General features: G+C 44.4%; 55 protein-coding genes, 8 tRNA genes, 1 CRISPR repeat array and 1 riboswitch. Of the genes, 44 read left to right on the plus strand and 19 right to left on the minus strand.

All coding sequences use genetic code 11. From position 1 onward, the window contains the following. Positions 1-672: 672 nt before the first annotated feature. The 4 genes from FFM73_RS04770 to FFM73_RS04785 all read right to left on the minus strand — a co-directional run bounded on the left by FFM73_RS04770 (position 673) and on the right by FFM73_RS04785 (position 2,609). Positions 673-1,338, minus strand: a complete 666-nt coding sequence (locus FFM73_RS04770; protein WP_137630646.1) for a hypothetical protein — start codon at positions 1,336-1,338, stop codon at positions 673-675. Between the two features lie 295 nt (positions 1,339-1,633). Further along, on the minus strand, positions 1,634-1,876 hold the full coding sequence (locus FFM73_RS04775) for a hypothetical protein (protein ID WP_137630647.1): 243 nt from the start codon (positions 1,874-1,876) through the stop codon (positions 1,634-1,636). A gap of 19 nt (positions 1,877-1,895) precedes the next feature. After that, the gene (locus FFM73_RS04780; protein WP_137630648.1) at positions 1,896-2,111 is read right to left on the minus strand and encodes a hypothetical protein; all 216 of its coding nucleotides are present in this window, start codon (positions 2,109-2,111) and stop codon (positions 1,896-1,898) included. A gap of 87 nt (positions 2,112-2,198) precedes the next feature. Next, entirely contained in the window at positions 2,199-2,609 is a 411-nt protein-coding gene (locus FFM73_RS04785) for a hypothetical protein (RefSeq protein WP_137630649.1), read from the minus strand. A gap of 212 nt (positions 2,610-2,821) precedes the next feature. Continuing rightward, positions 2,822-3,154: direct repeats of the CRISPR family, unit length 28 nt; unit sequence GTATTCCCCGCGTATGCGGGGGTGATCC. 158 nt (positions 3,155-3,312) lie between these two features. Between FFM73_RS04785 and FFM73_RS04790 the strand changes: the two genes are divergently transcribed. Continuing rightward, positions 3,313-3,945: a hypothetical protein gene (locus tag FFM73_RS04790; protein ID WP_137630650.1), complete on the plus strand. Its 633-nt coding sequence runs from the start codon at positions 3,313-3,315 to the stop codon at positions 3,943-3,945. Between the two features lie 71 nt (positions 3,946-4,016). Here FFM73_RS04790 and FFM73_RS04795 read toward each other — a convergent pair whose 3' ends face one another. Beyond that, positions 4,017-4,646, minus strand: coding sequence for an NAD(P)H-binding protein (locus FFM73_RS04795; RefSeq protein WP_137630651.1), 630 nt, complete (start codon positions 4,644-4,646; stop codon positions 4,017-4,019). Between the two features lie 175 nt (positions 4,647-4,821). On the opposite strand from FFM73_RS04795, the gene FFM73_RS04800 reads away from it, so the two are divergent. Both FFM73_RS04800 and FFM73_RS04805 read left to right on the plus strand, forming a co-directional pair. After that, entirely contained in the window at positions 4,822-5,988 is a 1,167-nt protein-coding gene (locus tag FFM73_RS04800; protein ID WP_137630652.1) for an alpha/beta hydrolase, read from the plus strand. 5 nt (positions 5,989-5,993) lie between these two features. After that, on the plus strand, positions 5,994-6,311 hold the full coding sequence (locus FFM73_RS04805; protein WP_137630653.1) for a YciI family protein: 318 nt from the start codon (positions 5,994-5,996) through the stop codon (positions 6,309-6,311). A gap of 71 nt (positions 6,312-6,382) precedes the next feature. Here the strand turns inward: FFM73_RS04805 and FFM73_RS04810 are convergent, their stop codons facing one another. The 3 genes from FFM73_RS04810 to FFM73_RS04820 all read right to left on the minus strand — a co-directional run bounded on the left by FFM73_RS04810 (position 6,383) and on the right by FFM73_RS04820 (position 8,511). Further along, a complete protein-coding gene (locus FFM73_RS04810) occupies positions 6,383-6,850 on the minus strand; it encodes an RrF2 family transcriptional regulator (protein ID WP_137630654.1) in 468 nt (155 codons plus the stop codon). Between the two features lie 140 nt (positions 6,851-6,990). Further along, positions 6,991-7,620 (minus strand): nuclear transport factor 2 family protein, encoded by a 630-nt coding sequence (locus tag FFM73_RS04815; protein WP_137630655.1) that lies wholly within the window; start codon positions 7,618-7,620, stop codon positions 6,991-6,993. Between the two features lie 18 nt (positions 7,621-7,638). Next, entirely contained in the window at positions 7,639-8,511 is an 873-nt protein-coding gene (locus FFM73_RS04820) for an MBL fold metallo-hydrolase (protein WP_171001209.1), read from the minus strand. A gap of 118 nt (positions 8,512-8,629) precedes the next feature. Between FFM73_RS04820 and FFM73_RS04825 the strand changes: the two genes are divergently transcribed. Then, positions 8,630-9,094 carry a MarR family winged helix-turn-helix transcriptional regulator gene (locus FFM73_RS04825; protein ID WP_137630657.1) on the plus strand — a complete coding sequence of 155 codons (465 nt, stop codon included), beginning with the start codon at positions 8,630-8,632 and terminating at the stop codon, positions 9,092-9,094. Between the two features lie 124 nt (positions 9,095-9,218). Here FFM73_RS04825 and FFM73_RS04830 read toward each other — a convergent pair whose 3' ends face one another. Further along, entirely contained in the window at positions 9,219-9,791 is a 573-nt protein-coding gene (locus FFM73_RS04830; RefSeq protein WP_137630658.1) for a TetR-like C-terminal domain-containing protein, read from the minus strand. Positions 9,792-10,026: 235 nt separating this feature from the next. Here FFM73_RS04830 and FFM73_RS04835 point away from each other — a divergent pair, with 235 nt between their 5' ends. Then, positions 10,027-10,461, plus strand: coding sequence for a MarR family winged helix-turn-helix transcriptional regulator (locus tag FFM73_RS04835; protein ID WP_137630659.1), 435 nt, complete (start codon positions 10,027-10,029; stop codon positions 10,459-10,461). A gap of 62 nt (positions 10,462-10,523) precedes the next feature. Here the strand turns inward: FFM73_RS04835 and FFM73_RS04840 are convergent, their stop codons facing one another. Then, positions 10,524-11,648, minus strand: a complete 1,125-nt coding sequence (locus tag FFM73_RS04840; protein WP_137630660.1) for an aminotransferase — start codon at positions 11,646-11,648, stop codon at positions 10,524-10,526. Between the two features lie 12 nt (positions 11,649-11,660). Further along, positions 11,661-12,707, minus strand: a complete 1,047-nt coding sequence (locus FFM73_RS04845) for an ornithine cyclodeaminase family protein (RefSeq protein WP_137630661.1) — start codon at positions 12,705-12,707, stop codon at positions 11,661-11,663. Between the two features lie 308 nt (positions 12,708-13,015). Between FFM73_RS04845 and FFM73_RS04850 the strand changes: the two genes are divergently transcribed. The 9 genes from FFM73_RS04850 to FFM73_RS04890 all read left to right on the plus strand — a co-directional run bounded on the left by FFM73_RS04850 (position 13,016) and on the right by FFM73_RS04890 (position 22,878). Next, positions 13,016-13,672 (plus strand): ABC transporter ATP-binding protein, encoded by a 657-nt coding sequence (locus tag FFM73_RS04850; RefSeq protein WP_137630662.1) that lies wholly within the window; start codon positions 13,016-13,018, stop codon positions 13,670-13,672. Beyond that, entirely contained in the window at positions 13,665-14,447 is a 783-nt protein-coding gene (locus tag FFM73_RS04855; protein ID WP_137630663.1) for an ABC transporter permease, read from the plus strand. The genes FFM73_RS04850 and FFM73_RS04855 overlap by 8 nt, the downstream gene beginning before the upstream one ends. Beyond that, positions 14,444-15,121 carry a type 1 glutamine amidotransferase gene (locus FFM73_RS04860; protein WP_137630664.1) on the plus strand — a complete coding sequence of 226 codons (678 nt, stop codon included), beginning with the start codon at positions 14,444-14,446 and terminating at the stop codon, positions 15,119-15,121. Before FFM73_RS04855 ends, FFM73_RS04860 begins: the two co-directional genes overlap by 4 nt. Before the next feature lie 194 nt (positions 15,122-15,315). After that, positions 15,316-16,602, plus strand: coding sequence for an MATE family efflux transporter (locus FFM73_RS04865; protein ID WP_444544406.1), 1,287 nt, complete (start codon positions 15,316-15,318; stop codon positions 16,600-16,602). A gap of 409 nt (positions 16,603-17,011) precedes the next feature. Next, entirely contained in the window at positions 17,012-18,133 is a 1,122-nt protein-coding gene (locus FFM73_RS04870; protein ID WP_137630666.1) for an NAD(P)-dependent alcohol dehydrogenase, read from the plus strand. 52 nt (positions 18,134-18,185) lie between these two features. Beyond that, on the plus strand, positions 18,186-19,649 hold the full coding sequence (gene aldA, locus FFM73_RS04875; RefSeq protein WP_137630667.1) for an aldehyde dehydrogenase: 1,464 nt from the start codon (positions 18,186-18,188) through the stop codon (positions 19,647-19,649). A gap of 274 nt (positions 19,650-19,923) precedes the next feature. After that, a complete protein-coding gene (locus FFM73_RS04880; protein WP_137630668.1) occupies positions 19,924-21,147 on the plus strand; it encodes an NAD(P) transhydrogenase subunit alpha in 1,224 nt (407 codons plus the stop codon). Position 21,148: 1 nt separating this feature from the next. Continuing rightward, a complete protein-coding gene (locus tag FFM73_RS04885) occupies positions 21,149-21,460 on the plus strand; it encodes an NAD(P) transhydrogenase subunit alpha part 2 (protein ID WP_137630669.1) in 312 nt (103 codons plus the stop codon). Further along, the gene (locus tag FFM73_RS04890) at positions 21,460-22,878 is read left to right on the plus strand and encodes an NAD(P)(+) transhydrogenase (Re/Si-specific) subunit beta (protein ID WP_137630670.1); all 1,419 of its coding nucleotides are present in this window, start codon (positions 21,460-21,462) and stop codon (positions 22,876-22,878) included. Before FFM73_RS04885 ends, FFM73_RS04890 begins: the two co-directional genes overlap by 1 nt. A gap of 147 nt (positions 22,879-23,025) precedes the next feature. Here FFM73_RS04890 and FFM73_RS04895 read toward each other — a convergent pair whose 3' ends face one another. Beyond that, on the minus strand, positions 23,026-23,511 hold the full coding sequence (locus FFM73_RS04895; protein WP_137630671.1) for a GNAT family N-acetyltransferase: 486 nt from the start codon (positions 23,509-23,511) through the stop codon (positions 23,026-23,028). 132 nt (positions 23,512-23,643) lie between these two features. Here FFM73_RS04895 and FFM73_RS04900 point away from each other — a divergent pair, with 132 nt between their 5' ends. Both FFM73_RS04900 and FFM73_RS04905 read left to right on the plus strand, forming a co-directional pair. After that, entirely contained in the window at positions 23,644-24,516 is an 873-nt protein-coding gene (locus tag FFM73_RS04900) for a LysR family transcriptional regulator (RefSeq protein ID WP_137630672.1), read from the plus strand. A gap of 228 nt (positions 24,517-24,744) precedes the next feature. Next, the gene (locus FFM73_RS04905) at positions 24,745-25,683 is read left to right on the plus strand and encodes a serine hydrolase (RefSeq protein WP_171001210.1); all 939 of its coding nucleotides are present in this window, start codon (positions 24,745-24,747) and stop codon (positions 25,681-25,683) included. 55 nt (positions 25,684-25,738) lie between these two features. On the opposite strand, the gene FFM73_RS04910 is transcribed toward FFM73_RS04905, so the two are convergent. After that, positions 25,739-26,305, minus strand: coding sequence for a TetR/AcrR family transcriptional regulator (locus tag FFM73_RS04910; RefSeq protein ID WP_137630674.1), 567 nt, complete (start codon positions 26,303-26,305; stop codon positions 25,739-25,741). Positions 26,306-26,382: 77 nt separating this feature from the next. Between FFM73_RS04910 and FFM73_RS04915 the strand changes: the two genes are divergently transcribed. The 3 genes from FFM73_RS04915 to FFM73_RS04925 all read left to right on the plus strand — a co-directional run bounded on the left by FFM73_RS04915 (position 26,383) and on the right by FFM73_RS04925 (position 30,619). Beyond that, entirely contained in the window at positions 26,383-27,138 is a 756-nt protein-coding gene (locus FFM73_RS04915) for a sulfite exporter TauE/SafE family protein (protein ID WP_235874457.1), read from the plus strand. Between the two features lie 76 nt (positions 27,139-27,214). Then, a complete protein-coding gene (locus FFM73_RS04920) occupies positions 27,215-28,003 on the plus strand; it encodes a CPBP family intramembrane glutamic endopeptidase (RefSeq protein WP_137630675.1) in 789 nt (262 codons plus the stop codon). Between the two features lie 81 nt (positions 28,004-28,084). Then, positions 28,085-30,619, plus strand: a complete 2,535-nt coding sequence (locus FFM73_RS04925) for a M1 family metallopeptidase (protein ID WP_137630676.1) — start codon at positions 28,085-28,087, stop codon at positions 30,617-30,619. Positions 30,620-30,808: 189 nt separating this feature from the next. Here FFM73_RS04925 and FFM73_RS04930 read toward each other — a convergent pair whose 3' ends face one another. After that, positions 30,809-31,063: a hypothetical protein gene (locus FFM73_RS04930; protein WP_137630677.1), complete on the minus strand. Its 255-nt coding sequence runs from the start codon at positions 31,061-31,063 to the stop codon at positions 30,809-30,811. A gap of 142 nt (positions 31,064-31,205) precedes the next feature. Between FFM73_RS04930 and FFM73_RS04935 the strand changes: the two genes are divergently transcribed. From FFM73_RS04935 to FFM73_RS04955, 5 genes are all read left to right on the plus strand, one after another. Beyond that, a complete protein-coding gene (locus FFM73_RS04935; protein WP_137630678.1) occupies positions 31,206-32,297 on the plus strand; it encodes a glycosyl hydrolase family 8 in 1,092 nt (363 codons plus the stop codon). Between the two features lie 77 nt (positions 32,298-32,374). Continuing rightward, complete coding sequence (locus tag FFM73_RS04940) at positions 32,375-34,126, plus strand: thiamine pyrophosphate-dependent enzyme (RefSeq protein WP_137630679.1); 1,752 nt, start codon at positions 32,375-32,377, stop codon at positions 34,124-34,126. A gap of 20 nt (positions 34,127-34,146) precedes the next feature. Next, a complete protein-coding gene (locus FFM73_RS04945; RefSeq protein WP_137630680.1) occupies positions 34,147-35,019 on the plus strand; it encodes an RluA family pseudouridine synthase in 873 nt (290 codons plus the stop codon). A 170-nt stretch (positions 35,020-35,189) separates the two neighbouring features. Then, entirely contained in the window at positions 35,190-35,381 is a 192-nt protein-coding gene (locus FFM73_RS04950) for a hypothetical protein (RefSeq protein ID WP_137630681.1), read from the plus strand. Positions 35,382-35,520: 139 nt separating this feature from the next. Next, on the plus strand, positions 35,521-36,243 hold the full coding sequence (locus tag FFM73_RS04955; protein WP_137630682.1) for a DUF1003 domain-containing protein: 723 nt from the start codon (positions 35,521-35,523) through the stop codon (positions 36,241-36,243). Between the two features lie 56 nt (positions 36,244-36,299). Here the strand turns inward: FFM73_RS04955 and FFM73_RS04960 are convergent, their stop codons facing one another. After that, a complete protein-coding gene (locus FFM73_RS04960) occupies positions 36,300-37,244 on the minus strand; it encodes a dihydroorotate oxidase (RefSeq protein WP_171001211.1) in 945 nt (314 codons plus the stop codon). A 207-nt stretch (positions 37,245-37,451) separates the two neighbouring features. On the opposite strand from FFM73_RS04960, the gene FFM73_RS04965 reads away from it, so the two are divergent. The 5 genes from FFM73_RS04965 to FFM73_RS04985 all read left to right on the plus strand — a co-directional run bounded on the left by FFM73_RS04965 (position 37,452) and on the right by FFM73_RS04985 (position 42,577). Beyond that, positions 37,452-37,859 carry a hypothetical protein gene (locus FFM73_RS04965; RefSeq protein ID WP_235874458.1) on the plus strand — a complete coding sequence of 136 codons (408 nt, stop codon included), beginning with the start codon at positions 37,452-37,454 and terminating at the stop codon, positions 37,857-37,859. A 220-nt stretch (positions 37,860-38,079) separates the two neighbouring features. Continuing rightward, positions 38,080-39,444, plus strand: coding sequence for a cytosine permease (locus FFM73_RS04970; RefSeq protein WP_373278633.1), 1,365 nt, complete (start codon positions 38,080-38,082; stop codon positions 39,442-39,444). Positions 39,445-40,332: 888 nt separating this feature from the next. Next, the gene (locus FFM73_RS04975; RefSeq protein WP_137630684.1) at positions 40,333-40,878 is read left to right on the plus strand and encodes a GNAT family N-acetyltransferase; all 546 of its coding nucleotides are present in this window, start codon (positions 40,333-40,335) and stop codon (positions 40,876-40,878) included. Between the two features lie 111 nt (positions 40,879-40,989). After that, on the plus strand, positions 40,990-41,913 hold the full coding sequence (locus FFM73_RS04980) for a cation diffusion facilitator family transporter (RefSeq protein ID WP_137630685.1): 924 nt from the start codon (positions 40,990-40,992) through the stop codon (positions 41,911-41,913). 16 nt (positions 41,914-41,929) lie between these two features. Beyond that, entirely contained in the window at positions 41,930-42,577 is a 648-nt protein-coding gene (locus FFM73_RS04985) for a metal-dependent transcriptional regulator (protein WP_137630686.1), read from the plus strand. Between the two features lie 84 nt (positions 42,578-42,661). Here FFM73_RS04985 and FFM73_RS04990 read toward each other — a convergent pair whose 3' ends face one another. Further along, a complete protein-coding gene (locus FFM73_RS04990; protein WP_137630687.1) occupies positions 42,662-42,991 on the minus strand; it encodes a hypothetical protein in 330 nt (109 codons plus the stop codon). Between the two features lie 194 nt (positions 42,992-43,185). Between FFM73_RS04990 and FFM73_RS04995 the strand changes: the two genes are divergently transcribed. Both FFM73_RS04995 and FFM73_RS05000 read left to right on the plus strand, forming a co-directional pair. Next, positions 43,186-43,935: a threonine/serine exporter family protein gene (locus FFM73_RS04995; protein WP_137630688.1), complete on the plus strand. Its 750-nt coding sequence runs from the start codon at positions 43,186-43,188 to the stop codon at positions 43,933-43,935. Between the two features lie 10 nt (positions 43,936-43,945). After that, positions 43,946-44,428 carry a threonine/serine exporter family protein gene (locus FFM73_RS05000; protein WP_137630689.1) on the plus strand — a complete coding sequence of 161 codons (483 nt, stop codon included), beginning with the start codon at positions 43,946-43,948 and terminating at the stop codon, positions 44,426-44,428. Between the two features lie 226 nt (positions 44,429-44,654). On the opposite strand, the gene FFM73_RS05005 is transcribed toward FFM73_RS05000, so the two are convergent. Beyond that, positions 44,655-45,044, minus strand: a complete 390-nt coding sequence (locus FFM73_RS05005) for a DUF1634 domain-containing protein (RefSeq protein WP_137630690.1) — start codon at positions 45,042-45,044, stop codon at positions 44,655-44,657. 4 nt (positions 45,045-45,048) lie between these two features. Then, positions 45,049-45,891: a sulfite exporter TauE/SafE family protein gene (locus tag FFM73_RS05010; protein WP_137630691.1), complete on the minus strand. Its 843-nt coding sequence runs from the start codon at positions 45,889-45,891 to the stop codon at positions 45,049-45,051. Positions 45,892-46,112: 221 nt separating this feature from the next. Between FFM73_RS05010 and FFM73_RS05015 the strand changes: the two genes are divergently transcribed. Then, positions 46,113-46,778 (plus strand): phosphatase PAP2 family protein, encoded by a 666-nt coding sequence (locus tag FFM73_RS05015; protein WP_137630692.1) that lies wholly within the window; start codon positions 46,113-46,115, stop codon positions 46,776-46,778. A 135-nt stretch (positions 46,779-46,913) separates the two neighbouring features. On the opposite strand, the gene FFM73_RS05020 is transcribed toward FFM73_RS05015, so the two are convergent. Then, entirely contained in the window at positions 46,914-47,714 is an 801-nt protein-coding gene (locus FFM73_RS05020; RefSeq protein ID WP_137630693.1) for a lp_1002 family arylesterase, read from the minus strand. Between the two features lie 115 nt (positions 47,715-47,829). On the opposite strand from FFM73_RS05020, the gene FFM73_RS05025 reads away from it, so the two are divergent. From FFM73_RS05025 to FFM73_RS05080, 12 genes are all read left to right on the plus strand, one after another. Continuing rightward, complete coding sequence (locus FFM73_RS05025; RefSeq protein WP_137630694.1) at positions 47,830-48,360, plus strand: GNAT family N-acetyltransferase; 531 nt, start codon at positions 47,830-47,832, stop codon at positions 48,358-48,360. A gap of 43 nt (positions 48,361-48,403) precedes the next feature. Next, a riboswitch (Lysine riboswitch) is annotated at positions 48,404-48,581 on the plus strand. An 83-nt stretch (positions 48,582-48,664) separates the two neighbouring features. Next, a complete protein-coding gene (locus tag FFM73_RS05030; protein WP_137630695.1) occupies positions 48,665-50,140 on the plus strand; it encodes an amino acid permease in 1,476 nt (491 codons plus the stop codon). 192 nt (positions 50,141-50,332) lie between these two features. Next, positions 50,333-50,971, plus strand: coding sequence for a deoxynucleoside kinase (locus tag FFM73_RS05035; RefSeq protein WP_137630696.1), 639 nt, complete (start codon positions 50,333-50,335; stop codon positions 50,969-50,971). A gap of 276 nt (positions 50,972-51,247) precedes the next feature. Next, positions 51,248-52,522, plus strand: coding sequence for a serine--tRNA ligase (gene serS / locus FFM73_RS05040; protein ID WP_137630697.1), 1,275 nt, complete (start codon positions 51,248-51,250; stop codon positions 52,520-52,522). A 434-nt stretch (positions 52,523-52,956) separates the two neighbouring features. After that, positions 52,957-53,029: transfer RNA gene (locus tag FFM73_RS05045), tRNA-Val, on the plus strand. 2 nt (positions 53,030-53,031) lie between these two features. Beyond that, a tRNA-Lys gene (locus FFM73_RS05050) sits at positions 53,032-53,104 on the plus strand. A 17-nt stretch (positions 53,105-53,121) separates the two neighbouring features. Beyond that, positions 53,122-53,203 (plus strand) — tRNA-Leu (locus FFM73_RS05055). A 35-nt stretch (positions 53,204-53,238) separates the two neighbouring features. After that, positions 53,239-53,311, plus strand: a tRNA-Thr gene (locus FFM73_RS05060). 4 nt (positions 53,312-53,315) lie between these two features. After that, a tRNA-Gly gene (locus tag FFM73_RS05065) sits at positions 53,316-53,387 on the plus strand. Between the two features lie 16 nt (positions 53,388-53,403). Beyond that, positions 53,404-53,489, plus strand: a tRNA-Leu gene (locus tag FFM73_RS05070). A gap of 22 nt (positions 53,490-53,511) precedes the next feature. Next, positions 53,512-53,585: transfer RNA gene (locus FFM73_RS05075), tRNA-Arg, on the plus strand. A 24-nt stretch (positions 53,586-53,609) separates the two neighbouring features. Continuing rightward, a tRNA-Pro gene (locus FFM73_RS05080) sits at positions 53,610-53,683 on the plus strand. Positions 53,684-53,840: the final 157 nt, after the last annotated feature.

A 53,840-nucleotide genomic window follows, 5' to 3' on the forward strand; every position in this document is an offset into this window, starting at 1 on the left:
TTGAAGCTTAGTCATAAAAAATCACCTCATCATAATTGATAAGGTGATCATACTGCGCCGTTAGACGCATTCATAGACGTTCGGTTATAGTGTGCTTACAGAGGAGATAAGTAGGCAATCAAACATAATACCGGGATGTAATAATCGGATAAAAAATATTTCTGAAGGCAGGATCTGTTCTTTTGCTTTAGAATTTATGCTTAATTAAAACTAGAAAGTGATGGAAAATGGAGAAAATGTAATGTAAGATTGCTGTAGTGACGGGATTCGTTTAGTGTATTCCCCGCGTATGCGGGGGTGATCCCGCTGGCGCTGATCTTAGGGATTTTTGTCTGTGGTATTCCCCGCGTATGCGGGGGTGATCCTTAAGCTAAGAAACTTCGGCCGCTTAACTAAAATAAGAGAAAAGTAATTACAGTTGGCTAAATGAGAAAAAAGCGGAGCAACTTTTTAACTATCTTTATTATAAGATAAATTATAATTAAACGCAAGTAATTAACCGGAATACAGGGCGAAGCAAACGGCGCTGTATCAAGGGATAGGCGGGCTGTAATGGCGAGTAAGGTGCTGGGTAAATGCCGTCTATTCAATGGACTGAAATAAGTTTAGCTAATAAATTACTGAAACAAAAAAAGAGCACCCAGAAAGTGTTCTTTAAGTTAAACAGAAAAATTAATCAATATAACTGGCAGTTATGTTACCATCGCCATCTTCAACATAACATTGAAGTTTATCTTTAGTGCCTTGGTAGTTAACTAACATAATCTTAGCTGAAAAGTTCATTAAGACCAGGCCTCTTCCAACAAATGGTTGATCAGCAAAACCCTCATCTTTTTTCTCGCCTTCAAAAACATAGGAATCATAGTAGTTCCCAAACTTAGTATCTGGCCATTCATCGTCAGGGGTACCATATTTAGGATCATTGACGTAGTATACTAACCAATGTTTAGTATTGTTAGTATAATTGTCTTTAAAACTCTTACGAACTCCAGACATCCGCTCTACTGCTTTACCAGGATTGCTCCGGTTCCAGTAGACAACATGTCCGTTGGTCATCTTTGCTTGAGCTTGGGTATCATCATCGTGCCAGCCAGCTTTAGCCGTTCCTTTAACAAGGTGAATATCCTTTGGTAATTTCTTAGCAGCTGCTAAGGTTTTAGCATATTCTTTTGCTAAATACTTGGGAATTTTCTTAGTCTTCTTACCAGTGTTCTTATGATGTTTCACTACCTTGGATGACTTGGCACTGGCATTCACCGCGGTACTGGTTTCTACACTGGTAATTCCCCCGACCAGGCCACAGCTCAATAAGGCGATGGTCAATAATCTTAGTTTCATTTAATTCTACCCCCTATTATTGTATTAGATTTATTCAAGGCAATTATAGTCATATTCATAGCCATTATACAAGCCTTAGACTAATATAAGTTATAGTCAAAATAACGGATGAATTGCTATGTTTCTGTGTGCTGATTGACGCGATGAACCCAATGACGGTTATCAGTACGCCCCAACCTTTCTTGATCACCAGCAAAGTGAAATTAATCAACCGACTAATAATGTGGCCAATTCCATTTAAGTTATTCATTGCTCTATCACCTTCTGCTGTTTAACTGGGCTTAATGCTGGCAGTTCAAAGATCATTACTACCCAAAGTAAGGTCGATTAATAAGCCGATAAAATCAAAGAACAACCCAACGGTCAAAATGACCACCACGGGAATTAACACGCGGAGGATCTTCCGTAGGATCCGCCACAGCTGACCCAGAATAATCCCGATAATTTTTAAGATTTCCAGGAAGAATGAGCCGATCAACTTCAAGCCCGATCCCAGCAGCTTAAAAATACCTTTAATCAAGTTCATTATTGTTTTCATTTACGCTCACCTCCATTAGTTATTTATTCGGTTTTTCCCAAGGAGTGGGCTTATGTTTTAATGGCTTCTCGCCTTGACCTAAGGTACTATCACCACTATCATCCGAGCTGGTGATCCCCATTACCAGGAACGTGCCAATGCCAACTATGGCCATTACAATACCCAGGGCAATCTTCCAAAAAGCCTTCAAGACCTGTTTCAGAAAGATCATTACTTGTTCAATTACTTTTTTCATTTTTATTCGTAGCTTGCGCTTATTTTCTTCTGGTATTAACTCCGATTAATACGGTAATTTCGATGAAAATAAACTCAACCTACTCTCTCACCCTCTTTTTTGATGGAACTTTTGCCACGCTAAGTTCAATTGGGCCTGTTCCACTTGATGTTCAAACCTCAGCTGCTGGAACTGTTCAACTAAATCTTGCTGACTAAGGTTACTTTCGTTTAACAACTTTACATAAGCTTGTTTAATAGCAGGCAGTTCCTCCGGGTCGGCCTGGATGTTCCAGTAGATGGCATTGGCGGTCTCATCGCCACCGTCACCGAACTGATACTCATCATCTCTCAGCCCCGTGGTATCGAGCCAGCCTTCAAATATTTCCGTTTTAAAGACGTTCAGGAGCATTACAATGGTCGGCGTATCCAGGCCTTTGGCTTGAAAGTAATCGACGACTTCATTGATGAACCAGTCCCGTCCGGCGCTTAATTTATCTAAGGTAATATATTGGCGCATTATTACTCACTTCCTTGGTGGTAAATCAGCCGTATTATTGACACTGTTTTTAACGCCTGGCACTGATACATTGGGTGCTTTGGGAGCTGCTTTTAATGGAGCGGCCGAAGCTGGATGTTTCACTAACTTATGTAAAGCGCCGGATAATTTACCAGCTGGTTTAAGACCAGGCGCAGGCGTAGCGTGTTTAGCTGAATTATATTTCAGGCCAAGTATTCCCCGCGTATGCGGGGGTGATCCTTACTTGGCTAACCGGCGGGGGCTTCACCCTGCGTATTCCCCGCGTATGCGGGGGTGATCCTTGAACGATGTCAAGCGCCTGAGGAACGCATTCGTATTCCCCGCGTATGCGGGGGTGATCCTAATAATGACTTGGACGAAATACGTAACTGATGGTATTCCCCGCGTATGCGGGGGTGATCCCTTTCAAGGTCAATCAAAAGAGCTTCGCCACTTGTATTCCCCGCGTATGCGGGGGTGATCCCACCTTGCTCAAATCAGCTTGTTTGGTGTTGGAGTATTCCCCGCGTATGCGGGGGTGATCCCTTCATTTGATCTGTTGTCATGGTCAACGCCCCGTATTCCCCGCGATGCGGGGGGATAATTTCACCTATAAGATATATATGGAAGTATTCATTACCTATGTAGAGAAGTTTTCAGTATGATAAAGAATGAGCCAAAGTTTGGGAAAGGAGAAAGCTTAATGGCTGATAAGCAACTTCAAACTTTTTCAAATAATAAATTACTAGTAGTCACACAGTATTATCAAGAACAGCTTCAGTTAACTAATCGTGCTATCCTAACCATCATTAACTATGAGCCAACGACAGAAAGCCAGTTTTTCGCTGGCAAAGCCAACCATGTAGCTTACGAACAAGTTGCACAGACGTTAAAAATGATTTTTCAATCATTAGCGCAACATCCGTTTAACGTGGCTGATTACTTACAGCAATTACGAACTTTACCACCGCATAATATTTTCTTACGCAATCGCTATGCCTTCTGGTTTAGTAATTTCGTTAACGCTGGTGGTACTGAAAATGACCTGATTCAGGATGCTAAAATGAACGGAACTGACATTTTGGAGCAAATTGTTTGGAGCGGTAACTACTTGATAACAATCAAGAGCGTAGCGCATTTAAAGACACAAGCTAAACAAATTGTTGATTTATCAGCTAACGAATATCGCGTTGTCCGAAACATTATGCACCAATTTTCAACCGCATCTCGGTTATTTTACGTTAATTTTGATCAGTTATACCAAACGCGGACAATTTTAAAGTCCGCTGAATTACAACCATATTGGAATCAAACCATACAGTTCAAAAAAATGTAAGACATAGATTAGGTAAACAAAAACGTCAGAAGAATTTTCCTTCTGGCGTTTTTTGAATTTTAAGCGATGATTTAATTTTTAGCCGAAATTTTAATCCCATCCTGACGGTAATCCGCCTCATGGTGCAGCATTTCCGCTAAAACAGTGGCTAACGTTGCAATACTAATTGGGCCACCAGAAACGGGTTGATCCTTAGCGTCTAAAACGGCGTGTTGGATAGACTGGTCATATTTAAAGAAGTGAATCATGAGTAGCGTACTGTCCAAATGACCAGCTTCGATAATATCAGCAGCCTGGCGCTGGTTTTTAACGTAGCCGCGTTCAGTAGGTTCATCAAACCCGAAGCTAGCGGCCAACTTCAGATTTTCAGGTAAGATATCATCATCGTAAATTTGAAATTGGGTGGACCAGAACAACCGGTTAACGCCAGCTTCTTTCATGGCCTGTACCAGCGGGGTAGCATAAGTTTCAACTTTGTATGGTCCAAGTGTTGAAAAGACCACATCGACACCGCTTAGAGCATCCTTTAAATCAGCAACGCTGGTGGCATCACCGACGATATGTTCAACAAAGTCAGGGTAGGTCACACCCTTTTTACCACGATCAAAAACGCGTAGATCAACGTCTGGCAATGGCGCTAATTGTTTCATCACGGCCTGCCCCAGAACGCCAGAACTACCTAGTATCAAAATTTTCATCATGAAACACCTCCTGAAATTAAGTTTAGCACAATCAATTAAATTAACAGGGAAGGGGACTTACTCCGGATGAAATTGTAGAACAATAATCAAATACAGTTGACGTTTGTCCAGTTAGGTGCAAAAATAGCTTTCAACCATAGATAATAAATATCCAAGGATAAAAGGAGCTTTTAAAATGACAAATAAAAAAACTGATGCAAACATTGTCGACCAAAAAGTAGCAGAACTAGCAAGATTAACCCCGCAGCTTAGCCGGGCAATTGCGAATACTGGAAACGAACTGAACGCTAACGCCATTATTGGTGACCGTGAATGGGCGATGACGACTTTTGCGATGCTGATCGGCATGGGCGATATGAGTGATCAGCTGCAAGTTTACGTTCAAGCAGCGCAGGCGGCCGGTGCCACGGATGATGAGATTCAAGACGTCATCAATTTAGCCAGCATCTACGCGGGTAATCCCCGTGCGGTCAGTGCAGCCCGCACAGTTGCACCTTATTTAAAATCCGAACAGCTTCGCTTACGGCCTAATGTCACTGAATCGTTGGTAAACGTAGGCGACCACGAAACGATGGTCTGGGATAATCACGCGGATGGTTTTCCGGTAGTTTTAATCCACTGTCTGGCACTAGATCACCGAACCTGGCGTGAAGTTTATCCAGAAATCGCGAAAACGGGCGCACGAGTGATTGCTTATGATATTCGTGGCCATGGCTGGGCACGTCAGGCACCAACGACGCAAAACCTTGATCAGCTGGCTGACGATCTACATCATTTATTAGCGAAATTGGGAATCAAACAAGCAGATGTTTATGGTGCTTCGTACGGTGGCGCGGTTGCGCAGTCCTTTGCCGTTGATTATCCAGAAGAGGTCCGGTCATTAGCACTGATTGCTACTGGATTGAAGGGCTTCCCAGTGTTAGCAGCCAGAGCGGATGCCGCCGAAAAAGAGGGTATGGAAGCTCAAGTAGCCGTTTCATTGATTCGCTGGTTCACACCGGAAACCATTGCTAGAAATCCATGGGAAGTCCGCTATGGGCGCGAATGTGTCCGTCACATGAGTGTTGCTAACTGGGCCGCTGCCTGGCGGGTAATGGCTGCTGGTGATGCCACTGAAACGGCACCCAAAACTACTGTACCAGTATTAGCACTGGGTGGCGCGCAGGATGCTTCCGCTGTACCACAAATTATGGCGCAGATGGCAGCTGCTTATCCAAATTCCAAACGGGTTACCATTGACCCAGGTACGCATATGATGCCAATGGAACAGCCTCAGACAACGGCAAAAGAACTGGTAGAATTTTACCAGTCAGTTGCTAACCAGACCTTCAGAAAGGACTAGTGGTTATGGTCAAAAAGAAAGTTTTTGTAGTCACTTATACCCATGATGATATGGTGGGCTGGACGAAATATTTGCTGGCACACATTAAGTATCTGAAACAACAGGTAAATGACGGTGATTTAATCGTTTCGGGACCCAGTGAGGGTGACCATAAGCGTCAGGCTATCCTGATCTTTGCGGTTCGCGATAAAGCGGCCTTAATGGAATTGATCCATCAAGATCCTTATTTCCAGCATGATCTGATTACTTCGATGACCATTACACCATGGAAACCGCAGTTTGGTAATTTAGATGAAAGTCGGTTTGAATCACAGGACGATTAGTTGTTAAAATCCAAATTGAATAAGCAAACAGCACCGTACAACCAATTGTAGCTGTACGGTGCCGGTTTTAGTTATCTAGTCTCTGAAATATTATTCCAGTCAACAAAGGAATCAGTTTCATCGCTCAAAAGGTCGGCAATTGAAAACTTCGCTAGTGTGGCTTTATAGCTCTCCTCAGCCTGTTTGAATTGTAGACTGACTTGATCAAACTTTTGTTTAAACGCGTGGTTATCTAGCCGTAATACTTGATCACGCAGATTATTCCAAGAGGCAAATGAATCGGTGCCTTCGATTGCTTCAAAGATATCTAATAACGAAATCTCACTGGTTGGACGAGCCAGCGTTAAACCGCCAGTTTTGCTGGCATCAGTGGTGATGATGTGCTGAACGGCTAATTGACGCGTAATTTTGTGGAGGTAGGAGTCAGAAACCTGTAAAATCTGGCTCAGTAATTTACTTTTCAGAGGCTGCTGATCTTGCTGGCGAGCCAAAATTACAACCACGTAGATGGCTTGTTCAACGCCAATTTTAAATTTCATGAGCTACTCCTTTGAATCGATTATTGGATTACTGAATATTACTCTAATGCTAATTAGGGGAGTTAGCAACTTTTGAAAGATTTCTAAAGGATGAATACACAAAAAGAAGTACGCCAGCTGACGTACTTCTTTTTTGATGTTTAGTTAAAGAACCATTCACTAGCGTCTGCGTACAATTTTTCAACCGTTTCTGGTTTGTCGTCGCCAGGCTGGCTTTGGTCAGCTTTTTGACCTGAACGTGAAAGAACATAGCATAAGCATTTATAGCTTTCACGATACTGATTAATTTCATCATTATCTAGCTTTAAGTTTGATCCAGGTAGGGTTGGTACCAGTGAATCGCGTTCGTAAATACAGTCGCCATAGACGATCTTCCATTGACCGTTGATCTTCTTGAGTTCACTGAAAATGCGGACATAGGAAACGAGATCGAATTCGTTACCATCGATTGCTTGGCGCGGGGAAAGCATGGTGACGGACATTTCGGCAATGGCTTTATCACCATTCAGCCAAATCATGGTACTGTTCATCTTATGCTTAGAGCCGCCACCACCGGCAGCCTTGGTTTTAGCAATGTAATCCTTAGCTGGGCCACTAAACCACGAAACGTGGATTGAAGCATCATCGCTGTAACAAGCAGCTTCCTGATCGAAGTAGCAGTTATCTCTGGTATAGCGTTCGTATTCTAGTAATTCACGGATCTTCAAACGGTCCATGACTTTTGTATCATCAGATTGATCTAAAACAACTTCATGAAAGTCTTTTGTCATATTTTATGCTTCCTTTAATTAATTGACTTCATTATAGTGTACGGGAATAAACCGATAGCCCGTAGTTGCGGTGTTCTTAACAATGTGGCCAATACCTGGGAAAGGCAGGTGGGCACCGGCAACTAATTCTTGTGTGTTGGCCACCTGTTCAACCGTTTTCTTTGCCGTTGCAATTTCAATTGCAATCCGTTTTTCATCCATCTTACCCATGACGACTTCAACGCCTAGATTGTTCAGCTGCACATCCGCATCATGAATGATGTCGCCCCACGCAAATAGTTTATGACCAGCTGATTCGATCTGATAGCCGGTATGGCCAATTGAGTGCCCAGGTAATGGAACGGCCGTGATGCCATCTGCAATTGGATCGCCATCGTTGAATAAGACGCATTGGTTTTTCTTTTGATAAGGTGCCAATAAATCTTTGAGATTAGGGAGAATATTGACCCAAAGATCGTAGTCGGATTGTTTCAAATAAACCGTGGCATTAGGGAAGATCATCTGATTATCGATCGTCAAACCGTCGATATGGTCAGGATGAGCATGGGTCAACATAATCTTATCAACGTCTTCTGGCTGATAACCGGAAGCTTTCAAGTTGGTTAATAATTTGCCCATGGTAGGTCCCAAGGCTTTGCCACTGCCGGTATCAATCAGATACAATTCTTTGCCAGTATCGACCAAGTAGGTGTTAGAAGCAGCTTTAATGTTCGTTCGGCCGTCAATCACGGTTGTGTTAGTGTAATTTGTCTGCCAAATCTTTTCGACCGTTTCAGGATCACTGCCAAAATAAGCGTCACTATTCGCACAGGCGAAACCATCATATAAAGCAGTGATCTCATAATCACCAAGGGTGTACCTAAAGTATCCAGGGACTTGTTGTTTAACCATTAAAATCATCCTTCCCAGCAATTGAGTGACTAAAGATTATCATCAACTATTGTTTTTGTCAACAATTGATTAAATCATTTATTTTTGCTATTCTTAATACTGAAGGAAGTGATCACGTTTGGCATCATTAGGTATCGGAATTTCAATAGGTGTCTTTTCGCGGAAGACCCAAGCGTTCATGAAAGCAGTCATTAAGAAAATGGGGTTAAAGGAAGTTGATGCCATAATCTTAATCAATGTTCAAGAAAACCCAGGCATTATTCAAGATCAAATTGGGCATAATTTATCAGTTGACAACGCCATGGTGGCGCGAAGCTTGAAACGGATGGAAGCCGATGAACTCATTAAGCGAGTCGTTGATGAAAATAATCAGCGGACGAAACAGGTTTATATTGAACCTGCTGGGACTAAATACGTCACTCAGATCACGGACGAGATGCAGTTTTGGGATTCAATTATTTTAGAAGGCCTTTCTGATCAAGAGAAGACCACTTTAGCGGCGAACCTAGTAGCCTTAAAAGATCGGGCAGAACAGATCGATATTGAAGCGGTGCTGGCAGCTAGAAAAGATGAGAAAAAATAAATCGATTTTAAAATAAACGCCATACATAGTCCTTAATTTAGGCTTATGATGGCGCTTTTATTCATTCATTATAGCTACTGGGATAACGAATGAGGAGAACCAGAATACTGAATTGTGTCCCAAATTACTTCAATTTAAAGAGCCCAGCAAAATCAATATGGTAAGCAGCTAACGCACCGGTTGTTAATCGTGTCAGTTGTTCTGCTAATTCATCAGGTGTACTTGGATCATCAGTCTGCAGCCAGTTGATGGCCATGCCGACGTGGGCTGACACAACATAAGAAGCAATTGTAGTGACCGGAACGTCTGGCTGATTGATCCGACTAAGAATTGCCGTGTAGTTAGCCATTCCGTCATCTAGCAAGCGTCGTTCGAATTCTAGCCAATGATTGTTGACGATAAAGGATTTATAGGCCAGCCGATAAGTCTGACATTTTTCAAAATAGCGTTTATAAAATGAAAGTGGTGTGGCAGCACTGTAATCAGTATCCTGCAGCTGGTTGAGCAGGTAGTCAGCTACCCAATCATAAAAGGCAAATTTATCAGCATAATGACGATAAAAGGTGGATTTTGAGACGCCTGCTTGAGTCAGTAAATAGCGGGTGCTGATTTTATCCAATGACTCACCATCGTTAAGCAAGTTAATGAAGGCATGAAATAGTTTAAGGTCACTCGTACGTGCTTCTGGAACGGACATGGAATTCACCTCAATTCAAAGATTTAATTGGTTGACTAAATTTTAGCATAATCGTGTTAACCAGATTGATTAGTTCAGTAATACCAGAGTTAGTCGGGTGAAAACCCTTTAATTCAATAAGTTACGCTCAGAGAGTGGACAATGGGTCATTCAGTTGTTACCATTATTGTTATGACTACAACAATAAGAAATACAAATTGTTTGGCCACAAATCTGAATTGGCAGGTATAAATACATGGAGAGTTACGATTCAAGTAGCATCGCTGATCGGTTGCATAGCCTGGTCAGTCTCGAAATTGAACTGGTTAACGTTCGGTTAAAGGAGATCGAACTTAATAGTCAGCAAGCACGGTTAATTAAATTCATCGGTGAAAATCCCAATACGATTCAGAAAACAGTTGCCCAATTTTTAAATCGGCAAAATGCCACAATCACTAATATGTTGAAGTCGTTGGAGAAACGGGGTTATATTACCCGGACGATTCCAGACACTAATGAGCGGCAAAAGCAGCTTAATTTGACGGCTAAGGGAAACGAAACACTGGTTGACATTAACCGCGTCTTTAATGAATTGGAATCCACCATTAAATTAGCGGTTCCGGAAGATCAAAGAACTGGATTAGTTACTAACTTGAACCATATTAAACTAGCGTTAGACCTTCAGCATTAAGGATATTAAAAAAAGTGAGTCCGTAAAATTACGGGCTCGCTTTTTTATTTAAATTAAGCTTATTAATCAAGGGTCTTCATAAATTTACTTAACTGATTCAACCCGTTCTGCAGTTCCTGACTCTCAAAGGCATAGCCAATTCGCAGTGCGTGTTCAACGTTGAATTCAGCACCAGGTACGAGTAATACGCCAGTTTGTTTAAATAACTGGTCACAGAACTGTTCGCTTGGCAGGGCAAAATCATAATGCAGCAGCGCGGTCGTTCCAGCTTGCGGTTTGACCCAGCTGATATGCGGCTGAGCGTCGACCCAGTCGCTTAAAATGGCCAAGTTTTTCCGGACGATGCCGCGATTCCGCTTCAATAAAGTATCCTTATGATCTAAAGCAACTTCGGCGACCATTTCATCTAGGACGCCACAGCTGATGGTGTTGTAATCACGGTGGGACAAGATCGTCTGCATGAAGGATTCATCATGAGTTGCAACCCAGCCCAGACGCAGACCAGCCAGTGAGAAGACCTTGGACATACTGCTGGTTGAGATACCCTTAGCGTACAGATCGATGATGGAAGGAGAATAGTCATCCGTTTGGGTCAAATGACGGTAGACTTCGTCACACAAAATGTAGGCGTTCACCGATTTTGCCACGTCAATGATCCGTTGCAGGTGTTCCTGTGGCATTAATGAGCCAGAAGGGTTATCAGGGTTATTGAGGATGATTAATTTAGTTTTATCATTGACCAAAGCTTTTAGCTGATCGATATCTGGCAGATAGTCATTCTCCGGCTTCAAGGCCAGCAACCGTACAGTGGCGCCAATCGCCTCTGGAATGGACTGCAGCTGCTGATAAGTTGGGGTGACGACGACCACTTCATCGCCGGGTTCAACGAGGGTGGTCAACACCAGACTGTTAGCGCCAATGGCACCGTGAGTGGTCACGATGTTTTCCGGTTTTAAGTTTTGATACAGTTGGGTGATACCGGCACGCAGTTCAGGCGCGCCGACGATGTCACCGTACGTGAGGCGGGTGTTTAACATCTTTTGGGTAAATTCAGTTTCGTTGGTTTGTGTGAGATCCAGTAAAGCGTGCAGCGACAATGGTGAGACACAGGTTTCACCTAAATTATAGGTGGCAGTTGTTTCGTATTCGTTCATCCATTGTTCGACACCAAAAGCTTTCATTTTCATGATTGTATTCTCCTAAAGGTTAATTGTTTGACCGAGGTTTAATTGAGCGGCTTTGTCTAAGGCTAAGTTAGCAGCGGCAATGTCTTGCAAGGCGATACCGGTACTGTCAAAGAGGGTGACGGTTTGCGGATCCCATTGATTGTCAGTGGTTTTAGCCAGTAGTTCACCAATCTCTGGTAACTGTTCTTCGGAGACGATGCCAGCTTTAACTGCCGTTTGAGCTTCACCCACACTAGCAGCCTGTGCCCGGTCGTCTACAAAGACCTTAGCGGTGTTAAAGAGCTGTTCATCAACTTCCTGTTTACCGGCCATGTCGGCCCCCATCGTATTGATATGGGTTCCTGGCCTTACCCAGTCAGCTTGGATCATGGCGCTAGTCGATGGTGTTGCAGTGACGATGACTTCTGCTTGCTGAGTAGCAGTCTTAAGGTCCTCACTGGCAGTGATTTTAAGCTGTGCGAGCTGGTCAGCAAGGCGCTGATAATCAGCACTATTTTGGTCAATTGCTGGTAAAAATTGGCTGGTCAGCTGGGCAACAAGCTTCATTGCTACATTCTTAGCTTCTACTGAATTAACCGGGTTAACAATGGTCACTTCACTTAATTTAGGTAAGACCGTCAGTTCAGCCATTACCTGATAAGCAGCCTGGGAACCTGAACCTACCAGCAGGAGTTTAGTGGCGTTCGGGTTAGCCAAGGCTTTAGTAGCCACGGCACCGGCAGCACCAGTTCGGTAGCCGGTCAAAGCGGCGGCGTTAACGATACCCTTAGGTAAGCCAGTTGCATCATCGTAGAGGTTTACCGTTCCGTTGAGCTCGGGTAATTGTTTCGCATCGTTACCCGCGAACCAGGACAGCAACTTCATGCCGTAGACACCCTGTGATTTTAGGTAGCCGGAACGAATATCCATATCGGCCTGATCAGAAATAAATTCGTGATAGATCATCGGCCAGATGGTGCCTTCACCGGTAGCCTTTTCGCGATAGGCGTCCGCAACCACGTTGATTACGCCTGGAAAATCCAATACTTGTTGTAAATCAGCTGCATTTAATACACGCATGCTAAAACCTCCTCAGAATAGTAAAAAAGAAAAAAGGTATTCATCATTCAACCCTTGTAACGCCATACGGCGCCGTACCTACGGGTAGAATAACAAATACCATTGTGCTTATAGTCGAGTATATCCGGTGACATATCCGACCAAGTTTATTTAATTAGAATGAGCTTAGCATGAAGTTATTTGAAAGTCAATTTTAGTTTTAAGGGCTGGCACCGGTTTAAGATGCTGGCTATACCACTGCTAGTTGCTAGCAAAATCACCGTATCTATGCTAAACTATTGCCAATAGAGCGATTGGAGGGAATTCAGATGACAGAACCAATTTTTGATGTTCAGGGATTAGGGTATCAAAATGGCGGAAACCGGATTTTGGAGGATATGACTTTACAGGTTGAAAAGGGTGCTAACCTCACCATTGCCGGACCTTCTGGCTCAGGGAAAAGTACTTTTTTGCGAATTCTGGCGACGTTATTGACGCCAACTCAAGGTGTAGTGAAGTTTGCTGGTAAAAAACAGTCAACTTATCCTAAGCCAATCTATCGGCAGCAAGTGTCATACTGTTTTCAGCAGCCTACGCTATTTGGCGAGACCGTCCGCGATAACTTGAAGTTTCCCTTTGAGATCCGCAATCAAAATTTTGATGAATCCAAGGCGTTAGCAGCGCTAGATTCAGTTGAGTTAAAAGCCGGTATGCTGGACCAGCCGATTATTGAACTGTCCGGTGGTGAGAAACAGCGGGTAGCATTAGTAAGAAATTTATTGTTCAAGCCACAAGTGCTGTTATTAGATGAAATTTCAGCTGGGCTAGACGTTGATACGAAAGGTGTTGTTCACCGTTTGATTCAATCCTATCGTGAAAACGGTGTGACGGTCTTATCGGTCACCCATGATGAAACGGAGATTGCTGCTGCGGATAACTTGCTGACCATTCGTGATGGAAAGCTTGAGGTGCCCGCTCATGAATAATTTAATTGTTAGCCCGACAGCGTTAGCGTTTGCCGTTGTACTTGTTGTGATTGCCTTAGGTATTAATTTAAAGGAAAAAATTGGCTTGGAACGGGACATGGTCGTTGGCGTTATTCGAGCAGTGATTCAGTTAACCGTGGTTGGCTATGTATTAACTTATATCATTAAAGTTAACCGAATCTGGTTAACGGGATTAATGGTTCTTATCATCATTTTTAACGCTGCCATGAATGCGAATAAACGGGCGGATGGAATCCCCCACGCGTTTTGGATCAGCCTGTTAGCCATTGCGACTTCGACGTTGATCACTATTTTATTATTAGTTCTGGCTGGTGCTGTCCGGTTTACTCCGAGTCAGATCGTCCCAATTTCAGGAATGATCGCCAGCAACGCCATGGTTGCCATTGGATTGGCGTACCGCAGTATGAATACCAGCTTTCATGATCAGCGGCAGGGTGTGCTGGAACGCTTGGCTCTAGGAGCTAATCTCAAGCAAGCATCTGCTCACATCGTTCAAATGGCCATTCGAACGGGGATGGCCCCCACAATCGACTCGGCCAAAACGGTGGGTATCGTTAGTTTACCAGGGATGATGTCCGGCCTGATCTTCGCTGGCGTGGATCCGACTAAAGCGATTATGTATCAGATCATGGTCACCTTTATGCTGCTGGCTGCCACCAGCATCGGCAGTGTGATCGCTTGTTATCTGGCTTATCCACGGTATTATAATAGTGATATGCAATTAACAGATAGGAATGGAAGCCATCAATCATGAGAATAAATGTATTACAGCACACACCTAGTGAAGGACCCGGCAGCATTGCTGACTGGGCTGAAGCTCACGGGCACCAACTTTATATCTATCATCCGTATCAGTTCAACGGCGTTTTACCCAGTGCTGACGAGACCGATATGTTAGTGATCTTGGGTGGCCCGATGAGCCCTAACGATGATGTTGATTGGATCTCAGCTGAACGACAGCTGATCAAACAGCTTCTGGCCCAGCATAAGCCAATCTTTGGTGCCTGCTTTGGCGCCCAGCAAATTACGAAAACGTTGGGGTACCAAGTAACTCAAGCGCCACATAAAGAAGTCGGCTGGGCGCCGGTTTACCGGCAAAATGATTTGATTTCCGGGTTACCCAAGCAGCTGACAGCCTTGCACTGGCACGAAGAGATGTTTGAAGTGCCAAAAGAAGCACAGTTGTTATTTACCAGTGACCTCGTTAAAAATCAGGGCTTTATATTAGGCAATAACGTTATTGGGTTGCAGTTTCATCTGGAACCGAAAGCCATCAATGTACGGACAATGGTTGTCAATGATGGCCAATACGCCCGTGCGCATAATGCGCTGCAGCAAACGCCAGCAACAATTTTAAAAACGGCGGTTCCCACAGCAAATCAGCAAGCAATTGCGACCTTGTTTGACTTCATGACGCGCAAACACTAATTTTCGCCAGATTGCAGGTACTAATTACCCGGTAACTGTGTCTGATGTCTGAATGAAGTTAAACCATTAAATTTACCGGTTATACAGCGTTCATCTTGTGATATCATAATCCCTATGAACATTTTTAGGGGGATGATAGGATCGTTGAGCTGTTTGAAAAGGCACCAATACCCAAAGCGTACTTTACACTAGCGCTGCCAGTCGTTTTTGGGACGGTTATTTCCATGATTTATAACTTAACGGATACCTTTTTTATTGCGCAGACGCAAAATGCCAATTTGGTTGCCGGTATTACGCTTTGCACGCCGTTATTTTCCATGATGATCGCTCTAGGTGACATGTTTGGATTAGGCGGCAGTTCCGCTATTTCGCGGTTATTAGGGAAGAAGAAATACCAGTTGGCCGGTCGCGTCAACAGTTTTTGTTTCTATGGCGCGCTGTTGCTGGGAATCATTGTCATGATCTGCCTGTTTGTATTTAAAAAACAGGGTTTGGGTTTATTAGGGGTGACACCCAGCACGTATCAATATGCCAACATTTTCTATGAAATTATGGCGGTTGCTAGTATTTTAATTATTATTTCATTGGTACCTATTAATACTTTGCGGACGGAAGGCTTAGCCACGCAATCAATGATTGGGACGGCAACTGGTACGGTCTTGAAGATCTTCTTAGACCCGCTGTTTATTTTTGGCTTTCACTTAGGGGCTGCTGGAGCCGCTTTGGCCACTGTTGTCGGTTACATTGTCACTGATACGATCCTGATTGGTTACACCGTTAAGCGAGCACGGTATCTGCACGTTTATATTCGCCAAATGCGCATTCCGTTAGCTGAAATCAAGGATGTTTTGATGATTGGTCTACCAGCCTCCATGACTAACTTTATGACCATGCTGGGGACAGCGTTGATGAATAACTTTTTGATCGTGTACGGGGCGAACAAAGTTGCAGGCTTCGGGATTGCAATCAAGGTTGAAACAATCGTGATCATGGTACTGGTTGGCTTTTGTTTTGGGTCTCAGGCATTGATCGGGTATAACTATGGCGCTAGAAATCGGCAGCGTTTAAAGAAGATCATTCAGTTTGACCTGCTAGTGAACGTTGTTTTTGCCTTTATCATTGCGTTGGGATTGATGGCAATCGCACCTGGTCTATGCAGTTTATTCATGAAGAACCAAAGCGTGGTTTCGTCAGCCAGTTATATGTTGCGCTGGTTCTTAATTACCACGCCGTTTATTGGCGCAGTGATGGTTTTCACGACCATGTTTCAGTCAGTCAACCAGCCACTAGAAGCTTTCATCATGTCGATTTCGCGGCAAGGCGTGGTCTTTGCAGCAGTGATCTTCATCATGGCAGCTACTATGGGTTATCAAGGCGTGATCGTCTCGCAGCCGGTTGCGGATGTGATCACAGCAGTTATCGGTATCGCCCTGTATTATCGCGATTTTGGGCCTAAAGGGAAGATCATTGAAAACTGGTAAAAAGGTATTCTTAAAATAATAAAAAAATGAAAACGGTCTGCTTAAAAGTTAGTCTTTAACTAATAAGCAGGCCATTTTTAAGATTAAAATAAATATAAATCCAGAAAAACCGGTTCATTTTCAAAAATGGTTTACTATGTGATAAAAATAGCAAGCCTTAAATTTTTCTAAGAAAAATTTAATTAAATTAATTTCTGTAAACGCTTTATTTTTTGCTGGAAAAGAGCTATAACAGAGGTGTAAGCAAATGAGAAGCAATTCACAAGCAATCCCTAAATACAAATATAACTATAATTTTTTAATTATGGTTAGTGCTTTCAGGATAATTTGTAAATTGATTTTCATCTCAACTTTCATCTAATTATTTTGTTTAATTTGTTTAAATTAATCATTTGGAGATGATGGAGTTATGCGTATCAAAGCAGCAGTTGTTGATAAAAAGGGTGCTTCATTTGAAATGCGCGATGACGTCGAATTAGCACCAATGCAAGCAGATGACTTGCAGATTCACATGGTAGCTACAGGGATTTGTCATTCTGATGAAGCCTTACGTAAAGGTGACGCCGAAATTGGTTATCCAATTATCCTCGGTCATGAAGGCTCAGGAATCGTTGAAAAGATCGGCCCAGAAGTTAAAAACTTCAAAGTCGGTGATCACGTTGTACTTTCATTCTATGGTTGTGGAAACTGTGTAAACTGTTTGAAAGGTGTCCCAACACAATGCTTGAACTACGCAGCTAATAACTTATCAGGAGTTCGTCCAGATGGCAGTGCTCACTTTACTGAAAACGGTAAAGATGTTGCTGATATGTTTGACCAATCATCATTCACTACAACTACTGTTGTTCGTGAACGTAACGCCGTTAAAGTTGACAAGAGCCTTGACTTACGTAAGTTAGGACCTCTGGGCTGTGGCTACGTTACAGGTAGTGGTACTGTCTTCAACACTTTGAAGCCACGTCCAGGTCAAACCATTGCCGTCTTCGGTACTGGTGCCGTTGGTCTTGCAGCTATGATGGCTGGTAAGATTTCTGGTTGTGTCACCGTTATCGCGGTTGATGTTGTTGACTCACGTCTGAAGCTTGCTAAGGAATTAGGCGCTACTGATGTTATCAACAGCAAGAGTGAAGATGCTGTTGAAAAGATCAAGTCATTAACTGATGGTCATGGTGTTGACTTTGCTGTTGATACTACTGGTGTTAAGAAGGTCATGGAAGATTCTATCCAAGCCTTAGCACAAGGCGGCACTTCAGCTTGCATCGCCGTTACTCCTAACCATATTGATCTGGATACTTGGAACGATCTTTGCACTAGCGACCGTTCAGTAATCGGTGTCAACATGGGCGATTCTGTACCACAGATCGATGTTCCTCGTTTGATTAAGTTCTATCAAGAAGGAATGTTCGACTTTGACAAGACCGAAAAGTTCTACAAGTTCGATCAAATCAATGAAGCTAATGCTGATTCTGGTAGTGGTAAGACGATCAAGCCTGTTTTGGTCATTGATCCAGATTACGTACCAGGCAAGTAATAGTTAATTAATATAGTAGAAATTAAGTTTAATTTGAAAGGAAGCAATTACCGTGTCAGAACTAAAACATTTTAAAATGTATGTCAACGGTGAATTCAAAGATTCCAAGTCAGGTAAACTGCTGACTGTTATCAACCCATCAACTGGTGAGAAGATTTCGACAGTTCCTAGCGCAACCCGTGAAGAAACTCAAGAAGCCATTGATGATGCTTATGAAGCTGAAAAAACATGGAAATTTGTACCAGCTGCAACCCGTGGCCAGTACTTACATGATGTAGCTAGCGAAATTCGTAAGGACCAAGATCATTTGATCGATATGCTCCAAGAAGAACAAGGTAAGATTCGTTCATTAGCAACGACTGAAATTACCTTCTCAGCTGACTACTTTGATTACATGGCATCAGCTTCTCGGACTTATGAAGGCGAAATTCTTCAATCCGACAACGCTAATGAAAACATTATGATTACGAAGCAACCAATCGGTGTTGCAGCTGGGATTCTCCCATGGAACTTCCCATTCTTCCTGATTGCTCGTAAAATGGGTCCGGCTTTGGTAACTGGTAACACTATCGTTATGAAGCCAAGTTCAGATACACCAAACTTAGCCCTCGAATTTGCCAAGATTGTTGACAAAGTTGGTATTCCAAAGGGTGTTGTTAACTTCGTTACTGGACCAGGTTCGGTTGTTGGTGACGAATTATCAAAGAACAAGAAGATTGGCATTATTAGTTTGACTGGTTCTGTTGGTTCAGGCAAGCAAGTTATGTCTTCAGCAGCTACTCACATGGCAAAAGTTTCATTGGAACTCGGTGGTAAAGCACCTGCTATTGTTTGCAAGGATGCTGACATTGATTTGGCCGTTCAATCAATCATTGATTCACGTGTCGACAACAATGGTCAACTTTGCAACAACTGTGAACGGATCTACGTTCAAGAAGATGTTGCTGATGAATTCGTCAAGAAGCTCAGTGCTAAGATGTCTGCTATCAAGGTTGCTAACCCAATCACTGACAAAGACTCCGGCATTGGCCCTCTGATCAACCAAGCTGCTTTGGACAAGGTATCTGGTATGGTTGACCGTGCTGTTAAGGCCGGTGGCAAGATTACCGCTGGTGGTCACAAAGTTCAAATCGAAAATGGTTTCTACTACGAACCAACAGTCATTACCAACGTTAAGCAGGATTCCGAAATTATCCAAGACGAAATCTTTGGCCCAGTTCTGCCAGTTGTTACCTTCAAGACATTAGATGAAGCTATCGAAATGTCTAACGACAGTGACTTCGGTTTGACTTCATCAATCTTCACCAAGGACATTGATAACGCACAACGCGCTGCCAACGAATTGGAAGATGGTGAAACTTACATCAACCGGTTTAACTTCGAAGCTATGAACGGTTCTCACTCTGGCTGGAAGGAATCAGGTATCGGTGGTGACGATGGTCGTCACGGTATTGATGAATTCCTGAACACTCATGTTATTTACTTACAGGGTCACCCAGAGAACACCAAAGCATAAATTAAATCAAGTGAATTAACGTCGAAAGGTATCTAGGGGTGATTTGTCTCTAGGTACCTTTTCTGTTAAGCTGTAAGTGGTACCGTTTACAATTATAAATGTAAATTATCGCACTTTGTGATGAAACTTACAGTGATAATTGTAAGGGGTGCTACCTTAGTTTCAATCTCAGTCCAAGGCTTTCACTGGGTAACCGCTGTTCAATGAGGGTGAGTGGCTGCTTGAAATTAAGTTTTCAGAAAATACTTCAAATTATGGAGTGGAGGTAATTTTGATGAGTATTGTGGTTTCTGCTTTAAAGGAAGAGCAGCCCCATGAAAAACGGGTTGCCATCGATCCAGACGTTGCCAAACGGCTAATTAAGTCCGGCATGAAAGTCTTGATCGAGAAGGGAGCAGGGGTTGCTTCTTATTACAACGATGACAGCTATAAAAAGGCTGGCGCAGAAGTAGTCGATCGAAAGACTGCGCTGTCTCAAGCTAATATCGTTGCAGTGATCAACCTGCCCAGTGATGAAACACTGAAGGCTTTGAAGTCTGGCCAAGTTATTTTAGGGCTATTGAGTTCTTTGATCAAGCCTGAAAAGATGCAGCAATTGGCTGATCAGAAAGTCAGTGCATTATCGTTTGAACTATTGCCACGGACGATCAGCCGGGCACAAACGATGGATGTTTTAAGTTCTCAATCCAGTGTTGCCGGGTATAAAGCAGCCTTGGTTGCCAGTGATACTTATTCTAAGTATTTCCCAATGATGATCACTGCTGCTGGTACCGTTAAGCCAGCTAAAGTCTTAGTCCTTGGGACCGGGGTTGCCGGTTTGCAAGCCATTGGGACTGCTAAGCGACTGGGTGCCATTATTTCCGGTTACGATGTTCGGCCAGCTTCTAAGGGTGAAGTTGAATCCTTGGGTGCGAACTTCTTGACCAGTTCAGTTTCTAACGGTGCTGGTTCCGGTGGTTACGCTCGGGCGTTGACTCCAGAAGAAACAGCTGCACAGCAAAAGGAATTAGCTGGGTTCATCGCCGATAATGATATCATCATTACCACGGCCCAAGTACCTGGTCACAAGCCACCGTTGATGGTACCGCAAGCTAGTGTTGATAACGCTAAGCCTGGGACGGTCTTCATTGATTTAGCCGCCAGTGATCTTGGTGGTAACGTTGCTGGCAGTAAACCAGATGAAACGGTTGTCACTGATAACCAAGTAACGGTCGTTGGTGGTAATAACCTTGCCAGTGAATTATCAAACTCAGCTTCACAATTATATGCCAAGAACGTTCAAGCAGTGATCAATGCCATGGTTGATAAAGATGGTAACCTCAACATTGATCCTAAAGATGATGTCTTTAGCGGTTTGACTGCAACGACGAATGGTGAAATTATTAATGCACGCTTGCGCGAAGCCCTTAAGCTCGCTCCATTGCCAAAGGATGAACCAGCTAAGGACGAAACCGACGAAAAAGCTGATCAACCAGCCAAGTCGAAGGGAGCTGAGTAGAATGAGTCAGGAATTATATACGAATCTTGCCATTTTTGTATTAAGTTTATTAGTTGGTTTTGAAGTTATCAGTAAAATTCCAGCAACGCTGCACACACCAATGATGTCTGGTGCCAACGCGATTCATGGGGTGGTTGTTGTCGGTGCTATTTTGGTTGCACTAGAAGCCAAAACACCACTGTTCTACACCATTGCATTTATTGCCGCACTGCTTGGTGCAATCAACGTTTCCGGTGGTTACGTGGTTACTGACCGGATGCTTGAAATGTTCTCGAAGCCTAAGGACAAAGGTAACAAAGGAGGCGACAAGTAATGTCAGGGTTAATGACACTTGTTTCCCTATGTTATTTGATCAGTGCGATCTGCTACGTCATGGGTCTGCACATGATGCGGACGCCTAAGACGGCCCGTAATGGTAACCGATTATCATTTGTCGGTATGATCATTGCCGTCATCATGACTTTCTTGATCGTATTGGAAAAGAACGATACCAGTATGACAGCATGGTGGGTCTTGCTGGTTGCCTTGGTACTTGGTGTCGGCTACGGGGTTTACAGAGCTCGTACCGTTAAAATGACCGATATGCCACAACTGGTTAGTCTCTTCAACGCCGTTGGTGGTGGTGCCGCTGCTGCTATTGGGACCTTTGATTATTTGAGTAAGGCAAATGGCAGTTCGTTATCCGTTGCCTTTTCACTACCCGTTATCTTGGACCTGATCATTGGTAGTATTACCTTCTCTGGTTCATTAATTGCCACTGGTAAATTGGCTGGTAAAGTTTCTGGTAAGCCAATTACTTTCCCAGGCGCTAAGGTGTTAAACGGTATCGTGGTTTTGATTATCATTGCTGCTATCGTTATGACGGTTGGCTTCCCAACTAGTGTTTGGACCTTAGTTACCGCGATTGTTGCCAGTTTAGTCTTTGGTATCTTAATGACCATCCCTATTGGTGGTGCCGATATGCCCGTTGTGGTTTCACTGTTAAACGCCTTCACTGGTTTAGCCGTTGCCATGGCTGGTTTCGTTATCAATAACCAAGTCTTGATCATTGCCGGTGCCTTAGTTGGTGCTGCTGGTACCATTTTGACCTTACAAATGGCTGCTGCCATGAACCGGTCAGTTGCTAACATCATTGCCGGTGGTTTCGGTACTGGTGATTCTGGTGGTACTTCTTCCGCTGATGACGTCCCAGTTAACGTTAAGGAAACTTCTGCTGATGATATTGGGGTTCAACTGGCTTATGCCCAGAACGTTATGATCGTTCCTGGTTATGGTTTGGCTGCTGCTCAAGCACAACATGAAGTTGCTGAATTAGCTAAGTTATTGACGGATAATGGGATTCATGTTAACTATGCTATTCACCCAGTTGCTGGACGGATGCCTGGTCACATGAACGTGCTGTTAGCTGAAGTTAACGTTCCATATGATCAAATGAAACAATTGGAAGATGCTAACTCCATGTTTGAAAATACCGATGTCTCATTGGTCATTGGTGCCAACGATGTTACCAACCCAGAAGCACGTAAACCAAATACTGCTATTTCTGGGATGCCTATCTTGGATGTTGATAAGTCGAAGTCGGTCGTTGTCATCAAGCGTTCTATGAGTACTGGTTATGCTGGTATTCAAAACCCACTGTTCTCTGATGATAAGACCAGCATGTTCTTCTCAGATGCTAAGAAAGGTCTGCAAGAGATCATTGCTTCTACCAAGGAGTATTTGGATCAATAATAGAAATTTAAAGGGTGCATTTTAGCTTATTTCATTTGTTCGCTGATAGGTGTATCTGATTTAAATTTAATCAAAGTGACCACTCATTAGACAGTTAGGGCTGTCTGGTGAGTGGCCATTTTGTGTCGTTAAACGACTGAAGCGAAGTTAAAGCTGTAGCGTATAAAACCGGCTGTTTCGGTCTGGAAAGGTGTAGTCGACGCCCAGATCCTGATAAGAACACTGTTTAAAGCCCTGGCGTTCGTAGAAACGATGCGAGCGGTGTTCCGCTTCTGGGGTATCCAAAATGAGGCGCTGAAAGCCAAGCTTTTTTGCTTGAGTGAGTAGTTTTTGATAAAGCTGCCATCCCAAACGAATTGGCTGTCCTCGAAACTGCGGATAAACGAAGAACTTTTTCAATACTGCAGTGGTTGCTGAAACCCGTAAGAGGCCAATACAGCCGGCAACGTGACCATCATCAAAAGCTATCCAGAATTGGCCACCGGGGGCTTGATAATAGTCAGCAATGGCGAACACATCGGGTTGTTCAGCCATGGTGATACCTAATTTAGCTTCGGTATTTTGACAGTACAGGATCAAGTCGACTAGCTCGGCAATGACGGTTGGTTGTGATTTAAAAGTTGTGATTTTCATAATTGCCTCCTGAAATTCTCTAATATCTGATAGTATATAAGCAGATATTCATTTGGTATAGTTGAAATATTCAAACCATTGCTTCAATAATATTGAATTATAGACGCTAACGAATTAAAGGGGGCAAACTAATTGGAACTTAAATATCTTAAAACCATTCAAACGATTGCTGCGGTAGGCAGTTTTCAAAAGGCTGCTGCGTTACTCAACTACGCACCATCCACCGTGACTTTTCACGTCCAGCAAGCAGAAGCACAGTTAGGGTTTAAACTTTTCACCAAAATTGGTCGGCAAATGGTCTTTACGAGTACGGGTAAAGCCGCAATGCCGCTGATCAATCGATTGCTGGCTGATGCAGCGAGCCTGAATCACTTTGCTGATCATAGGGATGGCTTAGTGGGAAGACTCGTTGTTGCAGTACCAGAAACTTTGTTAACCTATGAAATGCAGGGTGTCCTCAAACAATTTAAAAAACAGGCGCCCAATGTTGAATTGGTGATTCGGGTACTTAACTGCTATGACATTTACGCACAAATGCTGGATGGGAAAGTCGATATTGCAGTGCATTATGATGTCCGGTTATATCCGCCAACGATTCATACCAAGAAGCTGAAAGACTTCCCGTTGGTGTTAGTTGCTGCGCCCGAACTAGCTAGGGAAGATTTCATCACACCGGATCAAGATAAGTCAGTCTGTGCATTGATGAATGATCCCCACGCGCGTTATTTGGAGCTATTTGATGAGTATCTGGCTGAAAAGCATATTCGCCTACGACCAAATATGGAACTTTGGAGTATTGAAGCAATTCGAAATTCCGCCATTTCGGGGTTAGGGGTGGCTTTTTTACCCACGTTTTGTGTCCAAGATGCGCTGATTGCTGGTCAACTGGTCACTATTCCGACCACGATGACCACGCATCAGTTGACAGCAGTTTATGCGTATCGCTACCTAAGCAAAGCCGGTGAATTGTTTGTTAAATTGCTCAAGCAGGCCACATTTAATTAAGGCTATTTAGTACTAAGAAGCAGGCCTGAGATATGCCTATTTTGAATGTTAATAAGGTTGGTATGTGACTAACTTACATCTCTAATTGAAAACAGTCTGATCGTTGTCATCTTAACGTACGGTTAGGCTGTTTTTAATGCTCAAACAGTTATTAACTGGGCTTTAGAAGTGTATAATAGCAGTAAAATAGGCTGAAAGGAATGATCAGCGATGAATGGACAAACTAGAATGGCACGATACGATAAGTCTTCAAAAAAGTATTTGTTGCCGATAATTTTTCTAATAACGATCATGGCGGTTCTTCTGGGAATTAGTTTTGTCAACACTTCCGTACACGCTGCGCCGACCCAACAGGCAATCAGTGGCCAGCAGAGCGCGGTCAAACAGCAGCTGCAGACGTATATTAACTCGGTCACTAAAGATGGGACAGTCAGTGTGTCATTTTACAATCTTGGGGCTCAGTCAACTACCCCAGCAGGCTCCAGCAATACGGCTGGGTTTTACAGGGCAGGCCAGTTGGCCGTTGAGAGTCCCAACGCACACAAGGCTTACACATCAGCCAGCACTTATAAAATGTTTATTGTGACCAATATTTTAGCCCGCATCGATGCTGGTACTTTGAATAAAAGTGTTTTGAAATCGTCAGGGTTTAAGGAAATGATCTTACACAGTCAAAATGGTTTTGCTGAAAGCTATCTAAGCTCTTATGGCTTAAGTAATATGAATAGTTTCGTTAAAAAGCAGGGCTGGTATTCACACCCGTTTGCGTCTAATCGGGCAGCGCGGACGACTTCGGCAACATTGGTATCCGTCATGCGTAAGTTAGATCAGGGACGCTATCCGTTTGATAACGCATCTAATCGTAGTCAGGTACTTACTTTGATGAACAAGCAGGTCTATCGAACGGGCATTCCAGCAGGATCTGTTCAAGCAATGGCCGGCGCAGCGACTGCGGATAAGGTCGGCTGGCTCTGGTCGTACAACAACGATGCTGGAATCGTGACCTTACCAAACGGGCAGCGGTACGCGATTGCGGTGATGACTCATGGCCACGGACAATCTGGCTTCAGCGGGTTTCCAAAGATTGCTAGAATCACTAAAAACGTCCAAACCATTGTTTATGGTAAGACCACAACCAACAAGGTCAATCAGTTATACAATAACTAAAATGCTAGGTTTAAAAGTCCTGAATGATTTCGGTCATTCAGGACTTTTCGTGTGTTTATAGCTCGTTTAAATGATGCAGCGCGATTAATAGCATTTGATTAAAACTATCAGTTTCCTTGACGGTTTCGGTTTTAAACCAGCCACGGCCAACGTTAACCACTTCGCCGATAATCAAGTTGCGAATCATTCGGGTTGCATTGAGGCGAACATGATCGTCCATGTCCATCGTTAGCAACAGCTGGTAGAGAATTTTCTTTAACGCTTGAGTATGCGGTGTTTGAGCCGGATCATCGTTTAATAGTTCACGGGGGATGGCCAGCACAAACTGGGTCAGTTTGAATCGGGTCAAGGCGTACTGTCGGCATACGTTGGCAAACTTCAGAACTGCTTTTTCACCAGATAAACCTAATAACTGTTGCTGTAATTCGGTCATTAAACCGGCATTATAAGCTTCATCGATAGATGCTTTCAACGCCGTCACATCAGGAAAATAATTGTAGAGTGCCTGAGAATGTGTCCCCAATTTACGGCTAATATTAGAAAAGGTTAGCGGTTTTTGGGTCTCAATCAAATTTATGGCAGTTTGAATAATTTTTTGCTGATTCAAAATTCGGCTTGTCAAAAAGATCCCTCCCTCTCTTTTAATTTTACATAAAGTAATTTATAATTACAAGATGTAAAGTAAAACCGAGTTAAGTCATGAAAGAAGACGTTATTGTGAATACCATTGTGTTATTGTTCGTGGGTCTAATCGTGGGGATCATCGTGATTTCTTTAGGTGGCGGTGGCGGCGCGATTTACCTAGGATTATTAGCTTCCGTTTTTAAAATTTCACCGCTTTCAGCTGCTGCGACATCACTGGTGACCTCATTGCCCTCAGTAATTATTGGGTCCTGGGGCTATTACCGTCAAAAACAAATTAATTTCCGTTTGGGTAATCAAATGTTATTTTCAGCGGTACCAGCAGTGGTCATTGGTGCGTTACTGGCGCCCTATATTCCCTCGCTCATTTACCGTTGGGTCCTAGGACTGATTTTAATCATCATGGGACTTCGAATCGTTATTAGGAAGGGCAACAGATCGTCAAATAAAAATCATACGCTTTGGATGGCTTCGCTGTATGGTGTCTTAAGCGGTTTGATGGTCGGTATTGCCGGTATGAGTGGTGGCGGTCCCATTTTAGCTGGGTTATTGATTCTTGGCTTAAATACGTTTCAAGCCGTTGCTACTTCGTCTTATGTGTTAGTGGGTTTAAGTATTATTGGGGCTTTAATGCACATGACTGGCGGTCAAGTTGACTGGCAGTTAGGGCTGCCATTAATGATTGGTGCGGCCGTGGGTGCGCTGATTGCGCCACTTCTAGTGAAAAAAATTTCCAAATCCTCACATTCAAATATTGTTCAAGTGATTATGGCTCTATTAATGGTTTTAATGGGAATCAATACGATTCGCTAGTAATCATGGCGCACAATTTTGATTGATCAACTGTCTGTGGTATTTTAAGAGTAATTCATTTTACTCGGAGGCAGATATGTATCATTTAAAAATCGTTGGTGATCAACGTTGGCAGCTGGGTGCTGCTATAGGGAGCCTGATGGTTTTCTTTGGCGTTTCGGATAGCTTAAAACACCTACTGGTCATGACCAGCCACGGAATTGTCACGTTCCCTTACGCTGCAGCCCGATTACTGCTCGCTATCATGTTAGCACTGTGCATGTTTTTCTTTATTAAAACGGGGAAGATCACAACACCTGGGCGGATCGGCTATCAACGGCCAATTAGGACTTGGCTGGCGCTAATTATGTTGTTCTTTGCGACCATCCTATTAGGCAAATTTTATGAAATGTCCGTGGTAGCGCCCAAACCGCTGCAACTCTTTAACATTGCGCTTATTGCACTTTCAGCCGGCATTTATGAAGAGATTCTTTGCCGGGGATTACTATTTTCCTTTTTTCTCGGTATTTTTAAAGCTCGAAAACAGCCATTATTGTGGACGGCAATTGCCAGTAGTCTCGTGTTTGGCCTGCTTCACCTGATGAACCTGGTTGGTGGTCAATCGCTTCAGACAACGCTGCAGCAGGTTTTTTACGCGTTCGTTATTGGGATGATGTTTTCAGCCATCCGCATTTCCACAAATGGACTCTGGGTGGGAATCCTCATTCATTCGCTGATTGATTTTGACCCGTCAATTGCCACGCCCATGACGGGAAACGGTAACTGGGCCGTGGACTTGATTGTCTTTATACCACTGCTGATGATTGCTGTGCTGTATTTAGTGAACGTGGACAGGCTGATAGTCCGGCAGTCAGTGGTAAATTGAACGAAATCTTAGCCTTCTTGGCAACTGATTTTTAATGAAAGTCGTATAATGGACGTAATCAAATTATTAATGGAGGCCAATATGGCAGCAATTAAACATTTTTATGAGACCTTTCAACCAAGTCATTATGATTTATATCTCGACATTAACCGGGAAACTAAACTGATTTCCGGAAAAACCACGATTACGGGGAATGCAACGGAGACGAACATTTCACTCAATCAAAAATTCCTGCAGGTGACTGCAGTTGAAGCGGATGGTCAGGCCGTTGATTTTACAATGGATCAACCAGCCGAAGCGATTCGCATCAGTTTGAAAAAGACTGGTCAAACGACACTGACGATTACCTATACCGCACCATTGACTGATTCCATGATGGGCATTTACCCGTCATACTACGAAGTCAACGGTGAGAAGAAGCAGATCATCGGGACGCAGTTTGAGACGACCTTTGCCCGTCAAGCTTTTCCTAGCGTGGATGAGCCTGAGGCTAAAGCTACCTTTGATCTCGCCATCAAGTTTGATGAACATCCGGGCGAAACCATTATCAGCAACATGCCTGAAGCGCGCACGGAAAACGGTGTGCACTACTTCGACACGACCATGAAGATGTCGACTTACCTGATTGCCTTTGCCTTTGGTGAATTGCAGTCTAAGATCACTAAGACTAAATCTGGCGTTACAGTGGGCGTCTTTGGTACCAAAGCGCACAAAGCTAACGAGCTGGACTTTGCCTTGGACATTGCCAAGCGGTCAATTGAATTTTACGAAGACTTTTATCAAACCAAGTATCCATTACCACATTCATGGCAGCTGGCATTACCAGACTTCTCCGCTGGTGCCATGGAAAACTGGGGGCTGGTCACTTATCGCGAAGCTTACTTACTGTTAGATCCAGATAATACGTCGTTGGAAATGAAGCAGTTAGTGGCCACCGTCATTGCTCACGAACTGGCTCACCAATGGTTCGGTGATCTGGTTACCATGAAGTGGTGGGACGATCTCTGGCTCAACGAATCCTTTGCCAACATGATGGAATACGTTGCGGTAGATGCCATTGAACCTGACTGGCACATCTGGGAAATGTTCCAGACCTCTGACGTACCAATGGCTCTGAACCGGGACGCCACGGATGGGGTTCAGTCCGTTCACGTGTCCGTTGAAGATCCAGCGGAAATTGACGCGCTGTTTGACAGTGCCATCGTTTACGCGAAGGGTGCTCGGATGCTGGTCATGGTCCGCGCATTACTTGGCGACGATGCGTTGCGTAAGGGCTTGAAGAAATACTTTGAAGCCCATCAGTACGGTAATGCAACCGGTGCAGATCTCTGGTCTGCGTTAGGCGAGGCGTCTGGCTTGGACATTGGTGCCATTATGAACTCCTGGCTGGAACAACCCGGCTATCCCGTCGTTGATGCCTCGGTTGAAAACGGCGCGTTGATGATCAGACAGCACCAGTTCTTTATCGGTGATGGCAAGGATACTGGCCGTCAATGGCAGATCCCGCTGAACAGTAACGACAAACAGGCACCGGTCATCTTTAAAGATGATGAACTGTCACTGGGTAAATACAGTGAGGTCCGCCAGCAGCTTGGTGAACCGTTCCGGGTCAACGTGGGCAACAGCTCGCACTTTATCGTGCACTACGATGCCACGTTATTAGACGATATTTTGGCACACCTTGATAAATTGGATGCTATTACACAGCTGCAGTTGCTGCAAGACCTGCGTCTCTTAGCCGAGGGCCGGCAGATGTCGTATGCCAGCATCGTGCCATTGCTGCAGCGGTTTGCTGACAGCAAGGCTACCGTGGTCATCACGGCACTGTACGTCATGGCCAACAACCTCAAGAAGTTTGTGATTCCTGATTCGGATGAAGAAAAAGCGCTGCAACGGTTATTTGACCGATTGAGTCATGCCCAGGTTCAACGGCTAGGCTGGTTACCGGTGGCCGGTGAATCAAATGATGATCAGTTAGCGCGGCCAACGGTTTTGAGTGCTGCTTTATACGCACAAAATCGTGACGCTGTTGCGGTTGCCCACCAAATCTTTACTGATAATCAGACGAAATTAGCCACGTTGTCAGCTGATATCCGCGGGCTGGTGCTGAGCAATGAAGTGAAGCACTATGGCAGTGAAAAATTGTTCAACCAATTGTTAACCACCTACACCCAAACATCCGATGCCAGCTATAAGTCAAGTATTCGAGCAGCCTTGACCAGCACGCCGGATGCCGCATTGATTCAAAAATTGATTGCCCAGTTTGAAAACGCGGATGTGATCAAGCCGCAAGATCTGCGTGGCTGGTTCAGAGGCGTTTTGGAAAATGCCCATGGCGAACAAGCCGCTTGGGATTGGATTAGAAACGACTGGCAGTGGCTGGAAGATACAGTTGGCGGTGACATGGAGTTTGCAACCTACATTACCGTGATTACCGGCGTCTTCAAGACGGCTAAACGCCTGTCAGAATTCAAGACGTTCTTTGAACCGAAAGTAAATACGCCAGGGTTAACCCGGGAAATTACGATGGATATTAAGATCGTTGAGAGCCGGGTAGCTTTGGTTGAAGCTGAAAAATCGGCGGTCAATCAGGCAGTTGCAACTGAAATTAAATAATTAACGCTGGTGGAGAAATTCCTTCAGTATAGAAAAAACAGACAGACTATCAATCGAATAATTGATAGTCTGTCTGTTTTGCTATACGAATTTTAATGCCAAAAGAGTTTCCTTTAAATTAACTTTTTCACTCGTGATAGCCGGTGTTTTACGGTATTCTATTAATAGTTATTAAGCGCTAGCGGCAGGTTATTCTTCTGAATCAAAATTTAACTCCGCCATAGAGTCTTCCAACTCTTCCAGTAAATTATTCTGTTCAATGCGTCGGAGCCAGGCTTGCTGGCTCTGCTCACCACGTAGCTGCTGGGCAATTTTACCATGGACCTGTTCGACAAATTGCACGTACAATTTATCGGCTTGTCGCTGTACCACCGTTGCATTGTATCGACGGGCAGGGGCTCGTTTGAGATTTTCAGCATTTAAATAAGGTAGTGCCTTGGCCATGAAGCGTGCCTCAACTTGACTGTTTTGTGCAAGGTAAGCTTGTAACTCTGAAGGATTCAACTCGTTCACATCACTTTCCGAACAAACGTTCTTTTTAGTAGTATAACCGAAATATCGCTTTAGATAAACAGGAGATTTGATTATGAAACGAATTCAGCTGCTATTATGTGGATTATTCGCTGTTGTGTTAATTCAAGGTTGTGGTCATAAACGCGCTAGTGTCCCTGTGCCCAGCAAACCGACCACTGAGTTTATACCGTCTACGAAGTATAAGGATGATCAAGAGCGGGTGAATCAACTGGCTAGATTTGTGACTACTAACTTGGTGACCGCCAAAGGTGTCAACAGTCAAAATTCGTTAGGCAATGATGCGCATCCTATGCTTTCTGAAACTGCTGGGCTCTGGCTAATTTATTTGGCGCAGTCTGGTCAGAACACCCAATTCCGGCAAGCCTACCAGCAAACGGTGATGAATTTTGAGAACGATGGTTTGTTGATGTATCAAGTTCAAACAGGCAATCGGCAACAATCCAAGATGAATGCGACCTTAGATGATTTACGAGTGATTCGCAGTCTGGGGCTGTATGCAGTTAAAACCCATAATGATCATTATCAAATCAAAGCGATTCAACGCTTTGCTGATTTGAAACGCAAGGTTGGGAGACACGGCCAATTAAGAGATTTTTATGATACACAATTCCACCAGGTCAGTTCGCTGACTTCAATGGCTTACTACGACCTGTTGACCATGCGAGAATATGAAACTAAATCTATTTTTGATGGTCAGCTTCAACTGATTCAAAAGGGCTATCTGGGTTCTCAGTTGCCATTGTACGCGGCGAATTATAACTGGACTCGACGACAATATTCGACCAGTCCATTAAACACCTCTGAAGCACTATTAACACTGCTGCATTTGGCAGAAGTTAAACATCTGAAGGAATCGTCCTTGCGGTGGCTGGCTCATCAGGTTACCAACAGTACGCTATATAACCGTTATGAAGTCAGTGGTGCAGTTAGTAACTGGGGTGAATCAGCGGCAAACTATGCGATTGCCGCCCGGATCTTTGCAGTGACTAGGCAGCCAGCTTTATACCGATTAGCCATGAACCAAGTTTGGCGGTTTCAAATTCAGAATCGCCGTTCAGATCTGCAGGGCGGACTGGGAGATGATAGCCAAAAGGTCAGCTACGCGTTTAATGATCTGCAAGCGTTGATTTCTGCCGGGTATTGAAAGTACCTGCTAAGCAATTCTTTACGGGTTTAGCATGGTAGAATGAAGGTAATCTATAAGTAGGAGGAATCTCAATCATGGCACAGATGAAAGCATCTCAAGCACTGGTAAAAGAGTTGGCAAATTGGCAAGTTGACCACGTTTATGGTATTCCCGCTGATTCGCTGATCGACGGTTTTGCTGCCGAGCAGGATCTGATCCGCTACATTCAGGTTCGCCACGAAGAAGTTGGCGCACTGGCGGCAGCGGCTGAGTCGAAGCTGACGGGTAAGATTGGTGTGGCATTGGCAGCAGTGGGACCGGGTGCGATTCATCTGATTTATGGCCTGTGCGATGCGAAGATGGACCACACCCCCATGCTGGTGATCATCAGTAACGTGACCACCAGTACGATCAACACCCATTATTTGCAGGATATGGATGAAGATGAACTGTTTGCTGGGCTAGATACCTTTCATCGCCAGGTCAGTGATGCTAAGCAGATTCCAGGCACGATTCGAGCGGCGATTCAGACGGCTTATGCAACCCAGTCGCCATCAATCGTCATTATTCCAGATGACCTAGCCAATGTAGAAATTAATTATGAGCCCATGCCAGTTCATCGTCTGGCTAAGCCGGTCTTGGCAGGAACTGACGCGCAAGTCGCTCAAACCGTTTCGCTGATCAAGCAGGCCAAGCGACCAGTCATGTTCGTGGGGAAGGGGATTCGGTATGCTCAAACAGAAGTTGCCGCCTTTTCGCAAAAATTTGGCTTACCGGTAGTGACCACCGCGCCAGCAGTTGGTTACGTTGCCAGTAACTTTGAAAATAATTTAGGCTCACTGGGAACGGTTGGGACGCAACCGGCTTTTGAAGCCATGCACATGGCTGATCTGGTCGTGATGGTCGGGACCAGCTACCCGTTCATGCGCTTTATGCCGCATACCATTAAAACGATTCAAATTAATCAGGATAGTCAAGCATTGGGTGAGCAGTTCCCAGCGGTACAACTGGTTCAAGCGGATGCGAAGACCTATTTAACACAGGTTATAAAGACACAGCCTGATCAGGTACCAGCCAGTGATTTTCTCAAGGCCCGCCACGTTGCGCGCCAAAACTGGCGGGGGTATTTAGATGAACGCGTGGCTGCCCGGCCAGCAGGGTTACTGACGGCTGAGGCGGTTTTACGCGAGGTAGCACAGTTAGCGACGCCGGATACCATCTATGGTTTGGATATTGGCAATAATATGGTCTGGTCAACGCGGATGCTGCCCTTTGGTGACGGTCAGGAGATGACCATGTCAGCCTGGTTCGGTGCCATGGGTTACGGCCTATCGGCGGGAATCGCAGCACAACTGAGTTATCCAGACAAACGGGTGATCACGGTTTCTGGCGACGGCGGTTTTTCAATGGTAGTGCAAGATCTGCTGACTCAAGTGCAGTATCAGTTGCCAGTGATCAACGTTGTGCTGGAAAACGGTGGCTACGGGTTCATTCGGCAAGAAAAAGCGAAGGTCGGTCAAAGTGATTATGGTTTGAAATTTATGAATGCCAACTGGGCTGGAGTCGCTGAAAACATGGGTGCCATTGGACTGCGTGTGACTAATGATCAAACGTTGAAAGCTGCTATTCAAACGATTGAGCACCATTTAGCCACTGGTGACAAGCAGCCCATCGTGTTAGATGCTGTAATCACGGATGAGGAACCGCTGGACACCAGCACGATGAAACTGGATCCAGATCAGTATTCTGAACGGATGATTGGTGAATTTAGAGTCAAAAACCATTTGGATGGTGATCGTTATCCATCACTTAGAAGAATTTTAAACCAACTAATAGCACAGCAGTGAGATTGGAGCGGAGCGAATCAATGGAATTTACGTGGACGGTCAACGAACCGGGCTTATCTGCCAAACAGGTCTTGAGTCAGCACGGGGTCAGTCACCGGATGTTTACGCAGTTAAATCAAAGTAACGGCCAAATACTGGTCAACGGGGTGTCTAAGAAACCGGCTGTTAAGGTGCAGCCGGATGATCAGGTGACCTTGGTCGTACCAGTGGAACCAGCAGATCCGGCAGTCCCGGTCAGTTCTGAGCCGATCCAGATCATTAATGAAGATGCCAATACACTGGTGGTGTTGAAACCAGCTGGACTGACTTCTGTTCCGGGACCCAGTAACCGTACTGATACGCTGGTTAACCGCATTAAGGGGCATTTGGTTGCCAGTGGCGATCAGAATTTAGTGCCCCACATCATTACTCGGTTAGACCGTGATACTAGTGGGCTGGTGCTAATTGCTAAGCACCGATTAGCGAATTCCTGGTTGAATCAGCAGTTAGCTGATCACCGGCTTAAAAAACGTTATTTGGCAATTGTCAGTGGCCAACTCGACTTGGACCATGATATGATTGACGCACCGTTAAGACGTTCGGACAACGGGTTTGATCAGATTGTGGCACCGGACGGCAAGGCGGCACGGACCGAGTATTGGGTGCGTCAGCGCAGTACTAACTGGACGTTAGTGGAAGTCTTGCTGCATACGGGCCGGACCCATCAGATTCGTGCCCACTTTCGTTCAATCGGCCATCCGCTACTTGGCGATGAGCTGTATGGTGGGCCAATGGAGCAAATCACCCGGCAAGCTCTTCATGCGTACCAATTAGATTATCAAGATCCAGTGACGGATGCGCCACGGCATTTTGAGGCTGAATTACCGGCTGATATGGCAAAAGTGATTAAATGAGCAATTTGAAAATAAATGCAGTTTATTGAATGATTATCTGAGCAAATCATGTTGAAAACGACTGTAAGTTAAGAATTCATCTCATAATAAACTTTTTAGTGTAAAACGCTTGCTATTCTCTAGAATGTCTGTATTATAGCAACTATAAAAACGACTAAGGAGTGAATTTGATGACAACTAACGATGTGTCACAGCAGGCGATTGCAAAGATTTTAGAGCAAATGGATGAGAATCTTTCTGAACTATCGTGGTTTGACTGTGACCTTAAAGACGACAAGTTTGTTAAGCACATGGCTGAGATCAAGGCATCTTTAAAAGCTGCTAAAAAGCCATTTGTTGAAAAAGACTTAGTCATAGAATAAACCGTTGCTGGCGACATAGTCTGTCACCTTTAATTTTGCTACAGCATACTCAGACGATTTCCAAAAACCACCCGCTGCAAAACAGTCGTTTTGCAGCGGGTGGTTTTGCGTTAAACTATTGACGAGAGGAGTGAAAATCATGGCGGAGAATTTAACGGTCCACTGTATCGTGGATGATCAAGAGTACCACGTTGATGAGGGCCTGTACCTAGCTGATCTGTCCACTGCAATTCGGCAGCGGGTCAAGCAGGACTATCCCCAAGCCAAGGTCACCGATTTTATTTGCGGGCATCATTTATTAAAATACCGGTTAGCCAACGTTGATGCAATGATCAGCTCAGATTTGAAACAGAGTCAAAAAATCAACCGGAAGCTGACCCGGGCGATGCAAAGCGATGACTATGAGATCACTGATGTGAACGAAACCCTCACTAAAAGTTTGACGTTCGGTGAGCGGATTGCGGATGATGTGGCGCGTTTCGGTGGTAGCTGGGGCTTTATTGGCATTTTTATCTTTGTTTTAATTTCCTGGATGCTGGTGAACAGTCTGCAATTATTCGGCATTCACTTTGACCGGTTCCCCTTTATCCTGCTGAACCTAGTTTTAAGCTGTATTTCAGCGATTCAAGCGCCCATCATCATGATGAGTCAGAACCGTTCGGCAGACCGTGACCGAATGGCTGCTGAAAATGATTTTCACGTGAATCTGAAATCAGAACATGAATTACGCATCTTGCACGCTAAACTGGATCATTTATCGCAAAATCAAATTCCCCATACGCTGGAGATTGAAAAATTACAGATCGAAATTCTCTCTGAGATCCGCTCTGAATTAGCGGAGTTGCGGGATCATCATAAGTAAGCAAAAAAGGGATTGTACCAATCAATGCTGATTGGCACAATCCCTTTGCTATTTAATTAATCATCAAAAGTTTTTAATTTACCCCGAAAATCATCGATGCTGGTATAGCCCTTCTTTTTCATGATATCGGTCAGTTCAGTAGCTAACCTGTCAAAGAGTGGGATGCCTTCATAACCAAACTGCGTCCCGATTTGAACCATAGAAGCGCCGCAGAGGATGTGTTCAAACACATCGACGCCGTTTAAAATGCCACCAGTGCCGACGATCGCAATTTCTGGTTTCAGCCGTAACGCGAGGCCACGGACGTTAGCGAGGGCAGTGGGCTTGACAGACGCACCGCCAATGCCACCATAACCACCCTTTGGCCGAATAACGACTTGTTCAGACTGAGGGTCAACAACGAGGGCGTTACCGATACTGTTGATCGAGTTGACAAAGGTGAGCGGGTACTGATTCAAAATTGCCGCAATCTGGTCAAAATGAACCAGATCAAAGTACGGTGGCAACTTAACACCCAGCGGTTTGGTATAAAAGTCGAATACCTGATCCAAAACGGTATGCACCCGATCAAAGTCATAACCGACTTGCGGTTTACCAGGAACGTTGGGGCAAGATAAGTTTAATTCAACAAAACCGGTGTATTCAGAAGCTTGAATCTGATGCAGCATGGCAAGGTTATCTGCCAAACTGGTCCCAGCAACGGACAAAAAGTTCGTCGTTCCAGGCCGCTTTTGCTGGTCGGCAATGACGTAGTTTAAGTAGTAATCCAAACCGTTGTTGGGTAGACCCATCGAATTAATACTGCCATGGGGCAGCGTGTGCATCCGCGGTGATGGGTTACCAGCCCGCTTTTGAGGCGTCGCGCTTTTAGTGACGTAGGCCCCGGCATCCGACTGCACCAGTGCGTCTAAATCTTGCTTGCTTTGACAACGGATCCCCGCTGCATTCATCATGCAGTTATTAAAGGTTCTGCCGCCAATCGTCGTTGCTAACATGTTCATCAAAAATCAGCTCCCTGTCTGAATTTATTTGGTCTTCAATTGTCATTAACAGTACCTTAAAAATTTGTCAGCGTCAAGGTGTTCTTAAAGGGGAGACGATGAACGTTTAATGAACCCACAAATTTCTAGGATTTTGATTGCTTCCAGCAGACAATCACTACTAAGAACTGGTAAAATAGAGCTTAAATGTTTAAAGGAGGGCCAAACTTGAGTGAAGATGATAAACCAGCTTTAAAGCTGGGTGACGATAAATTTGCTGAAATGATGCTGTTTTTGAAGACGCCCATTAACCAAAAGAATCACCGGGACTACCGGTTCGGTGAATCCGAACTGCGTGAATTGCAGGAGGGCATCTGGGCCATGCCAGCCTATCTGGAAGACGATGATCCCTACAGCCTATTTTTCCTGTTTACCACGATCGATACGGGTGAAATGGTCGTGGCCTTTGCGGAAGGGGAGCGGCAGGATAAACAACTGAAGCTAGGCCAACCGCTGACAACTGGCGCTGGGTTGAACAACCTCTTTGCCCAGCAGGAAAAACGGGCGCAACGGGTGCTGAAATTTTTGAATGATATTTCCCGGGCGGATGAAGCGGAGTGGCACCAGATCGTTTAGTCAATCAGCTGACGGTCTGCTAATGCTGCTTGACATGTAACGGGCTGAAATTTATACTTAGCTCAATCAATAACCTTTTAAATTTAGTCCCGTGAGGCTAATAAAGGGTCGGCGCTGACAACAGCAATAAACACGACACCTCTATACCCGCGGGCATAGGGGTGTTTTTGTGTGAGCAATAGCAGATATACTATAAAATGATCAATGAGGAGTGTTTTAGTTGGCGAAAAATGGGTTAGGACGGGTCCCCGCAATTCCAATGGCAGCCCGGCACATGTCTTACTGGGATATGTTTGCCACTTGGGTTGGTGCCAATGCCAATAACGGTACTTGGTATATCGGCGGTGTGATTGCAGCCTGTGGGTTCTTAACGGCTTCAACAACCTTAATTATAACTGGCATTATTTCGTATCTTTTATTAGCAGCAGCGAGTTATATGGGGTATAAAACGGGGCTCACAGCCATGACCTTAACGCGGGCGTCCTTTGGATTACGAGGCAGTCTGTTGCCTTCCGTCATTAATCTGGTTCAGTTTATCGGCTGGGCGGCCGTGAATACGTTTATTGCGGCCACCTCGATGAGTTTCCTGTTTCATGACTTGTTTGGCTGGCCAGTCTACGGTAAACCGGGCGGAACTATGGGAGTGGTTGTCGGAATCCTCGTCATGAGTGTGTTTCACCTCCTCAGTGTTTCAGTCGGGCAGCGGTCAGTTCAACTGATTGAACGAATCGGCATCGTTTTGGTTTTTATCTTCGTGATTTGGGAATCGATTGTAGTGTTTAAAACTGTTTCGTTCCATGAAATTTTGAACTGGCAGCCACCGCATGATCTCAAAATGACGTCAGGCGCTGCTATTGATGTTCTAGCAGCTTTCAACTTGGCCTGGGTAACGGCGGCCAGTGATTTTTCCCGCTTTACTGGCGTCAAAAGAAACGCGACCCAAGCTTCCTTTTTGGGGGCTAACCTTGGCCTTTTCTGGTTCGCCTTTATTGGCGTCATTGCCACGATTGGGACGGCTATTACGTTGAACCATTTTGATCCCAATAACTCGGACCCCAGTACGATTGCTAGTAAACTGGGATTAGGTTTTCTAGCCATGATCGTCATTATTTTAACCAGTACGACTGCCAACGCGGTGAACTTGATGTCAGCCGGCTCGGCACTTACTAATATGACTCGGCGGTTAAGTCTGAAGGTCAGTCTGTGGGTGGTCACCTTAATTGCCTGTGCAGTAACGTTTTTACCACTTTTTGTAGCGTCGTTTCTAACGATTTTTACGGCTTTTCTGGATGGTATCGGTATGGTACTGGGACCCGAGATTGGCATCTTCTTAGTCGACTATTTCTGGTTATGTCATCGCCAATATCAGATTGCGGACTTCACCAAGGTTCACGGGAAGTATTGGTATCAGGGTGGTGTTAATTGGATCGCCATTTTAGTTTGGGTGGTGTCAGTGGCCTGCTACATCGGTTTAAAGCACGTGACCGTGATTGCGAACTCGATTGGGGCAACGTTTGTGGTGATCGTCTTGAGTATGTTGCTGTATGGTTTGCTGATGAAATTCACACAAAGACAGGTTCAATAGGTGTTCATTAGGGTTTGATAATGTTATTCTTACTATAGTGACAGGATATGACTCACTAATACTGGAAATACTTTTGAAGTTTGGCTTTGAATGTAGTTTGTTAAACGTCGCTAGTTGCTAAACGTGACAGCATTGCCATGGATGGCGCTAAAATGCGCTTTGAGTGTCCAGTGTAAGCTGGGCCAGTAATCGTATCTGATTGACGGGTAAGCGAAAATTAAGAAATTGATTTTCCCAGTGCTAGCCGGTCACCCTGCCACTCGGAAGGCCCCTTCAGTGAAAAACTGAGGGGACCTTTTCGTGTAAGGTGTGGAAGAAAGCGGTTAGGTAGTGGAGTGTAGTGAGCCAATTGCGAAATTTGCCTGGGTTTGGCAAATTACGTGATTGGCTCACTATATGCAACTACCTGCTTTCTGGAACCCGATTCAGCTAGGTAAGAGTAATGAACTAAGGCTTGGTTGCTTTATACGGCCGGAATCTGAGTTGTGGAACCCGATTCGGCTAGATAAAAGCAATGAACTAATTTGCCTGGGCTTGGCAAATTACGTAATGACTCACTACATGCAACTACCTGCTTTCTGGAACCTGATTCAGCTAGTTAAAAGCAATGAACCAAACTTGAATCGTTAACTTAGTGAATTTAGGTTTCCGCAACACTAACTGATAAACCGAAACTAACAACACATCGACAAACCACCATCAATTCCATTTCACAAACTTCCTGTGAACCCCCATATTTTACCCGTTTCCAATCCCCGTTTAGCAAGCTTTTGAGATTAGAAAATCCTTCATGAAATTATTAGAAAAAATTCAAACGAATTTCCTAGACATTCATGAGCATTGGGTTTAAACTATCAAAATATTGTGAATAATAAAGGGGTGGAACAAATGTATTTACGTCGCGCAGAAATGAAGGATTTACCACAAATCGAATCAATCATCCAGGATGGGAAAGCCCACCTGGCGGCTCAACACATTGATCAATGGCAGGGGGGATATCCCAATACCAGCGTTTTGGTCAACGACATTCAAAATGGGCACACAGTGGTCTTAGTTGAAGGTTACGAAGTGTTAGGAACGGCTGCGGTCATTCCAGCACCAGACGAAAGTTACCAAGTTATTGATGGTGATTGGCTGACGCACGACGATACGTACGTTGCCATCCACCGGGTTGCCGTATCCGCTAACCATCGCGGACAAGGGCTATCCGGGAAACTATTTGCAGCTATTTTTAAGGAGATCGAAGCTAATTCTTCGATTAATGGCATTCGAATCGACACGCATCCGGATAATAAGGGGATGCAGCATATTATCAAGAAGGCTGGTTTCAGTGATACGGGTACCGTTGAAGTATTAGCTGATTCACAGACATCGGTTCATGATTTTGCTTATGAAAAACTAACGACAGCTGGGGTACTTGTAAAAACCCACTAGTATGATAAGAACGTTTGCCCTCGGGTGAGCGTTCTTTTGGTTTGAACTGCCTAACTTGTTAGCTGATTTTCCCTAAAAATGTGATAGTATAACCTTGTAGGGGGAATCGGTATGGCAGAAGATAAACAAATGTCGGGTAAAAAATTTTTCGTAGTCACCGTTTTAAACGGAGTGATCACAATCGTTGAAGCGATTGGTGGCTTATTGTCTGGCAGTTTGTCGCTGCTATCCGATGCCTTTCATAACCTAGGTGATACTTTTTCCATTGTGATTAGCTACATCGCCCATCGAATTAGTCTACGGGACGAAGACGAACGTAATACCTTTGGTTATGGCCGGGCGCAGATTTTGGCTGCTATGCTGAATGCGTTATTGTTGATCGTCGTGTCGATTTTTTTGGTGGTCGAAGCCATTAAACGACTAAGTCATCCTGAAACGATCAATGGCGGACTTATGATGACGGTGGCAATTATTGGGCTGGTTGCTAATTTGGCTTCAGCCGTTTTAATGCACCGCGGTTCAAAGCATAATTTGAATATGAAAGCCACTTATTTACACTTACTCAGTGATACGTTATCATCAATTGGTGTTATTTTCGGTGCAATCATGATTCAGTGGTACAATGTTACTATCATTGACCCAATTATCACGATCATAGTGGCGGCTTATATTACATTTGAGTCATGGCCGATTGTCCGCCACACCATTACGATCTTGATGCAAGGAGCACCACAAATGGATTACGAGGCCATTAAGAAAGATTTAATGCAGATTGACGGGATTACAAGTGTGCATCACATTCACGTCTGGATGATTGATGAAAATCGTATCATGTTTTCTGCTCATATTAATATGCGCGATATGCTGCTGAGTGAAGCTGAACCGATCTATCATCAGGTCGAGGAAGTTTTAGCTAAAAAGTACGGTATTTGTCATGTCACGCTACAGGCAGAAGATATTCGCGGACGCAATGAAGAAATGATTCTTAATGAAGACTTTGATCAGCAACTTTTAAACCGACAAAATGAAGAATAGCAAGGAGTAAGATAGTATGACACCCATGAAAGAGGATTATTTAAAGATTATCTTTGAACTTGGTGGCGCAAGCGAGAAGGTGTCGAATAAACAGATTGCCATTAGTTTGAACATTGCAGCGGGTTCAGTCACTGAAATGATCAATAAAATGGTTGAGGAAGGGCTCGTTAACCACGAACCGTATGCTGGTATTTCGCTGACTGATTCTGGTCGTAAGAAAGCGGTAACATTGGTTCGCAAGCACCGTTTATGGGAAACTTTTTTGGTTAAAAAGTTAGATTTTGCGTTGCCCGACTTGGATGTTGAAGCTGAAAAGCTGGAACACGTGACCAGCGAAAAATTAGCCAATGCCATGGATGATGCGTTGGACCATCCGAAAACCTGTCCTCATGGTGGGACAATTCCTGATCGTAACGGCCACTTTGAAAGCGAATCTCACTTGATCTTAAATGCGGTAAAAGACGGTCAAACGGTCACAGTTTCCCGGTTTATTGATAACCATGATCTACTGACTTATTTGGGTGATATTAAATTGGACATTGGTGATCAGTTAAGAGTTAACAAACACGATCCGTTTGAAGGCCCCGTTTTGGTGACTAATCTAACCGATAAACAGGATCTAACGATTGGCTACAAGGCTGCGCACTATATTTTTGTCGAATAAGGGTGCTAAAAGGGTACACTAAAAGAAGCTAGTCACCTGATGTGGGTGCTAGCTTCTTTTAGTGTACCTTAATGAAGGTTAGGGTTATAAAATCAAGAACAGCAAAATAGCGTTGACTAAAGCGGTCAGCAGCGGACCAACGGTTTTGAACAGGCTTACTTTTAAGCCAATCAAACCGTCGAATAATTGGATCAAGATCATGATCGTGGCCAGGCCAATTAAATAGGGCCGTGAAATAAAGATGACTAAACCAATGGCAACAATCACGATTGCGAAACTTCTGGATACGGCGTACTTGGCAGTGGTCAGCCCGCTTGCTGGCTGCTTTTTGGCAGTTATGTAGGCTTCAATGGAGAAACCAAAACTAACTAGGGCGCTAATTAAAGTGAAGATGGCACATAAATAATAAGTCATTTGATCATTTACCTCATTTCTAAGTGACACTTGTATTTTTAATTATAACCGGTAATTTGTTAAATATGCTGAATTTCTTTCTGTTTTGGATTGATTCGAACAAAAAGTTATCAATTCACGTAATTAAGGATAGCGCAACATTGCCTTGCAACGTATAATTTAAAGCAGAATGTTAGCAAACGGAGATGGTGGGTATGACAAATGATCAGGGCCATTTGATGATTAAAACCGCGTTGCATGCAGGGCGTATCATGATCGAAAATGGGTCCGAAGTTGCCAGAGTGGAAGATACGATTCAACGGATCGCGTTAAATGCCGGGTATCCTGATAGTAAAGTTTACGTGACGATCACCGGGATCATGATGTCGATTTCGGGTGAAGAAAACGCCCAGATCGAACCGGTGAAATCACGTTCGATCGACCTGGAGAAAATTACCCAGGTGAACGATCTGTCACGGCATTTTGCGGCCCACAAAATTAGTCTAAAGCAGTTTGATGACCGGTTGACACATTTAGACCAGCACCCCCGCTATTTTCCACTTTGGCTGCAGTTGATCTCTGCGGGTCTGGTAAGCGGGACTTTGGAAGTCGTTTTTCGTGGTAACTACCCGGACTTTTTAGTTAGCTGTTTAATTGGCTTGATTGGCTGGGGCGTCTTCTACGGGATGAGCCAACTAGCGAGGGTCCGCTTTTTGAGCGAGTTTCTAGCCGCCACAGTAATCGGTATTTTAGCGATTTTAGCAGTTAGATTTCACCTTGGAACCAATGCTGATGACATTATTATTGGGAGTGTGATGCCGTTAGTCCCTGGTGTACCGCTAACTAATGCGGTAAGAGATATCTTAGCCGGTGATCTGGTCAGTGGGATTGCTCGGGGCATGGAAGCTTTAATGAGTGCCGTGGCAATTGGCAGCGGGATCGCCATGATCCTGCAAGCAATGTGAGGATGAATCAATGCGGAATTTAATAATGGATTTAATCTTAACGTATATTGGGACGATTACCTTTGGCGTACTGCTAAACGTCCCGCGGCGAGGGCTTAATATTGGTGGCTGGATCGGTGCGCTCAGTTTTCTGTTTTATCGGCTCTGCATGATGGCTAACATGGGGATTGCCTTTGCAAATTTGATTGGGGCGCTGATCATCGGTATTTTAAGTATGCAAGCTGCTAGGTATAAAAAAATGCCCGTCATCAACTTCAATATTCCAGCACTGGTACCGTTTGTTCCTGGTGGGCAGGCGTATCAAATGGTGAAAAACTTTGCGCTGGGCAACGTTTCCGAGGCGATTAGTTTTTTACTGCAAGTTATGATCATTTCGGGGTCGATTGCCTTTGGCTTTTTATTAGCTGAAATGGTTAATCGAGTTCAGGCAAGGTTAATGCTGTCAGTGTCCAGTCGCTGGCGCCATGAGCATCGGCATAATCCGCGATTGTAAAAAGAGTGTGCGGAAAAACTCGGTAGATTCCAGAATTTAACCCAATAATGCCCATTCCGGCGAACTTTGTCGGGATGGGCATTATTGGGTTAAATGGCCGGAATCTGAGTTTTGGAGCATGATTAGGCCATATTGAAGTATTAAACAAATGGTTGTCTTTTTACTGTTTACAGTTAGGCGGTCAATTGAAATACTGACCAATATAGGGCCTATGGTGTAGCCTTTTCTAAACGGTATGCCCGATGATAAAACTAATACATAGGATGATTAAAACGGTGGACGTAATCCAAACGTAAAGGGTGTCGTGTTCTTTGTAGAACGCGTAAATGGAAACGACCACCCGTAAAACGGGAGTTATGATCAAACAGAACATCCCGACCATCATGACTGCGTAAGGCTTTAAAGCCACCGTACCGGAAATGATGGCGCTGATGGTGGTTGGCTGATGACCAACTGGATAACCGCCGTTACCGCCATGAACTAATAATAAGATTAAGCCGAAGAGCATGATAACTGCGGCAACCACAACACCAATTTGCAGGATGCGGCCAATGATCACTTCAATGTGGTCCATTTCGTTTTCAGTTGCGCTATTTTGATGTGATTGATCGTCCATGTGATTAACCTCCAATGATTCCCTTATACAGCATCTGCAGCCCAATAAATAAAATGACTGGAATAAAGATTATCCGAATTACGCGGGCAGGCAGCACTTGCATGATTCGTGAACCGATAACAGCGCCAACGAGGATACCTAACGCTAGCGGTACCGCGATATTAGGCAAAATTGACCCGTTAAAGAAATACACTGTGGCACTAGCTGCGGCAGTGACTCCCATCATTAAATTACTAGTTGCAGATGATGGCTTCAGCGGCATTTTCATAAAGGTATCCATGGCGGTGACTTTAAAAGCTCCTGAACCGATGCCTAACATGCCGCTGGCTAGTCCAGCCCCCAGCATGACTAGAAAACCTTGGGGAACCTGTTCAACTTGATAATCGACCCGTTTAAGTTCGGCCTTATCGAAATAGGAGCCGTTCAGCTTTAATTTAGTGGCAATGGGGTCAGCTTTAACGTTGTTTAAGCTCTCTTGTCCCCGTCTTAACTTGCGCCACATGTTCCAGCCGGAAAAGACCAGCAGTGCACCAAATAGGAGATAGAGATACTTGGGATCTAAAACGCCAGTGAGCAGCGCGCCAGCGATCCCGCCAATGGTAGTTGCGATTTCCAGAAACATGGCTACTCGTAGGTTTAGGACTTCATCTTTCAGGTAAGCAATTGTGGATCCCGAACTTGTTGCGATCACAGCGATAATACTTGCGCCAATCGCATACTTGATATCTAAGCCCATCATTAACGTCAGCACGGGGGTGATGATAATGCCACCGCCAAGGCCAAGAATTGCACCGGCAATTCCCGCAAATAGGCCGACCCCCATCATTATTAACATTGTTTGAATCATGATAAATTCCTCTCTTGTACTGTCAGTAAAATCCACCTCACCAACTTTAGCATATTTTTGATTATCTGGGTATGTGAAAATCGGTGTATCCGGATACAATTCCGCCCTGATATTTCTAAATTTTCTAATAACAATCTGAATCCAATATCAGGCGTGTGATAATCTATGCTATACTCAATTTCGCAATATCAATTTGTTATCAATATTGGGAGGAAGCAACAATGATTATTCAAAAAGAGCGGGATCGACCGTTTCGCTTATTAGTCAGCGGTGGGCTGTTCGTCTTTTTAGCAGCCGTCGTTATGGCACAATCTGGGCTATTAGAATTCATGGACAGCGTCATGATTCAAGTTGTTCAAAAACATCAATCCGGTACCAAAGAAGCGGTGATGAAACTCATTTCATCTCTGAGCAGTCCCACGTTTGCCATTATCTGGGTTCTGATTATTGCGTTTCTACTGTGGGGATTTAAATATCGTATTCCCGCGCTATGGGCACTGGGTACCTTAATCGGTGGCGATGTGATTGCCACGCTGGTTAAGCACATTGTCGCTCGGCCACGGCCAATTGGTCATCTGGCAAGTGATAACGGGTTTAGTTTTCCCAGTGGCCACGTTTTCGGCATGACGTTAATTATTGCCATTATTTGGATCGTAGTGGTGCCGATGATCAAAAAAGACTGGCAGGCTATTTTAGTAAGAACCGTGATGATTATCTGGTTGCTCTTGCTGGCCTGGTCACGAATCTATCTGGGTGCCCATTATCCAACTGATACCATTGGTGCCATGTTGTTGGCCTATGCTTGGCTGCAGATCAGTGAGTGGTTATATATCTGGTTAGCGCCAAAATTATCACGGGTCAAATTATTGGAGCGTTCATTTTATTAATTTTATTGAGAGTATCAAAAAAACGGGTGAGCAGTCAATCTTTGACTGTTCGCCTGTTTTTAATTAATGTAGTGGGACTTGTCGACTGGTTGAACGAAATACCTTTATTGTTAACTCGAAGCAGATTCGATGATATTACAACGTGGCATTCAGCCATTCTTCAGCGAGATCTAGCCAATGGGCCACGTGCGGCTGGTCGGCGTCACGCTTCCAAGCGGTTAGATGGTTAGCCAGAGCCAGCCCATGGGGACCGTGATTGAAGAGGTGCAGCTCAACCGGAATTTGGGCGATATTCAAGGCACTAGCGTAGGCCAGACTGTTGGCTGACGGAACCAGCGAATCATCCGCGGTCGCCCAGATAAAGGTTGGCGCATTGTGCGCGTTAACGTGTTCATCGGCTGCGATAACGTCAGGATCATCAGCCCATTGTGCCAGTACCCCGTCTTTAGTGGGAAAGCCCAGTTTAGGACTGATCACAGGATAGCCCAGCAAGATCGCTTGTGGCTGTAGCTCATCAGCCGTTGCGCCAACTTGACCAGCTAACCATTCTGAAGCCCAGTAATCGTTGTAAAGGGCCACGATATGACCACCTACAGAAAAGCCAGCAATTGCAATGCTTGCAGGGTCAATGAGCCAGTCAGCGGCGTGCTGTCTCAGCAAGGCCATCGATTTGCCTAGTTCAACTAGCGGTGCCGGGTGCAGCGGCTGTTTTTCAGCCACAAAGCTGTAGCGCAGGTAAAAGGCTTGGTAGCCCAAGTTAGCAAACGCCATTGCCAGAGTTTCCGACTGCTGTTCTGGAATGTGGGTGTAAGAGCCCCCCGGAACCACAATAATTGCTGGATAGGTTTGATCGGGGTTATCGGGATCGGTTTGTCTCAAGTAACCTTGTAAGTAAGCGGCGGTATCGTCGCCCAGTGATTCTTTAATAATTTGCATAGTCATCATCCTAATTGTAATCTATAATTAAATTAACCCAACAGTGTGTTAAATCAGATTCAGTAACAATAGTTTAACGCATTTTGGACTACGATAAAAAGGGTACGGTTGATAGATGATTAATATTCAAACAGAACGGCTGATGATTCGGCAATTTGTTGAGTCTGATCTGGACGACTATTTCGCCATCGTTGGCGATCCTAAAAACGCTAAGGCGGCTGGTTTTCAGTATGCCCATCACAAGACGGATGCTGCGTATTTGCTGCAGACGGCCATTAAGCAGGGAATGGTGTTTGCCATCGTTGAAACGCTGACACAGCGAGTGATCGGCAGTGTGGGGTTTTACCCCAAAATTGGCCAGAACGGTGAACAAGAAGCGGATTCAGCTGAGATCGGGTACGTCTTAAACCGCTTATACTGGGGTCAAGGTATCATGACGGAAGCAGCTACGAGTTTGGTTAAAACGGTATTTGACCAGCAGTTATTGAAGACGATCTGGGCCAGTATTTTAGATGATAATCGGCGTTCACAGCGAGTTTTGGAAAATCTCGGTTTTGATTACGTTGATCAATTTACGCATTCAGCTCATGCCATCTATCAACCTGGCAAAACCGAGATCATCTACCGGCTAGACCGGCCAAACTAAACCGTGCTTGCATTTTAAGTGGGAACGGTTTAGTATTAAATGCATCAAAAGAAGAGGCGCGAATGACAAGAGTCGCTTTCAGGAGAACGATTAGGTTCTGTGATTGAAAGTTAAAGGGTCATTTGCCGAAGCTCGCCGTGGCTAATAACACGCGGAGCTGGGGCCAGTCCTAAGAAGGCTGGAACTGTCGCAACGATGTGTTGCGGAGAGCTTCCTACGGTAGAATGACTCTTAGGTCGTCTCGCAGGTAGCTGCAGGCGGCCTTTTTTGTTGGCAAAAATGAGAGGGAAAGTGAGTGTAAGTAATGGCGAATCAAACAAGTGGCAATGGTGGTAACGAGGTTAAGCGTTCGCTCAAGACCCGACACCTTTCAATGATCGCGTTAGGCGGTAGTATTGGGACCGGGCTATTCGTTGCCAGTGGGTCAGCGATTTCAACGGCGGGTCCTGGTGGTGGGCTTTTAGCCTACGTTGCTCTAGGAATCATGGTTTATTTCTTAATGACTTCCCTGGGTGAAATGGCAACCAACATGCCGGTATCAGGATCGTTTGCAACGTATTCAACTAAGTACGTCGATCCGGCATTGGGGTTTGCAATGGGCTGGAACTACTGGTTTAACTGGGCAATTACGTTAGCCGTGGACATTAGTACGGCGGCGTTAGTCATGAAGTTCTGGCTGCCTAACGTGCCCGGTTGGATCTGGAGTACGTTAATCCTGTTTCTGATTTTTATGATCAATGCGCTGACCGTTAAAGCCTTCGGTGAAACCGAATACTGGATGGCCATGATCAAAGTCGTTACTGTCGTTATCTTTTTGATTGTCGGTTTTGCAACGATCTTTGGGATTATGGGCGGTCACGCAGTCGGTCTTTCAAACTTTACCTATAAGAAGGCGCCATTCGTCGGTGGTGTGCCAGCTATCTTAAGTGTCTTCGTCGTTGCTGGGTTCTCATTTCAAGGGACTGAATTAGTCGGAATTACAGCCGGTGAATCAGCTACCCCTGAAAAGAGTGTGCCAAAGGCGATCAACCAAGTATTCTGGCGGATCTTACTGTTTTATATTCTAGCAATCTTTGTCATTGCCTGCCTGATTCCTTATACCAGTCCTAAACTGCTGGGGTCTTCAGCCAGCGATATTGCTATCAGTCCCTTCACTTTAGTCTTTGAACGGGCTGGGTTAGCAGCAGCGGCCAGTGTCATGAACGCCGTTATCTTAACATCAGTTATTTCAGCCGCTAATTCTGGGATGTATGCTTCGTCACGGATGTTATATTCATTAGCACTGGACGATTTTGCACCGAAGTATTTTGAACACACGACTAAACACGGGGTACCTTTGCGGGCCCAAGTTGCTACCACGATTGTTGGTGCGATTGCCTTTATTACCAGTATTACCGGGCCAGAAGTTTATTCTTGGCTGATTGCTGCGTCTGGATTAACCGGGTTCATTGCTTGGGTGGGAATTGCGATTTCTCATTTCCGGTTCCGGCGCGCCTTCGTTAAGCAGGGGCATCAACTATCTGAACTAAAGTATCATGCTAAGTGGTTCCCATTTGGTCCAATCTTAGCGTTTGTTTTGTGTATCTTAGTCATTATCGGCCAAAACCCATCAGCTTTCGTTCGCTTTGACTGGAAGCAGATCGGTGTGACTTATCTGAGTGTCCCACTGTTCTTCATCCTATTCTTCTGGTATAAAATCAAGTACCGGACACACGTTATTCCTCTAGATGAAGTGGATGTGTCACCGCATAAGCGGCAGGAAGATGTCGATGATAACTAGGTTTTAATTTAATTAAATAGTGAATAAGAACGTGATCTTTAGTCAGTTGATTGGCTGAGGATCGCGCTCTTTTTAGTTTAAATACTGTGTAAAACCTCACTAGGATACAAATTACCCCCAACATATTGCATTTGCGGTCAGCCATGATACAATATGAAGTACTGACTTTTGAGATTAAAGGAGAAATTAGCAATGATCGTACTTTCAGGAACCATCGGGGCTGGGAAGACCAGTTTGACCCACTTACTTGCGCAACACTTAAACAAACCAGCTTTTTATGAATCAGTCGAGGATAACGAAATTTTACCGTTATTCTACAAGAATCCTAAAAAATACGGTTTCTTACTGCAGATCTACTTCCTCAATAAGCGTCTAGATAGTATCAAAGCAGCTTCTAAGGATGATGAATCCGTTTTGGACCGGTCAATTTTTGAAGATTCACTGTTGTTTAAGTTGAACGCTGATCTAGGTCGCGCAACCCAGACTGAATCTGATATTTATAATTCTCTCCTTCAAAACATGATGCAGGAGTTGCCAAATACCAAGGAAAAGAAGAACCCTGACCTGCTGATCCACATTAATATTTCGTTTGATACGATGCTGACGCGGATCAAGAAGCGTGGCCGGTCATACGAACAGGTTGATAAGGATCCGGAACTGTACGACTACTACAAAACGTTGGATGCCCGTTACGTGAAGTGGTACCAAAATTATGATAAGTCACCTAAAATGCAGATCAACGGTGATGAATTTGATTTTGTTGAAGACACTGGTGCGCAAAAAAAGGTCCTTTCAATGGTCGATCAAAAGATTGCTGAATTAAATTTGTAACCCTGAGTTGCTTTTAGGGGCCAAATATTTTACAATGAGTTCAATTACAAAACGCAATGTGCCTTTAAGTAGATGCTCAGAGAGACGGGCTAGTGGAATCCGTTCATCGAAACTCCAGTACATGAAAGCGGACAGTTAATCCTGTACGGTTGATCGCCGTTACCGATGTTTGAGTGTGCAGTTAGACTGCAAACTTGGGTGGTACCGCGAGCTTTCGTCCCAATTTTTGGGGCGGAAGCTTTTTTGCGGGCCAAAAAAATGAGAGGAGTAGTATTTATGATTGATTTAAAATTAGTACGCAATGAAACCGACTTTGTTAAGGAAAAGCTGGCTACCCGTGGCGTTGAGGCCGCAGAAATTGACGAGCTATTAGCTGCTGATCAAAAGCGCCGTGACTTGATCGTTAAGAGTGAAACCATGAAGGCAACTCGGAACCAGGTTTCCGATGAAATTTCGCAATTAAAGCGAAACAAAGAGGATGCAGGAGACAAGATTACCCAGATGAAACAGGTGAGTGCTGACATTAAGGCCATGGACGATCAGCTCACGACCATTGCTGAAGAAGTCCACGATAAAGCTTCAAGACTGCCAAACATTCCTAACGATAACGTGCCGGTCGGCTTAACTGAAGACGGTTCCGTTGAATTACGGAAGTGGGGCGATATTCCTAGTTTTGACTTTAAACCAAAGTCACACTGGGAGATCGGTGAAGCGCTGGGAATTTTAGACTTTGAACGTGGTGCTAAGGTTTCTGGCAGCCGTTTTCTGTACTACATCGGCCAAGGTGCACGTCTGGAACGAGCACTGTATAACTTCTTCTTGGACGAAAACGAAAAGGCCGGCTATACCGAAGTCTTGCCACCCTACATGGTCAACAGTGCTTCCATGTTTGGGACGGGTCAATTCCCGAAGTTTACCGAAGACGTTTATTCGTTAAAAGAAGCGGATGAGACCCTGATTCCTACTGCTGAAGTGCCACTGGTCAATTACTACCGTGACGATGTGATCGATACTGAGAAGTTACCCGTGAAGTTTACCGCGCTGACACCAGCTTTCCGTTCTGAAGCTGGGAGTGCTGGCCGCGATACCCGTGGACTCATTCGGTTGCACCAATTTAACAAGGTTGAAATGGTACAATTTACAAAGCCGGATGAATCATGGGATGCCTTGGAAACAATGACCAATCATGCAGAAGATCTGCTGAAGAAATTGGGGATTGCCCATCACGTGATCACGTTGACCACCAGTGACATGAGCTTTACCGCAGCCATGACCCATGACCTTGAAGTATGGCTACCCTACCAAGACAAGTACCGTGAAATTTCCAGTTGTTCAAACTGTACTGACTTCCAAGCACGTCGGGCCCACATCCAGTACCGTGATGACAACGGTAAGCTGCAGTATGTGCACACCCTAAACGGTTCTGGACTGGCAGTTGGCCGGACAGTCGCTGCTATTTTAGAGAATTATCAAAATGCGGATGGCACGGTTGATATTCCTAAAGTCTTACAGCCATACATGGGCGGTCAGACGAAGATCGTTAAAGAGTAATAGTGTCACAAAAGTAGGCTTAATAGCCGGTAATCAGTTAATCTTAGCCGGTTGCCGGCTATTTTAATAGCGTAAAGGCGTTTAAATACATTTTTATGAAGTTAAATAGATAACTTATTCATTGACTTAATAGCTGGGTTTATAAAATAAACGTTAGCAGTAAAGTTAAACTCAGCTGGATCTCAAAAGTTAACGGGGAACTACTGGTAGCGCCTAACCCCCGTTCTAAAATAGTTTAAAGAAATTTGAAAAAGGGGTAGCTTTTTTTAGAAAAGACGTGTAATATAGTTCTTGCAGTTGAAACACAGGACATATTGCTCTGAATAACTATTCAACAACTTAAAAAAAGTTGTTGACAGCCAATGGGCTGAATGATAAACTATAATAGTTGTTTCAAAGAGGTCGATCGTAATTGTTCACCTTTTGAGCATCATGGAGGATTAGCTCAGTTGGGAGAGCGTCTGCCTTACAAGCAGAGGGTCACAGGTTCGAGCCCTGTATCCTCCATTGAGCCGTTAGCTCAGTTGGTAGAGCATCTGACTTTTAATCAGAGGGTCGACAGTTCGAGACTGTCACGGCTCATTAACCAGTATCACCATGCGGGTGTGGCGGAACTGGCAGACGCGCTAGATTTAGGTTCTAGTGTCTTACGACGTGGGGGTTCGAGTCCCTTCACCCGCATTAGTTTAAAAACTAAATAGTGTATCATCACTTTCGCCGACTTAGCTCAGTTGGCAGAGCATCTCACTAGTAATGAGGAGGTCGGAGGTTCGAATCCTCTAGTCGGCATTGTGCGGAAGTAGTTCAGTGGTAGAACATCACCTTGCCATGGTGGGGGTCGCGGGTTCGAATCCCGTCTTCCGCTTTTTATGTTCATTCCTGCCGGGGTGGCGGAATTGGCAGACGCACAGGACTTAAAATCCTGCGGTCAGTGATGACCGTACCGGTTCGATCCCGGTCCTCGGCATTTTTTAATTTAATAGCTTTATGCACCCATAGCGCAATTGGATAGAGTGTCTGACTACGAATCAGAAGGTTGTAGGTTCGACTCCTACTGGGTGCATTTTTGTTGTTTTCAAACAGCAAACGGGAAGTAGCTCAGCTTGGTAGAGCACTACGTTCGGGACGTAGGGGTCGCAGGTTCAAATCCTGTTTTCCCGATCATCGTCCAAACGAAAATACAGTAAGAAAGAGGTTATCAGTAGTGGTAGCCTTTTTTGGTTCTTCGTCAACTGTTGTTGGTGAACAAAATATTGGAGTTCTAATCACTTGGTGATTAGAGCTCTTTTTGTATGAACTCGAAAAGCGAACAGCACTC

Origin of the sequence: Secundilactobacillus hailunensis, from assembly GCF_005405185.1 — a bacterium.
Lineage (GTDB): Bacteria > Bacillota > Bacilli > Lactobacillales > Lactobacillaceae > Secundilactobacillus > Secundilactobacillus hailunensis.

What these genes read in the sequence shown, in the direction of transcription:
- FFM73_RS04815 (WP_137630655.1), bottom strand. Translation starts at nt 7,620, where the DNA reads ATGACAAAAGACTTTCATGAAGTTGTTTTAGATCAATCTGATGATACA.
- FFM73_RS05015 (WP_137630692.1), top strand. Translation starts at nt 46,113, where the DNA reads ATGATTATTCAAAAAGAGCGGGATCGACCGTTTCGCTTATTAGTCAGC.
- FFM73_RS04850 (WP_137630662.1), top strand. Translation starts at nt 13,016, where the DNA reads ATGACAGAACCAATTTTTGATGTTCAGGGATTAGGGTATCAAAATGGC.
- FFM73_RS05020 (WP_137630693.1), bottom strand. Translation starts at nt 47,714, where the DNA reads ATGCAAATTATTAAAGAATCACTGGGCGACGATACCGCCGCTTACTTA.
- FFM73_RS05010 (WP_137630691.1), bottom strand. Translation starts at nt 45,891, where the DNA reads ATGATTCAAACAATGTTAATAATGATGGGGGTCGGCCTATTTGCGGGA.
- FFM73_RS04960 (WP_171001211.1), bottom strand. Translation starts at nt 37,244, where the DNA reads ATGAACATGTTAGCAACGACGATTGGCGGCAGAACCTTTAATAACTGC.
- FFM73_RS04830 (WP_137630658.1), bottom strand. Translation starts at nt 9,791, where the DNA reads ATGTCCGTTCCAGAAGCACGTACGAGTGACCTTAAACTATTTCATGCC.
- FFM73_RS04945 (WP_137630680.1), top strand. Translation starts at nt 34,147, where the DNA reads ATGGAATTTACGTGGACGGTCAACGAACCGGGCTTATCTGCCAAACAG.
- FFM73_RS04920 (WP_137630675.1), top strand. Translation starts at nt 27,215, where the DNA reads ATGTATCATTTAAAAATCGTTGGTGATCAACGTTGGCAGCTGGGTGCT.
- FFM73_RS04890 (WP_137630670.1), top strand. Translation starts at nt 21,460, where the DNA reads ATGTCAGGGTTAATGACACTTGTTTCCCTATGTTATTTGATCAGTGCG.
- FFM73_RS05035 (WP_137630696.1), top strand. Translation starts at nt 50,333, where the DNA reads ATGATCGTACTTTCAGGAACCATCGGGGCTGGGAAGACCAGTTTGACC.
- serS (WP_137630697.1), top strand. Translation starts at nt 51,248, where the DNA reads ATGATTGATTTAAAATTAGTACGCAATGAAACCGACTTTGTTAAGGAA.
- FFM73_RS04775 (WP_137630647.1), bottom strand. Translation starts at nt 1,876, where the DNA reads ATGAAAACAATAATGAACTTGATTAAAGGTATTTTTAAGCTGCTGGGA.
- FFM73_RS04885 (WP_137630669.1), top strand. Translation starts at nt 21,149, where the DNA reads ATGAGTCAGGAATTATATACGAATCTTGCCATTTTTGTATTAAGTTTA.
- FFM73_RS04990 (WP_137630687.1), bottom strand. Translation starts at nt 42,991, where the DNA reads ATGACTTATTATTTATGTGCCATCTTCACTTTAATTAGCGCCCTAGTT.
- FFM73_RS04785 (WP_137630649.1), bottom strand. Translation starts at nt 2,609, where the DNA reads ATGCGCCAATATATTACCTTAGATAAATTAAGCGCCGGACGGGACTGG.
- FFM73_RS04940 (WP_137630679.1), top strand. Translation starts at nt 32,375, where the DNA reads ATGGCACAGATGAAAGCATCTCAAGCACTGGTAAAAGAGTTGGCAAAT.
- FFM73_RS05000 (WP_137630689.1), top strand. Translation starts at nt 43,946, where the DNA reads ATGCGGAATTTAATAATGGATTTAATCTTAACGTATATTGGGACGATT.
- FFM73_RS05025 (WP_137630694.1), top strand. Translation starts at nt 47,830, where the DNA reads ATGATTAATATTCAAACAGAACGGCTGATGATTCGGCAATTTGTTGAG.
- FFM73_RS04845 (WP_137630661.1), bottom strand. Translation starts at nt 12,707, where the DNA reads ATGCGTGTATTAAATGCAGCTGATTTACAACAAGTATTGGATTTTCCA.
- FFM73_RS04915 (WP_235874457.1), top strand. Translation starts at nt 26,383, where the DNA reads ATGAAAGAAGACGTTATTGTGAATACCATTGTGTTATTGTTCGTGGGT.
- FFM73_RS04810 (WP_137630654.1), bottom strand. Translation starts at nt 6,850, where the DNA reads ATGAAATTTAAAATTGGCGTTGAACAAGCCATCTACGTGGTTGTAATT.
- FFM73_RS04925 (WP_137630676.1), top strand. Translation starts at nt 28,085, where the DNA reads ATGGCAGCAATTAAACATTTTTATGAGACCTTTCAACCAAGTCATTAT.
- FFM73_RS04975 (WP_137630684.1), top strand. Translation starts at nt 40,333, where the DNA reads ATGTATTTACGTCGCGCAGAAATGAAGGATTTACCACAAATCGAATCA.
- FFM73_RS04980 (WP_137630685.1), top strand. Translation starts at nt 40,990, where the DNA reads ATGGCAGAAGATAAACAAATGTCGGGTAAAAAATTTTTCGTAGTCACC.
- FFM73_RS04840 (WP_137630660.1), bottom strand. Translation starts at nt 11,648, where the DNA reads ATGAAAATGAAAGCTTTTGGTGTCGAACAATGGATGAACGAATACGAA.
- FFM73_RS04985 (WP_137630686.1), top strand. Translation starts at nt 41,930, where the DNA reads ATGACACCCATGAAAGAGGATTATTTAAAGATTATCTTTGAACTTGGT.
- FFM73_RS05005 (WP_137630690.1), bottom strand. Translation starts at nt 45,044, where the DNA reads ATGGACGATCAATCACATCAAAATAGCGCAACTGAAAACGAAATGGAC.
- FFM73_RS04800 (WP_137630652.1), top strand. Translation starts at nt 4,822, where the DNA reads ATGACAAATAAAAAAACTGATGCAAACATTGTCGACCAAAAAGTAGCA.
- FFM73_RS04795 (WP_137630651.1), bottom strand. Translation starts at nt 4,646, where the DNA reads ATGATGAAAATTTTGATACTAGGTAGTTCTGGCGTTCTGGGGCAGGCC.
- FFM73_RS04955 (WP_137630682.1), top strand. Translation starts at nt 35,521, where the DNA reads ATGGCGGAGAATTTAACGGTCCACTGTATCGTGGATGATCAAGAGTAC.
- FFM73_RS04930 (WP_137630677.1), bottom strand. Translation starts at nt 31,063, where the DNA reads ATGGCCAAGGCACTACCTTATTTAAATGCTGAAAATCTCAAACGAGCC.
- FFM73_RS04870 (WP_137630666.1), top strand. Translation starts at nt 17,012, where the DNA reads ATGCGTATCAAAGCAGCAGTTGTTGATAAAAAGGGTGCTTCATTTGAA.
- FFM73_RS04905 (WP_171001210.1), top strand. Translation starts at nt 24,745, where the DNA reads ATGGCACGATACGATAAGTCTTCAAAAAAGTATTTGTTGCCGATAATT.
- FFM73_RS04805 (WP_137630653.1), top strand. Translation starts at nt 5,994, where the DNA reads ATGGTCAAAAAGAAAGTTTTTGTAGTCACTTATACCCATGATGATATG.
- FFM73_RS04880 (WP_137630668.1), top strand. Translation starts at nt 19,924, where the DNA reads ATGAGTATTGTGGTTTCTGCTTTAAAGGAAGAGCAGCCCCATGAAAAA.
- FFM73_RS04935 (WP_137630678.1), top strand. Translation starts at nt 31,206, where the DNA reads ATGAAACGAATTCAGCTGCTATTATGTGGATTATTCGCTGTTGTGTTA.
- FFM73_RS04855 (WP_137630663.1), top strand. Translation starts at nt 13,665, where the DNA reads ATGAATAATTTAATTGTTAGCCCGACAGCGTTAGCGTTTGCCGTTGTA.
- FFM73_RS05030 (WP_137630695.1), top strand. Translation starts at nt 48,665, where the DNA reads ATGGCGAATCAAACAAGTGGCAATGGTGGTAACGAGGTTAAGCGTTCG.
- FFM73_RS04780 (WP_137630648.1), bottom strand. Translation starts at nt 2,111, where the DNA reads ATGAAAAAAGTAATTGAACAAGTAATGATCTTTCTGAAACAGGTCTTG.
- FFM73_RS04835 (WP_137630659.1), top strand. Translation starts at nt 10,027, where the DNA reads ATGGAGAGTTACGATTCAAGTAGCATCGCTGATCGGTTGCATAGCCTG.
- FFM73_RS04790 (WP_137630650.1), top strand. Translation starts at nt 3,313, where the DNA reads ATGGCTGATAAGCAACTTCAAACTTTTTCAAATAATAAATTACTAGTA.
- FFM73_RS04770 (WP_137630646.1), bottom strand. Translation starts at nt 1,338, where the DNA reads ATGAAACTAAGATTATTGACCATCGCCTTATTGAGCTGTGGCCTGGTC.
- FFM73_RS04950 (WP_137630681.1), top strand. Translation starts at nt 35,190, where the DNA reads ATGACAACTAACGATGTGTCACAGCAGGCGATTGCAAAGATTTTAGAG.
- FFM73_RS04895 (WP_137630671.1), bottom strand. Translation starts at nt 23,511, where the DNA reads ATGAAAATCACAACTTTTAAATCACAACCAACCGTCATTGCCGAGCTA.
- FFM73_RS04860 (WP_137630664.1), top strand. Translation starts at nt 14,444, where the DNA reads ATGAGAATAAATGTATTACAGCACACACCTAGTGAAGGACCCGGCAGC.
- FFM73_RS04820 (WP_171001209.1), bottom strand. Translation starts at nt 8,511, where the DNA reads ATGGTTAAACAACAAGTCCCTGGATACTTTAGGTACACCCTTGGTGAT.
- FFM73_RS04995 (WP_137630688.1), top strand. Translation starts at nt 43,186, where the DNA reads ATGACAAATGATCAGGGCCATTTGATGATTAAAACCGCGTTGCATGCA.